49 protein-coding genes, 1 tRNA gene and 1 pseudogene (2 of these 51 running past the window's edge) are annotated in these 57,671 nt (G+C 47.1%); 41 read left to right on the top strand and 10 right to left on the bottom strand.

The annotated features are described in order from the left end of the window. The 8 genes and pseudogenes from Pas1_RS05650 to rlmD form a co-directional block, all read left to right on the top strand. On the top strand, positions 1-897 hold the 3' portion of the coding sequence (locus tag Pas1_RS05650) for a TolC family protein (RefSeq protein ID WP_225971588.1). The gene continues 582 nt to the left of window position 1, outside the view; the window shows 897 of its 1,479 coding nt (coding positions 583-1,479); its start codon lies beyond the left edge, outside the window; it ends in the stop codon at positions 895-897. A 10-nt stretch (positions 898-907) separates the two neighbouring features. Next, positions 908-2,176: an efflux RND transporter periplasmic adaptor subunit gene (locus Pas1_RS05645; protein ID WP_112294729.1), complete on the top strand. Its 1,269-nt coding sequence runs from the start codon at positions 908-910 to the stop codon at positions 2,174-2,176. Between the two features lie 9 nt (positions 2,177-2,185). Then, a complete protein-coding gene (locus tag Pas1_RS05640) occupies positions 2,186-5,245 on the top strand; it encodes an efflux RND transporter permease subunit (protein WP_112294728.1) in 3,060 nt (1,019 codons plus the stop codon). A 54-nt stretch (positions 5,246-5,299) separates the two neighbouring features. Then, complete coding sequence (gene surE, locus Pas1_RS05635) at positions 5,300-6,073, top strand: 5'/3'-nucleotidase SurE (protein WP_112203765.1); 774 nt, start codon at positions 5,300-5,302, stop codon at positions 6,071-6,073. A 29-nt stretch (positions 6,074-6,102) separates the two neighbouring features. Next, positions 6,103-6,726 (top strand): annotated as a pseudogene (locus Pas1_RS05630) (protein-L-isoaspartate(D-aspartate) O-methyltransferase); the annotation flags it as partial. A 26-nt stretch (positions 6,727-6,752) separates the two neighbouring features. Then, a complete protein-coding gene (locus Pas1_RS05625) occupies positions 6,753-7,505 on the top strand; it encodes a peptidoglycan DD-metalloendopeptidase family protein (protein ID WP_112294727.1) in 753 nt (250 codons plus the stop codon). 13 nt (positions 7,506-7,518) lie between these two features. Next, the gene (locus Pas1_RS05620) at positions 7,519-8,340 is read left to right on the top strand and encodes a 3'-5' exonuclease (protein WP_112294726.1); all 822 of its coding nucleotides are present in this window, start codon (positions 7,519-7,521) and stop codon (positions 8,338-8,340) included. Beyond that, on the top strand, positions 8,291-9,700 hold the full coding sequence (rlmD, locus tag Pas1_RS05615) for a 23S rRNA (uracil(1939)-C(5))-methyltransferase RlmD (protein ID WP_225971488.1): 1,410 nt from the start codon (positions 8,291-8,293) through the stop codon (positions 9,698-9,700). Before Pas1_RS05620 ends, rlmD begins: the two co-directional genes overlap by 50 nt. 96 nt (positions 9,701-9,796) lie before the next feature. Here rlmD and Pas1_RS05610 read toward each other — a convergent pair whose 3' ends face one another. After that, entirely contained in the window at positions 9,797-10,498 is a 702-nt protein-coding gene (locus Pas1_RS05610; RefSeq protein WP_112203772.1) for a Bax inhibitor-1 family protein, read from the bottom strand. A gap of 277 nt (positions 10,499-10,775) precedes the next feature. Between Pas1_RS05610 and ndk the strand changes: the two genes are divergently transcribed. The 14 genes from ndk (at position 10,776) to Pas1_RS05540 (ending at position 25,796) form a co-directional block, all read left to right on the top strand. Next, positions 10,776-11,201, top strand: coding sequence for a nucleoside-diphosphate kinase (ndk, locus tag Pas1_RS05605; RefSeq protein WP_112203774.1), 426 nt, complete (start codon positions 10,776-10,778; stop codon positions 11,199-11,201). Positions 11,202-11,233: 32 nt separating this feature from the next. Next, positions 11,234-12,424 (top strand): 23S rRNA (adenine(2503)-C(2))-methyltransferase RlmN, encoded by a 1,191-nt coding sequence (rlmN, locus tag Pas1_RS05600; RefSeq protein ID WP_225971587.1) that lies wholly within the window; start codon positions 11,234-11,236, stop codon positions 12,422-12,424. Positions 12,425-12,441: 17 nt separating this feature from the next. Beyond that, on the top strand, positions 12,442-13,707 hold the full coding sequence (ispG, locus tag Pas1_RS05595; RefSeq protein WP_112238452.1) for a flavodoxin-dependent (E)-4-hydroxy-3-methylbut-2-enyl-diphosphate synthase: 1,266 nt from the start codon (positions 12,442-12,444) through the stop codon (positions 13,705-13,707). Between the two features lie 14 nt (positions 13,708-13,721). Then, a complete protein-coding gene (gene hisS / locus Pas1_RS05590) occupies positions 13,722-15,038 on the top strand; it encodes a histidine--tRNA ligase (protein ID WP_112294725.1) in 1,317 nt (438 codons plus the stop codon). A 59-nt stretch (positions 15,039-15,097) separates the two neighbouring features. Next, positions 15,098-15,757, top strand: coding sequence for a YfgM family protein (locus Pas1_RS05585; protein ID WP_112209139.1), 660 nt, complete (start codon positions 15,098-15,100; stop codon positions 15,755-15,757). A gap of 5 nt (positions 15,758-15,762) precedes the next feature. Continuing rightward, positions 15,763-16,908, top strand: a complete 1,146-nt coding sequence (gene bamB, locus Pas1_RS05580; RefSeq protein WP_112294724.1) for an outer membrane protein assembly factor BamB — start codon at positions 15,763-15,765, stop codon at positions 16,906-16,908. Continuing rightward, the gene (gene der, locus Pas1_RS05575; protein WP_112203783.1) at positions 16,905-18,269 is read left to right on the top strand and encodes a ribosome biogenesis GTPase Der; all 1,365 of its coding nucleotides are present in this window, start codon (positions 16,905-16,907) and stop codon (positions 18,267-18,269) included. Before bamB ends, der begins: the two co-directional genes overlap by 4 nt. A 126-nt stretch (positions 18,270-18,395) precedes the next feature. Continuing rightward, entirely contained in the window at positions 18,396-18,638 is a 243-nt protein-coding gene (gene hfq, locus Pas1_RS05570; protein WP_112203785.1) for an RNA chaperone Hfq, read from the top strand. A gap of 70 nt (positions 18,639-18,708) precedes the next feature. After that, on the top strand, positions 18,709-19,872 hold the full coding sequence (hflX, locus tag Pas1_RS05565) for a GTPase HflX (RefSeq protein WP_404824876.1): 1,164 nt from the start codon (positions 18,709-18,711) through the stop codon (positions 19,870-19,872). Then, entirely contained in the window at positions 19,862-20,431 is a 570-nt protein-coding gene (locus Pas1_RS05560; protein WP_112209141.1) for a protease modulator HflK, read from the top strand. The genes hflX and Pas1_RS05560 overlap by 11 nt, the downstream gene beginning before the upstream one ends. Before the next feature lie 41 nt (positions 20,432-20,472). Next, positions 20,473-21,636: an ATP phosphoribosyltransferase regulatory subunit gene (locus tag Pas1_RS05555; RefSeq protein WP_112294722.1), complete on the top strand. Its 1,164-nt coding sequence runs from the start codon at positions 20,473-20,475 to the stop codon at positions 21,634-21,636. Positions 21,637-21,669: 33 nt separating this feature from the next. Continuing rightward, positions 21,670-23,010, top strand: a complete 1,341-nt coding sequence (locus Pas1_RS05550) for an adenylosuccinate synthase (RefSeq protein WP_112203791.1) — start codon at positions 21,670-21,672, stop codon at positions 23,008-23,010. A 63-nt stretch (positions 23,011-23,073) separates the two neighbouring features. Further along, on the top strand, positions 23,074-25,302 hold the full coding sequence (locus tag Pas1_RS05545) for a malate synthase G (RefSeq protein ID WP_112294721.1): 2,229 nt from the start codon (positions 23,074-23,076) through the stop codon (positions 25,300-25,302). A gap of 5 nt (positions 25,303-25,307) precedes the next feature. Then, positions 25,308-25,796 carry a hypothetical protein gene (locus tag Pas1_RS05540; protein ID WP_112209144.1) on the top strand — a complete coding sequence of 163 codons (489 nt, stop codon included), beginning with the start codon at positions 25,308-25,310 and terminating at the stop codon, positions 25,794-25,796. 4 nt (positions 25,797-25,800) lie between these two features. Here the strand turns inward: Pas1_RS05540 and Pas1_RS05535 are convergent, their stop codons facing one another. After that, positions 25,801-26,301, bottom strand: coding sequence for a hypothetical protein (locus tag Pas1_RS05535; protein WP_112294720.1), 501 nt, complete (start codon positions 26,299-26,301; stop codon positions 25,801-25,803). A gap of 89 nt (positions 26,302-26,390) precedes the next feature. On the opposite strand from Pas1_RS05535, the gene Pas1_RS05530 reads away from it, so the two are divergent. From Pas1_RS05530 to Pas1_RS05510, 5 genes are all read left to right on the top strand, one after another. Beyond that, on the top strand, positions 26,391-27,635 hold the full coding sequence (locus Pas1_RS05530) for an MFS transporter (RefSeq protein WP_225971586.1): 1,245 nt from the start codon (positions 26,391-26,393) through the stop codon (positions 27,633-27,635). Positions 27,636-27,662: 27 nt separating this feature from the next. Next, positions 27,663-28,349 (top strand): dienelactone hydrolase family protein, encoded by a 687-nt coding sequence (locus Pas1_RS05525; protein ID WP_112294719.1) that lies wholly within the window; start codon positions 27,663-27,665, stop codon positions 28,347-28,349. Positions 28,350-28,364: 15 nt separating this feature from the next. Beyond that, on the top strand, positions 28,365-28,862 hold the full coding sequence (locus Pas1_RS05520) for a hypothetical protein (protein WP_112209147.1): 498 nt from the start codon (positions 28,365-28,367) through the stop codon (positions 28,860-28,862). A gap of 83 nt (positions 28,863-28,945) precedes the next feature. Further along, positions 28,946-29,764: a peptidylprolyl isomerase gene (locus Pas1_RS05515; RefSeq protein ID WP_112294718.1), complete on the top strand. Its 819-nt coding sequence runs from the start codon at positions 28,946-28,948 to the stop codon at positions 29,762-29,764. A 38-nt stretch (positions 29,765-29,802) separates the two neighbouring features. After that, on the top strand, positions 29,803-30,162 hold the full coding sequence (locus Pas1_RS05510; RefSeq protein WP_225971585.1) for a DUF1622 domain-containing protein: 360 nt from the start codon (positions 29,803-29,805) through the stop codon (positions 30,160-30,162). Positions 30,163-30,167: 5 nt separating this feature from the next. Here the strand turns inward: Pas1_RS05510 and Pas1_RS05505 are convergent. After that, positions 30,168-30,254 (bottom strand) — tRNA-Leu (locus Pas1_RS05505). Between the two features lie 154 nt (positions 30,255-30,408). Between Pas1_RS05505 and rnr the strand changes: the two genes are divergently transcribed. Further along, positions 30,409-32,808, top strand: coding sequence for a ribonuclease R (gene rnr / locus Pas1_RS05500; protein WP_112294717.1), 2,400 nt, complete (start codon positions 30,409-30,411; stop codon positions 32,806-32,808). A 13-nt stretch (positions 32,809-32,821) separates the two neighbouring features. Then, positions 32,822-33,577 carry a 23S rRNA (guanosine(2251)-2'-O)-methyltransferase RlmB gene (gene rlmB, locus Pas1_RS05495; RefSeq protein ID WP_404824854.1) on the top strand — a complete coding sequence of 252 codons (756 nt, stop codon included), beginning with the start codon at positions 32,822-32,824 and terminating at the stop codon, positions 33,575-33,577. On the opposite strand, the gene tal is transcribed toward rlmB, so the two are convergent. Next, positions 33,557-34,501, bottom strand: a complete 945-nt coding sequence (gene tal / locus Pas1_RS05490; protein WP_112294716.1) for a transaldolase — start codon at positions 34,499-34,501, stop codon at positions 33,557-33,559. The genes rlmB and tal overlap by 21 nt on opposite strands. 124 nt (positions 34,502-34,625) lie before the next feature. Here tal and rpiA point away from each other — a divergent pair, with 124 nt between their 5' ends. Next, positions 34,626-35,336, top strand: coding sequence for a ribose-5-phosphate isomerase RpiA (gene rpiA, locus Pas1_RS05485; protein ID WP_112294715.1), 711 nt, complete (start codon positions 34,626-34,628; stop codon positions 35,334-35,336). Between the two features lie 225 nt (positions 35,337-35,561). Here rpiA and Pas1_RS05480 read toward each other — a convergent pair whose 3' ends face one another. Both Pas1_RS05480 and argA read right to left on the bottom strand, forming a co-directional pair. Further along, positions 35,562-35,834 (bottom strand): oxidative damage protection protein, encoded by a 273-nt coding sequence (locus tag Pas1_RS05480; protein ID WP_112203811.1) that lies wholly within the window; start codon positions 35,832-35,834, stop codon positions 35,562-35,564. A 12-nt stretch (positions 35,835-35,846) separates the two neighbouring features. Further along, complete coding sequence (gene argA, locus Pas1_RS05475; RefSeq protein ID WP_112209153.1) at positions 35,847-37,211, bottom strand: amino-acid N-acetyltransferase; 1,365 nt, start codon at positions 37,209-37,211, stop codon at positions 35,847-35,849. 104 nt (positions 37,212-37,315) lie between these two features. Between argA and hrpA the strand changes: the two genes are divergently transcribed. The 10 genes from hrpA (at position 37,316) to xth (ending at position 50,796) form a co-directional block, all read left to right on the top strand. Next, positions 37,316-41,236: an ATP-dependent RNA helicase HrpA gene (gene hrpA, locus Pas1_RS05470; RefSeq protein ID WP_225971665.1), complete on the top strand. Its 3,921-nt coding sequence runs from the start codon at positions 37,316-37,318 to the stop codon at positions 41,234-41,236. 17 nt (positions 41,237-41,253) lie between these two features. Further along, positions 41,254-42,264, top strand: a complete 1,011-nt coding sequence (locus Pas1_RS05465) for a YVTN family beta-propeller repeat protein (protein WP_450088511.1) — start codon at positions 41,254-41,256, stop codon at positions 42,262-42,264. A gap of 6 nt (positions 42,265-42,270) precedes the next feature. Continuing rightward, positions 42,271-43,053, top strand: a complete 783-nt coding sequence (locus Pas1_RS05460) for a polysaccharide deacetylase family protein (RefSeq protein WP_112203815.1) — start codon at positions 42,271-42,273, stop codon at positions 43,051-43,053. Positions 43,054-43,056: 3 nt separating this feature from the next. After that, complete coding sequence (locus tag Pas1_RS05455; RefSeq protein WP_112294714.1) at positions 43,057-44,040, top strand: sterol desaturase family protein; 984 nt, start codon at positions 43,057-43,059, stop codon at positions 44,038-44,040. Further along, complete coding sequence (locus tag Pas1_RS05450; RefSeq protein ID WP_112294713.1) at positions 44,037-44,897, top strand: EI24 domain-containing protein; 861 nt, start codon at positions 44,037-44,039, stop codon at positions 44,895-44,897. Before Pas1_RS05455 ends, Pas1_RS05450 begins: the two co-directional genes overlap by 4 nt. 1 nt (position 44,898) lies before the next feature. Then, on the top strand, positions 44,899-45,768 hold the full coding sequence (locus Pas1_RS05445; protein ID WP_112209156.1) for a competence/damage-inducible protein A: 870 nt from the start codon (positions 44,899-44,901) through the stop codon (positions 45,766-45,768). Positions 45,769-45,943: 175 nt separating this feature from the next. Beyond that, positions 45,944-47,359, top strand: a complete 1,416-nt coding sequence (gene glnA, locus Pas1_RS05440) for a type I glutamate--ammonia ligase (protein WP_112209157.1) — start codon at positions 45,944-45,946, stop codon at positions 47,357-47,359. A gap of 26 nt (positions 47,360-47,385) precedes the next feature. Continuing rightward, complete coding sequence (gene glnL, locus Pas1_RS05435) at positions 47,386-48,507, top strand: nitrogen regulation protein NR(II) (protein ID WP_227868619.1); 1,122 nt, start codon at positions 47,386-47,388, stop codon at positions 48,505-48,507. Then, complete coding sequence (gene ntrC / locus Pas1_RS05430) at positions 48,504-49,955, top strand: nitrogen regulation protein NR(I) (protein WP_112294712.1); 1,452 nt, start codon at positions 48,504-48,506, stop codon at positions 49,953-49,955. The genes glnL and ntrC overlap by 4 nt, the downstream gene beginning before the upstream one ends. After that, positions 49,948-50,796, top strand: a complete 849-nt coding sequence (gene xth, locus Pas1_RS05425; RefSeq protein WP_112203829.1) for an exodeoxyribonuclease III — start codon at positions 49,948-49,950, stop codon at positions 50,794-50,796. Before ntrC ends, xth begins: the two co-directional genes overlap by 8 nt. A 5-nt stretch (positions 50,797-50,801) precedes the next feature. Here xth and Pas1_RS05420 read toward each other — a convergent pair whose 3' ends face one another. Genes Pas1_RS05420 through Pas1_RS05405 form a run of 4 tightly spaced genes read right to left on the bottom strand, consistent with a single transcriptional unit; the run spans position 50,802 to position 57,003 of the window. After that, complete coding sequence (locus tag Pas1_RS05420) at positions 50,802-52,916, bottom strand: M3 family metallopeptidase (RefSeq protein ID WP_112294711.1); 2,115 nt, start codon at positions 52,914-52,916, stop codon at positions 50,802-50,804. Positions 52,917-52,968: 52 nt separating this feature from the next. Next, complete coding sequence (folD, locus tag Pas1_RS05415) at positions 52,969-53,823, bottom strand: bifunctional methylenetetrahydrofolate dehydrogenase/methenyltetrahydrofolate cyclohydrolase FolD (protein WP_112203833.1); 855 nt, start codon at positions 53,821-53,823, stop codon at positions 52,969-52,971. Beyond that, entirely contained in the window at positions 53,823-54,467 is a 645-nt protein-coding gene (locus Pas1_RS05410) for a response regulator transcription factor (RefSeq protein ID WP_112203835.1), read from the bottom strand. Before Pas1_RS05410 ends, folD begins: the two co-directional genes overlap by 1 nt. Then, on the bottom strand, positions 54,436-57,003 hold the full coding sequence (locus tag Pas1_RS05405) for a PAS domain-containing sensor histidine kinase (protein ID WP_112294710.1): 2,568 nt from the start codon (positions 57,001-57,003) through the stop codon (positions 54,436-54,438). Before Pas1_RS05405 ends, Pas1_RS05410 begins: the two co-directional genes overlap by 32 nt. 188 nt (positions 57,004-57,191) lie before the next feature. Between Pas1_RS05405 and aceE the strand changes: the two genes are divergently transcribed. Next, positions 57,192-57,671, top strand: partial view of a pyruvate dehydrogenase (acetyl-transferring), homodimeric type gene (aceE, locus tag Pas1_RS05400; RefSeq protein ID WP_112294709.1) — the beginning only. Its footprint extends 2,217 nt past the window's final position; only the first 480 of its 2,697 coding nucleotides appear in the window; its start codon is at positions 57,192-57,194; its stop codon lies beyond the right edge, outside the window.

The following is a 57,671-nucleotide window of genomic DNA, read 5'->3' as shown; positions in this document are numbered from 1 at the left end:
CAACTCGGTTCGCAATTAGCGACGATGTACTACAGCACCTTAGCGGCTCAGCAGCAACTCAAAGTGTTGAGCGATACCGTCATTCGGACTGAATTGATTAAGAATATTGCCAAGGCGCGCTATAGTAATCATGCCGCTGCTTATGTGGAGTATCTCAATGCGCAAGTAGCGCAGAGCTCTGCCGAGTCTGACAAGTTCAATCTTGAGCGTCAATTGAGTGTTGCTTATAAAAGTATTAACGTGATGATCGGACGCGACCCCCGTCAAAAGATTGCTTTGCGGGGTGATGCCGGTGCGGCGATGGGTAAGATTCCCTCATTGCTTGAGTTAGAGTCATACGCAGAAGGTTTTCATCCCATATTGAAGAGTACGAATTTGCAGCTCGAGGCAGCAAAGAAGGGTGTCTCGTTAGCAAAAGCGGCGTACTTGCCCGACTTTCAGATTGTTGCTTCCCAGTACACGCCTAATCGAGGACCCTTTACCTCGAATAACGGTCAAATGTATTACCAGATGGAATTTGATATCGTGATTCCACTCTATTTCTTTACTAAAGAGAAGTATGGTGTTGAGCAAGCCTTACGTAATCAAGGCGCTGCAGAAGCGAATGATGTAGCCGCCAAACAGCAAGTGGTCTTGGGTGTCGATTCTGCATTTGCTACCTATGAGCAAGCTAAAAAATACATGGAGTTCTTGAGAGATCGTCAAGTGCCCCAAGCGGATGCTGCGTATCGCGTTGCCATTACTCAGTACGCCAATAATGGTCAAGGATTTAGTGATTTGCTCACAGCGCAAACACAGCTCAGAACGCTAGAGATTCAACTGGCCATTGCGAAAAGTAATTTGCTTCAAGCGCAGGCAGCCTTATTGGCATCCGCCGGCAAAGACCCCATTGAATAGGTGAAAGCCCATGCTTAAAAAATACTTAGACAAATTGCAACCCTATCTCGATAAGCTCAAACCTTATTGGGAAAAGATTCGTCCTCAAGCTGAAGTTGCACTAGCCAAAGGCAAGCACTTTTATAAACATGCCGAAGTTATCGCCAAACATAAATGGGCACAACCCCGTTTTAGATTAATCAGCTCCTTAGCTGGTGCTTTGATTGTCGGTGTCGTGATAGGCATGATATTTGCTCCGAGCAAAGACGATACCGAAAATACCCATAAAACCATTTCGGTTGATAAGACCGGCATTATTAATATTTCCTTACCAGGCGTTACGCTTTCACCCGATGTCTTTGAGTTCTATCTGACTGGTGAATCCGCTGCGCCACTGAACCTCATTGTTCCTGGACGTCTGGCCTACAACGCCGAGAGGGTTAAAGTAATTTCAGCCCGCGCCCCAGGAAGAGTAGAGCGGATTTATGCCTTTGATGGTGCGCCTGTAAAGGCGGGCGATCCAGTAGCAGATTTCTATAGCCCTGATTATGTTTCTGCGCAGACCGAATATATCTTGGCCTCCAAGATGGTCTCGGCTCTCAATAAAGCCGATGTCGGCACTTTGTATCAAGATGCTAAAGATACCCAAGAAGCTGCTGCAAATCATCTGCGCATTTTGGGTGGTAGCGATCAAGATATTCAAAGATTGAGAGCAAACGGTGTTGCAAGTCCTACATTCCCAATACGGGCCCCAATTGAAGGGGTTGTCATTAAGCGCGCGGTTGATCCTGGTGCTTTTCTCAATACGGGCGACGTTTTGGCAACGATTGCTGACCCCAAAAATTTATGGTTTGTGGGTAGCGTATTTGAACAAGATATTGGCAAGATTAAAGTGGGTGATTTATTCCGCTTAAAGGTGGAGGCCTACCCAGATCGAGAGTTTGTTGCCAAGGCAAATTATGTTGGCGCGTCGATTGATCCGGTAACTCACGCTTTAGTAATCCGTGCTGAAATCGATAATACCGATGGCTTACTCAAGCCGGAGATGTTTGTGACGGGAAGTTTGGTGGTTGGCACGACTACCGCTATTGTCGTTCCCACTTCAGCTCTGATTCAGGCGCGTAATGCCCGCTATGTGATCATCAAAACTGGTCCAGACGCATACAGTCGTCTGCCGGTATATGGTTTTGAATTAAATGATCATGAATTTGCTGTGACGGATGGACTTCAAGCGCATCAAAACCTCTTGATCAAAGGTGCCACTTTGCTTAACCAACGTTTTGTGCGCGAACAAGACTAAGGTCAATAGATGAATATCAATAACGTCCTTAAGCGACGCTTACTGATCCTCTTACTCGCCGTAGGCTTGCTGGTGGCGGGTATTACTAGCTTTCTGAAACTGCCACTGCAGGCTTATCCCGGCGTTGCACCTTTAACCGTACAAGCCATTACGCAATGGCCTGGTGCTAGTACCGCACAAATTGAACAGCAGGTTACGATTCCGGTTGAAAACGGCTTAGCGGGTATTTCCGGAGTCCAAGTTTTTCGCTCAGTATCTCTATTTGGGCTATCGGTAGTTACTGTCAAATTCAAGGACGGTGAAGATAGCTTTAAAGCACGTCAACTCGTTTTTGGCGTGATTGCTAATATCACTTTACCTGCTGGCGCATCTATTAATATTAGTCCTGACTCGGATGCAACCGGTGAGATCATGCGCTATGTAGTGGAGAGCACATATGCCTCTCCCATGGCATTGAAGTCATTTCAGGATTATGAGATCTACAAAGAGCTCAAGCACGTGCAAGGTGTGCCGGATATTTCTTCGTTTGGCGGCAAGACCCGCCAGTATCAAATCATCATTACTCCCGGAGCACTACAAGCTAAAAATGTCACCTTACAGCAGTTAGTTACCGCTGTTACTAACTCCAACGTCAACGTTGGTGGTGGTTTATTACCTGTGGGCGAGCAGCAGCTCGTCGTGCGCGGCGTTGGTTTATTGCAATCGATTGATGATATGAAACGGATTGTGATTGCAGTCAATAATGGCGTCCCAGTGCGAGTAGGTGATGTGGGTGATGTGGTGGTTGGTAATGCTCTGCGTCAAGGTATGTTCCAGTATCAAGACAACTCTGATGCGGTTGAGGGTGTGGTACTGCTTAAGCGCGGTGAAAACGCTTCTGAAGTTCTTAAGCGCGTGAAGGCCAAGGTTGAAGAGCTCAATACCCTTTTGCTTCCCCCTGGCATTGATATTTTTCCATTCTATGATCGTCAAGTTCTTCTAGATATCACTTTAAATACTGTTAAACATACCTTGTTCTTTGGTATTTCTTTGGTATTGATCATTCTGTATATCTTCCTTGGAAACTTTAAGGCAGCAGGAGTAGTCGCTGCAGTGATCCCACTGGCGTTGTGCGTATCTTTTTTCAATATGGATCAATTCCATGTGCCCGCCAACTTGATTTCCTTGGGAGCGATTGACTTCGGGGTGATTGTCGATGCGGCAGTGATCGTGATGGAAAACGTCATGCGTCACTTAGAAGAGCGACATACCAAGCTCAATCAAAGTATTGTGCTCGGTACTAGTGAAGTCCAGCGAGCGATGGTGTTCTCAACCGGCATCATTATTACTGCCTATTCACCATTGTTCTTAATGGGTGGAGTGGAAGGCATTATCTTCCGTCCTATGGCGTTTACGATGGGCTTTGCGCTTCTCGCCTCCATTATCTTGAGCTTAACCTTCGTGCCGGCGATGATCTCGTACATCTTTAAAGAGGGTGAAGAGCATCGTCCGCCCCAGTTTGTTGAGAAAATGCTGGCGATTTATAAGCCACTACTGCGGCACTTGGTTGATCGCCCTAAACAAGTCTTGATGGGCGCAGTCGGTTTGCTGCTATTTACCATTATTAGCGCTACTCAATTGGGTACCGAGTTCTTGCCTACCTTAGAAGAAAACAACCTCTGGGTTCGTGTCACCTTGCCTAATACAGTCGACTTGAAGTATTCAGTTGAGCTGGCAAACCAAATTCGTGAAGAGTTTAAGAATCAACCTGAAGTGAAGTATGTTTCTGTTCAGATTGGACGTCCAGATGACGGTACTGATCCCACGGGTGTCTTTAACCAAGAGTATGGGGTTTACTTCAAGGCTCCTGAAGACATGCCTGCTGGTGCTGGGAAGAAGCAGTTGATTAAACGACTAGAAAAATACCTCGATACCTTGCCGGGTGTTGACTATACCTTCTCGCAATATATTCAAGATAACGTCAATGAAGCGCTCTCGGGTGTTAAAGGGGAGAATTCCGTCAAGATCTTTGGTCCAGATCTTGAGGTTCTGGATATGCAGGCGCGTGATGTCATTAAGCAATTACGGAAGGTTCACGGCATTGTTGACGAAGGTATCTTTAATGAGCTTGGTCAACCTACACTGAATGTCCAGATTGATCGCGTGAAGTGCGCTCGCTTCGGAATTAATGTCAGCGATATTCAAAGTCTCGTTGCGTATTCTATTGGTGGTGCACCCATTACCAATGTTCTTGAAAACGAGAAGACCTTTGGTTTGGCGGTTCGTTTAAATGTGGATAACCGAAATACTGTCGAATCTATTCGCTCACTCTTAATTGATACGGCAGATGGTAGTCGGGTACCTTTAACAATGGTTGCTGATGTCACTGTTTCTGATGGACCTTTCTACATTTATCGTGAAACAGGTCGTCGTTATATCGCCATTAAATTTAGCGTACGTGGCCGCGATTTGGGTAGTGCGGTGAAGGATGCTCAACAACTCGTTAAAGAAAACGTCAATCTTCCAAATGGTTACACCATTAATTGGGATGGCCAATTCAATCAAATGAAAATCGCGCAGAAGAAGTTGATGCTGATCGTCCCATTAACCTTATTGGCGATCGCTTTATTGCTTTACACGGCCTTTGGTAATTTCCGCGATGCATTAGTGGTTCTCCTAAACGTGCCATTTGCTGCGATTGGCGGCATTTTGATTCTCTTGATTACGGGTGAGACCTTTAGTATTTCAGCGGGTATTGGCTTCTTATCGCTCTTCGGCATTGCGATTCAGGATGGTGTCATTCTGATTTCCTATATCAATAAATTATCGCGATCTGATCATCACAACATTAAAGATACGATCGTGGAGGGGGCATCCCTCCGGATGCGTCCAGTCTTAATGACGGCTTTATTGGCTGGTTTAGGTCTCCTGCCCGCAGCGATTTCCCACGCGATTGGTTCTGAGGCACAGCGTCCGTTGGCTTTGGTGATTGTGGGCGGTATGGTGACCACTACCTTGCTGACTTTGCTCGTACTGCCAGTACTGTATGCCTGGATTCGTACCCGCGAACACAAGCCCCGCAGCGCCTAATCCCTGCATGGCGGATTTACTGAGAACCCAGCTAAATAGTTGGATAATTGCCCCATGCATATTCTGATCTCCAACGATGATGGCTATCTGGCCCCAGGCCTTTTAGCCCTTGTCAAAGCCATTCGCCCTTTGGGCAAAATTACTGTCATTGCTCCAGAGCAAAACCATAGCGGAGCCTCGAATTCTTTAACGCTGTCTAGACCCCTCTCGATTCATCGGGTAGCAGGCGGTGAGCGCGATGGATTTATTTTCATCAACGGCACCCCAACAGACTGTGTGCACATTGCCATGACCGGTTTCTTAGATGAAAAGCCTGACCTCGTTGTTTCCGGAATTAATCAAGGCGAGAACATGGGTGAGGATGTTTTGTATTCAGGAACAGTGGCCGCTGCTGTCGAAGGCGTGATGTTTGGTGTACCTGGCATTGCATTTTCACAAATTGATCGGGGCTGGGCTCGCATTGATGATGCTGCTAAAGCAGCGCATGACATCGTCGCGCAAATGATTGCAAAGCCATTGAGTAAAGAAGAGGGCAATGCCACTTTGCTCAATGTCAATATCCCGAATCGTCCTTACGCTGATCTCAATCGCTGGCGCGTCACCCGTTTAGGTAATCGCCACCACTCACAACCCGTAGTCGTACAACAAAACCCCCGTGGTGAATCGATCTATTGGATTGGCGCTGCGGGCGATGCCAAAGACAGCTCGAGTGGGACAGACTTTCATGCGATCGATGAAGGCTGCATTTCCATTACCCCGATGCAACTTGATTTGACCCACCATGCAAGATTGGCAGCGATGCGGGCGAATGGCTGGGATCGCGGTTGAAATCAGCAGCTGAACGATTTGCTGGGCATCGTCAAGCTCTTGCAGCTAAGGTACATGCCGCTGGTGTGAAGCACGGCAAGACCTTAGAAGCGATAGCAACAGTACCGCGTCACGCATTTATGGATGCGGGACTGCATGCGCAGGCTTATGAAGATTCGGCATTACCGATCGGCCATCAACAAACCATTTCTAAGCCATCTGTTGTAGCGCGCATGATTGAGATTCTGCACAAGCCTAAACATCAGCTGGGCAAGGTGCTCGAGATTGGGACTGGTTGTGGATATCAGGCTGCAGTCTTAAGTCTCCTCGCACAAGAGGTTTATTCCATTGAGCGGATTCGGCCCTTGCACGATATGGCCCGAGAAAAACTGCGCCCTTTCCGGATTAAAAACCTCAGACTCATCTATGGCGATGGCATATTAGGCCTACCCCAAGCCGCCCCTTTTGATGCCATTATTCTGGCTGCTGCCGGCCTAGGCATCCCTGATGCCTTGCTTGATCAACTCGCTATAGGAGGGCGCTTGGTCGCCCCCGTGGCCAAGAACGAGAAAGAGCAGCAATTGGTGATGGTCGAGCGGATGAGCTCCCACCGCTACCAAAGGACTGTACTGGACGAGGTCTTTTTTGTCCCCTTACAATCAGGGGTAGTATGAAACTATTCCTATTAAGACCTACCTTCATGTCCAAATCGGTTCTAGCCCTTTTACTCGCATCTGCCATGATCTTCATGCTTGGCTGTTCTGTCCCTCGTACAAAGCCCGCCACTGTGATTGACCGCTCTGGCGGTGCTAGTGAGCCTGCGCCTCCAGGTTATTACCGCGTCAAGAAGGGTGATACTTTATTGCGCATCGCCTTAGATCATGGCCAGTCTTATAAAGACCTCGTGCAGTGGAATAACTTATCGAATCCCAATCAAATTGAGGTGGGTGATCTGATTATGATCAAAGCACCTGCTGGTTCTAAAGTGGCTGCCAAGTCTATTGAGAAAAAAGCCCCTGTCGACACTGGAAAGTCTGATGTCACTAAAGCCGATACCAAGGCTGACGACAACAAACCCGAGGTGGTTGCAGAACCTGGTATTCGTTTGTCTTGGCCAGCTAAAGGTAAAGTCACACAAGAATTCAGTGAGAGTAATAAAGGCATCAATATCGCCGGCAAGCTTGGTGAGCCTGTTACAGCTGCTGCCGATGGCAAAGTCGTCTACGCCGGCAATAGTTTGCGTGGCTATGGAAACTTAGTGATTGTCAAACATGACAATACCTACTTAACTGCCTATGCTTACAATAAAAACCTGTTAGTTAAAGAAGGTGATGCAGTTAAAAAAGGGCAAAAGATTGCAGAGATGGGCGATACCGATACCAATGCAGTGCAGCTGCACTTTGAGTTGCGCGTCAATGGCAAGCCAGTTAATCCCACTCCCTATCTGCAATAAGTCTTGCTGATTAATGGCAACGGTTCTCGTCTTTGATATTGAAACCATTCCTGATGTAGTGGGCTTGCGTCGTCTAGATGATCTGCCGGCTTCCCTATCGGATAGTGAAGTGGCACAAAAGGCCATGGCAGATCGCCTGGCTAAAACAGGGAGTGATTTTTTACCCCTTTACTTACAAAAAATCATTGCCATCTCATGTGTCATTCGGCGCAGTACTAAAGAAGGCCTTCCTCAAATTAAGGTAGGCAGCTTAGGTGCTCCGCAAGATGACGAGAAAGTATTGATTCAAGCCTTCTTTGACCTGATTGAGAAGTACACGCCACAACTGGTTTCTTGGAATGGTAGCGGTTTTGACTTACCCGTTCTACATTACCGTGCGCTAGCGAATCATATTCAAGCGCCACGCTATTGGGAGATGGGTGAGAGCCAAGAAAATGATAGTCGTGATTTCAAGTGGAATAACTACATCAGTCGTTATCACATGCGCCATCTCGATATGATGGATCTCTTGGCTAAATTTAATGGTAGAGCCAATGCACCGCTGGATGGACTAGCTAAGCTTTGTGGCTTCCCTGGCAAGATGGGTATGGATGGGAGTCAAGTTTGGCCTGCCTATCAAGATGGCAAGATTGATGAGATCCGCGCCTATTGTGAAACTGATGTGGTCAATACCTATTTGATGTATTGCCGCTTTCAGCTGATGCGTGGCGGTTTCTCATTAGCGGAGTATCAAGAAGAGATTGCTTTTGTTAAAGCTTATCTCGAAACGCAGTCGAAAGAGCCCAATGGTTCGCAATGGCAAGAATATCTCCAAGGTTTCACTGGAGATGCCTGATCCGGTTTGGGTCGAGTCACTCGATCTAGAAGCACAAGGCATTGCCCGCTTAGCGCCTACCGAGGAGCAGCTAGCCGAAGGCCACAGTGGCAAAGTGCTCTTTATTCAAGGGGCACTACCTACCGAGCGAGTCACCTATACCGTCACCAGAGAAAAATCTCGTTTTAGCAAAGCCAAGGTCGATGAGATCCTCAATCCTGCCGTATTTAGAGCCCAGCCTAAGTGTGAAGCCTTTGGTATCTGCGGCGGTTGTACGATGCAGCACCTCGACATTGCAGCGCAGATTGCAATCAAGCAAAGGGTGCTCGAAGACGATCTCAAACACATTGCCAAAACGCAGGCTGAAGAAATTCTGCGCCCCTTGGGCGGACCTACTTGGGAGTATCGCCATCGCGCCAGATTCAGTGTTGTAAATCGCTCCATTAAAAAAGGCACAGTGCTGGTAGGCTTTCATGAGAACAAGAGCGGCTATGTTGCCGATATGACAGCCTGTGAGATTCTGCCCAAACGAGTTTCTGATTTACTCATCCCACTGCGCAAACTCGTGATGGAACTATCCATCGTCGATGATGTGCCGCAAATTGAGTTGGCAGTGGGGGAGGACGATGTGGTGGCCTTGGTCTTTCGGATTCTCAAACCACTCACCAAGGCAGATGAGCAGGTTCTGAAAACCTTCGCAGAGGAAAAACAAGTTTGGATCTGGCTTCAACCCAAAGGGATTGAAAGCGTAGCGCCGTTCTACCCAGAAACAGGCAAGCTTTGCTATCGACTGCCCGAGTTTGAGATCGAGATGCCATTTAAGCCAGCGGATTTCACCCAAGTCAATCACTTGATGAACCGCGCTCTGGTAAGCAAGGCCATCAAATTGCTTGAGCCAGAACAAGATGAACGGATTTTGGATCTCTTCTGTGGCATTGGTAATTTCACACTGGCATTGGCCAGAAGAGCCAATAGCGTGATGGGTATTGAAGGCCTTGCCAGCCTGACTGAGAGAGCTCAAGATAATGCCAAGCACAATGGCTTACAAAACAAAACCAGCTTCATGCAAAGCAATTTATTTGAAGTGACTTCAGAAACCATCCAATCCTGGGGCAAGGCTGATCGCTGGTTAATCGATCCGCCCCGCGAGGGCGCAATGGAGATCTGCCAAGCATTAGCCAACATTCATGAACAGCAGGGTGATGACATCCAACTCTTGCCCCAGCGCATTGTGTATGTCTCATGCAATCCCAAAACCTTAGCAAGAGATATCGATATTCTGTGCAATCAAGCTGGATACACACTCAAGAGTGCGGGTATCGTCAATATGTTCCCCCATACCTCACATGTGGAATCGATTGCTGTGTTTGATCAGAAATAAAACAAGAGAAAAGATCAGAAAAAAAGCAAGAAAAAAGGCACCGCGAGGTGCCTTTCTGTTTAATCCTCACTCTTTCGAGCAGGAAGTAGTGTGGTCTTAGCGACGATCACCACCAAAGATGCCCAGCAAAGCCAGCAAGTTAGTGAAGACGTTGTAAACGTCGAGGTAGATCGCTAGGGTAGCCATGATGTAATTGGTTTCACCACCATTGATCACGCGTTGCACGTCAACCAAGATGAAGGCAGAGAAGATGGCAATCGCGAGAACCATAACGGTCAACATCAAAGCAGGCAATTGCAACCAGATGTTTGCCAAGGAAGCAACGATCAAGAGCAGTACGCCCACCATTAACCATTTGCCCATACCAGCAAAATCACTCTTGCTTACGGTAGCAATGGTTGCCATCGTGGCAAAAATAGCGGCAGTGCCACCAAAGGCCAACATGATCAGTGCAGCGCCATTGCTGTAGCTATTGAGGGTGAAGCCAACCAAACGGGACAACATAATGCCCATGAAGAAGGTAAAGCCCAGTAGCAACAGAACGCCTACGCCAGTCTCTTTATTTTTCTCAATGGCCCAGAAGAAACCAAAGGCAATCGCCATAAAGACGATGAAACCCATAAAAGGACTGCCAGAAAAAAGGTCCAGATTCATGGCAACGCCGAGCCATGCACCAACAACAGTAGGCAGCATGGATAGGGCTAATAGTGCATAGGTATTACGCAGAACGCGGTTGCGAACTGCAGGGGTACTAATCGAGCTAGATTGCCCAAAGCCGTAAGAGTTCAGATCACTCATATTGACTCCTTCTTTGTAATAAACACACAAGTTCATTAAGAACTATTGGCATTAAGTATAGACAAAGCAGGTGAATTTCAAGCCCTGAGATTGAAGTACCCCGCTAGCCAGTGAGGAATAAGCCCTGATATCCAGTAAATTCAAGGGCTTAGCCCTACTAGACTAAGGGTAAATACCCCTTTGGGATGTATAATTCGGGGGTCGTTGAGGCTTCCCATTGCGTATGACGGGATTTACGCCTTAACCCCAATTTATAAAATTACAAATGGAGTTTTGCATGGCAATTGAGCGCACCCTTTCTATTATCAAACCTGATGCAGTAGCAAAAAACGTGATCGGTAAGATCTATGATCGTTTTGAGCAAGCAGGTTTGAAAATCATCGCATCCAAAATGGCGCACCTTTCTCAATCTGAGGCTGAGCAGTTCTATTCAGTTCACAAAGAGCGCCCTTTCTTCAAAGATCTCGTGAGCTTCATGATTTCTGGTCCAGTGATGATTCAAGTATTACAAGGTGAAGGCGCGATTGCGAAGAACCGTGACTTAATGGGCGCTACCGATCCTAAGAAGGCAGAGAAGGGCACCATTCGTGCTGACTTTGCAGATAGCATCGATGCCAATGCTGTTCATGGATCTGACGCTCCTGAAACTGCCGCTGTGGAAGTCGCTTTCTTCTTCCCTGGTATGCAAGTGTTCAATCGTTAATCCGATTGCATTATTGATATAAAGTTTTTGCATTGACCTCCCCGCGCGTAAATCTCTTGGATTTTGACGCCGACCAAATGGCGGCGTATGTCGCGGGGTTGAACGAGAAGCCCTTTCGAGCAAAACAACTGATGCAATGGATACACCAACGCGGTATATCCGATATCAATGAGATGAGCGATTTGGCTAAAAGCTTCAGAGCCACTCTCGTCGATAAAGCCGAAGTCCTTTCATTACCCATTATTAAAGACGAGCATGCCCATGATGGCACCCGTAAGTGGTTACTCGATGTAGGGGCTGGTAATGCAGTGGAATCCGTTTTCATTCCGGAAGATGACCGCGGTACCTTATGCATTTCTTCCCAAGCGGGCTGCGCAGTCAATTGCCGTTTCTGCTCCACGGGGCATCAAGGCTTTTCTCGTAATCTGACATCAGGCGAGATCATTGGCCAACTCTGGTTTGCAGAGCACCTATTGCGTAACGATCCCGAAGCGATTCGTCGCATTGAGCTCTACCCAACCCCAGGCTATGAGCACACGGGTAGGGTGATCTCGAATGTGGTGATGATGGGCATGGGCGAGCCTTTACTTAACTACGACAACGTCGTGAGTGCCTTGCACCTCATGCTCGATGATCGCGCTTATGGTTTATCACGTCGTCGCGTCACCGTATCGACTTCTGGTGTAGTACCGATGATTGATCGACTGGCCCAAGATTGCCCCGTTGCCTTGGCGGTCTCCTTGCATGCACCCAACGATGCCTTGCGTGATCAACTCGTACCGCTCAATCAAAAGTACCCCTTAAAAGAATTGCTTGATGCTTGTGAGCGCTATCTCCCTTTTGCTCCTAGAGACTTCTTGACCTTTGAGTACTGCATGCTCGATGGTGTAAACGATTCCGATATTCAGGCAAAAGAATTGGTGCGTTTACTCAAAAACATTAAGTGCAAAGTGAACCTGATTCCCTTTAACCCTTTCCCAGAATCTGGACTGAAGCGTTCCACCAATCAACGCATTCATGCGTTTGCCAATATCTTGCTTGAAGCCGGTATGGTTGCTACAGTACGTAAGACCCGGGGTGATGATATTGCTGCAGCATGTGGTCAATTGGCTGGTGATGTGGTGGATCGAACAAGAGTGCGTGAACGTGCTGTGCACGATACAGAAATTGTTGCGTCTAAGGAACACAAAATTGAGTGGTTAGACCGTTTGGATTCTGAGTAATGAAGACCGATATCAATATGAATAATTCCAATTGCCTGCCTCCACTTCCTCTTGGACCAAGCCCTAAGAGAGCGACCCGCCAAGCGACAGTGGCCTGGAAAACTAACATCATTACTGTCGGCGGTGATGCCCCAGTCCGTGTGCAGTCAATGACGAATACCGATACAGCGGATGCGCTTGGTACAGCAATTCAGGTCAAAGAGTTAGCCCGCGCAGGATCAGAGATGGTGCGCATTACCGTGAATACTCCTGAGGCTGCAGCAGCAGTTCCCTATATTCGGGAGCAGTTAGACAAGATGGATGTCTTAGTCCCATTAATCGGCGACTTTCATTACAACGGTCACACTTTATTAAAAGATTTTCCAGAATGCGCTAAAGCCTTATCCAAATACCGCATTAATCCCGGTAACGTCGGTAAGGGCGCCAAACGTGATCCACAATTCGCGCAAATGATTGAAGCCGCTTGCCAATACGATAAGCCGATTCGGATTGGTGTGAACTGGGGCAGCCTCGATCAAGAGCTTTTGGCAAGCATCATGGATAGCAATGCCGCTTTGGCAAATCCCAAGTCAGCACAAGAGGTCATGATTGAAGCCTTGATTCAGTCGGCACTGCAATCTGCCGAGAAAGCAGTAGAGCTGGGTATGAAGGCTGATCAAATTATTCTGTCTTGCAAAGTCAGTAATGTGCAAGACCTTGTTGCGGTGTATCGTGATCTGTCTCGCCGGGCTGACTATCCGCTGCACCTGGGCTTAACCGAAGCGGGGATGGGTAGCAAAGGCATTGTGTCTTCTACTGCGGCAATGGCCATTCTGTTGCAAGAGGGTATTGGCGATACGATTCGCGTTTCTCTTACCCCAGACCCTGGCGCACCTCGTGAGAACGAAGTGATCGTCGCCCAAGAGATATTGCAAACCATGGGATTGCGTAATTTCACACCAATGGTGATTGCTTGCCCTGGTTGTGGCCGTACGACTAGTACGACTTTCCAAGAGCTGGCTGCAGATATTCAGTCTTACCTTCGTCAACAAATGCCCGTTTGGAAAAAGACCCATCCTGGGGTTGAGGATATGAATGTCGCTGTCATGGGCTGTATCGTTAATGGGCCTGGTGAGAGTAAGCATGCCAATATTGGTATTTCCTTGCCTGGTACGGGTGAAACCCCAGCAGCCCCTGTATTTGTGGATGGCGTTAAAGTGAAGACCCTTAGAGGCGACAATATTGCTCAGGACTTCCAAGTCATCGTAGAAGAATATGTGGCGCAAAACTACGCTACCAAATAGAGCTTGCAGAAAACATGACCGATTCAAAGAATAGTAAGCTCACCAAGATCAATGCCGTACGCGGTATGAATGATCTTTTGCCAGCAGATGCTCAGGCTTGGCAGCATCTCGATCATGTCTTACAAGATCTGACCCGTGCTTACGGTTATGAATACCTTCGTACCCCCATTGTTGAAATGACAGCCGTATTTCAAAGGGGGGTTGGGGAAGCAACCGATATCGTTGAAAAAGAAATGTATTCCTTCGAGGATCGTCTTAATGGTGAGCAACTGACTTTACGTCCCGAAGGGACTGCCGCAATTGTGCGTGCTGTGATTGAGAACAATCTGATTTACGAAGGACCTAAACGGCTTTGGTATACCGGACCTATGTTTCGTCATGAGCGTCCACAACGTGGTCGCTATCGCCAATTTCATCAGTTTGGTATTGAGGCTCTCGGTTTTGCTGGACCCGATATCGATGCAGAAATCATTCTGATGGGACAACGTCTCTGGGATGAGTTGGGCCTCAAAGGTGTGCGTCTTGAGATTAACTCTCTAGGTCAGGCCGATGAGAGAGCGCAACATCGCGCTGCACTGGTCACGTATTTTGAGCAGCACCAAGACAATCTGGATGAAGATTCACAGCGCCGCTTATTGACCAATCCATTGCGTATCTTAGATTCTAAAAATCCAGAGATGCAAGCCTTGATCGAGGGCGCACCCAAATTACTGGATTTTCTGGGTGAGGCCTCACTAAAACACTTTGCTGCTGTACAAGATCTACTCAAAGCAAACAATATCCCTTGCAAAATCAATCCTCGTCTCGTGCGTGGTTTGGATTACTACAACCTCACTGTGTTTGAGTGGGTGACTGATGAACTCGGTGCGCAGGGCACGATTGCCGGCGGTGGTCGTTACGATCCCTTAATTGAACGTATGGGTGGCAAAGCAGCGCCTGCTTGTGGCTGGGCAATGGGCATGGAACGCGTTTTGGAGTTGATGAAAGTCTCAGGCTCCTTGCCTGAATCCATCCCTCAATGTGACGTCTACATGTTGCATCAAGGTGGAGAAACCCTCAAGGCAGCATTGGTGATTGCAGAACGTCTGCGCAATGCAGGTATTGATACGATTTTGTTCTGCCCTCCCGATGGAGAATCGGCCAGCTTTAAATCCCAGATGAAGAAGGCAGATGCCAGCGGAGCAGCCTATGCTCTGATTATTGGACCAGATGAGCTGAATAAAAACGAAGCGCAACTCAAAGATCTACGCGGTAGTGGCGAGCAGCAAGCAGTAGCTCTAGAACAGGCGGTTGAGGCCGTGATTAATGCCTTGGTAGGCTCCTCAGAATAGAATAGCTCTTGTACAGAGTATCTTTTCCATCGTTAATGAAATAAATAGTCCGGATTGTTATGCCTTTAGACCTAGAAGAACAAGAACAAGTTGACCAGCTCAAAGCATTCTGGGCTAAGTATCGCAACATCATTACCAGCGTACTGACTGCCGCCTTGGTGATTTATGCTGGATATAGCGGATATCAATGGTGGCGCAATAATCAGGCTGTCGAAGCTTCAAAGCTTTACAACACTCTAGTTACCTCGATTGGGAAGGGCGATAAAGAGCAGACCCTTCGTGCAGCTGATGATTTAGAAAAACAATATTCTGGAACCACATATGCCTCGATGGCCAGTTTGGTTGCAGCTAAGGTGTCCGCAGATAGCGGTAATACCGATAAAGCAATCGACTATTTACGTTGGACCGCAGACCACGCTTCCAATGATGCGTATGAAGCGCTCGGTAAGTTACGTTTAGTTACTCAGCTTATTGAGCGCGGAACTGCTAAAGATTTTGCAGAAGCAGACGATCTCTTGAAAGACAAGCCAGTTAAAGGTTTTGAAGCCCTTTGGCTGGAGCGTCGTGGCGATTGGTATTTAGCTCAACAAAAAATAACAGACGCTAAAAAATCCTATGAAGCGGCATGGAAGCAATTAGACCAAACGAAAGAATTTCCGGAAGAGGGGCGTCGCCTCTTAAAAGTGAAGCTTGATGCTGTTGGAGGAGTAACTCAGTGAGTTCAATGATGAAAGCCATAACGAAGTTCCTCTCAAGCGCATTGATACTTGCCCTGGCTATCAGTTTAGTTGCCTGCTCTGGTAATAATCGGGTTCGTAAGCCCGCTGAATTAACCGAAGTCAAGAATCAATTTGAGCTCACTCCGGTATGGACTGCCAAGGTGAGTTCTTCAGATCCATTTAACTTTCATTTGGCTGTTGCAGGTGATGGTGTTTATGCAGCATCCCACAATGGGGATCTGACCAAGCTGGATGTGATGACCGGTAAGAAGGTTTGGTCTACCGATGTTCCTGAAAAACTCTCCATCGGCCCTGGTTCGGATGGCAGCACTACTGTGGTGGTTAGCGGTAAAGGCACGGTTTACGCATTCGATGACACCGGTAAACGCATTTGGGATGTCAATATTGGTAGCGAAGTACTCACCGAGCCAGTGGTTGCTGCTGGAGTGGTCGTTATTCGGGCTTTGGATAATCGCTTTATTGGTTTGGATGCCAAGACGGGTGTCCGTAAGTGGATTTATCAACGTCAACAATCTTCACTTTCCTTGCGCGTTGGCTATGGCATGTTAGTCATTAACGACCAGGTGATTGTGACTGGCTTTGCTGGCGGACGTTTTGGCATGATTGCCTTAGCGAATGGCGGCCTGATTTGGGAAACGCCGATTTCTTTTCCGAAAGGATTTTCAGAGATCGAGCGTTTAAATGATGTCACTGCTAAGCCCAGCATGGAGGGTGATGTGCTGTGTGCGGTTTCCTATCAAGGTCGCATTGGTTGTGGTCAGGCACGCGGTGGCAACTTACTCTGGTTTAAAGATTATTCAAGCTTTACAGGTACTGCCCAAAGCCCCGATATGGTTTTCTCTGCCAATGAAAAATCGATCGTGACCGCCTTTGCGTCTAAAGATGGCAGCCAAATTTGGGAAAGTACAAAATTACAGAACCGTGATGTTGGTGAACCTCTAGCCATTGGCAGAGTCTTGTTGATGGGGGATGCACAAGGTTATATCCACGCATTTGATCAAAGCAATGGCGAGATGGTGGCTCGGGTGCGTCATGACAGTAGCCCCATTACTGCTGCACCCATTGCGGTGGGTGGATTAATCTTGGTCACATCCCAAGGTGGAAAAATTGCGGCGTACAGTCCTAAATGAATCCAGTCATCACGATCGTCGGTCGCCCCAATGTTGGGAAGTCCACTCTATTTAACCGTTTAACCCGCTCGCGTGATGCACTCGTAGCGGATTTCTCTGGATTAACGCGGGATCGTCACTACGGTAAAGGCCGTATCGGCGAGCGTGCATTTATCTGTGTTGATACCGGCGGCTTTGAGCCTGTTGCTAAGACCGGCATTGTGGCTGAGATGGCCAAGCAAACCAAACAAGCTGTTGCTGAATCTGATATTGTGATTTTCTTGGTAGATGGTCGCTTAGGTATGGCGCCACAAGATCGTGTGATTGCGGATTTCTTACGCAAGACAGGTCGACCCATCATTCTGGCAGTCAATAAAACAGAAGGCATGCAAGCCGGTGTAGTAACAGCAGACTTTCATGAGCTGGGATTAGGTGAGCCTTTTCCAATCTCCTCCGCGCACGGTGATGGGGTACGTGGCTTAATTGATGATGCACTCGACTCACTCGGCATTGCCGAGCCTGAGCCCGAGGAAGAGGGTGATGCTACTAATCGCCCCGTCAAGATTGCCGTAGTGGGTCGTCCGAATGTGGGTAAATCGACTCTCATCAATAAACTCATTGGTGAAGAGCGGGTCATTGCATTTGATATGCCCGGTACAACCCGCGATGCGATTGAAGTACCGTTTGAGCGTAATGGCAAACCCTTCATCTTGGTCGACACCGCCGGTTTGCGACGCCGCGGTAAAGTATTCGAAGCCATTGAAAAGTTCTCAGTCGTAAAAACCTTACAAGCCATTGCCGATTGCAATGTTGTGATTTTGATGCTCGATGCACAACAAGATATTTCTGAGCAAGATGCCCATATCGCTGGCTTTATTGTGGAAGCAGGCAGAGCCTTGGTAGTTGCGGTTAATAAATGGGATGGTATTGATAGCTATGTCAAAGAGCGTGCCCGTTTGGAGATTGCCCAGAAACTGCGTTTCTTGGATTTTGCAAACGTTCATCCTATCTCTGCCAAAAAAGGGACGGGTCTTAAAGAACTTTTTAAGGATATTGATGCCGCTTATGCAGCAGCGATGGCCAAATTACCAACCCCGCGTTTGACCCGCATCTTGCAAGAAGCGGTAGAGCACCAACAGCCTAAACGGGTGGGCATGGGCCGTCCAAAATTACGTTATGCACACCAAGGGGGTATGAACCCTCCAATTGTGGTGATTCATGGCACTTCCTTGAGTGGCGTGACCGATAGCTATAAGCGCTATCTCGAGGGCCGCTTTCGGGACGTCTTTAAATTACGGGGCACTCCGCTCCGAATTCAGATGAATACCGCCAAAAACCCCTATGTCGATACCGATAAAGGCAAAAAAGGAAAAAAACGGTGATGTAAAAAACGCCCAGATAGGCGTAAGATAGATAGTCCCGCAGCATGAAATTTGCCGGAAAACCATAGTCAATAAAAAAGCAAGACTCCCAAACTATAAGCACACTAATAATCAGTAAGGAGCAGTATGAGCACTAAACCCATTCAGTTATTACAAGACCCGTTCTTAAATACCTTGCGTAAAGAGCACGTGCCTGTCTCGATATATCTCGTGAACGGCATTAAGCTCCAAGGCAATATCGAATCATTTGATCAGTATGTCGTGCTTTTGCGCAATACCGTGACTCAGATGGTTTATAAACATGCCATCTCAACTATTGTTCCCGCACGTGCAGTGGAATTTCGTTTAGAAGAAGGTGGCTCTGTATAACACCGGAGTCGATGCGGCACGCGCCGTTCTGGTTGGAGTAGATACCGGACGCGAAGATTTTGCAGACAGCATGGCCGAGCTCAGTCTTCTGGCTGATAGTGCAGGCTCCATTCCGACCGCAAGTGTCATCGCTCGTAAAGGCAAAACCGATCCGGCTTTATTTATTGGCTCAGGTAAAGTCAATGAGCTCAAGCGCGTTATGGAAGAGCATGACGCTGAGTTAGCCATTTTTAATCATCCCTTATCACCTACTCAGCAACGTAATCTTGAGCGCCATTTGGGTCGGCATGTAATGGACCGTACCGGTCTCATTCTGGACATCTTTAGTCAACGCGCCCAAAGCCATATTGGTAAGACCCAAGTGGAGTTAGCGCAAGTGCGTTATCGCATGTCGCGCCTCGTGCGCGCATGGAGTCACTTGGAGCGACAGCGCGGTGGTATTGGTGTGCGAGGTGGGCCTGGTGAAACCCAGATGGAGTTGGATCGCCGGATGCTGGCGACCAAGGCCAAGCGCCTGGAGAGTGAACTTGAAAAACTCCAGCGTCAGCAAAGAACCCAAAGGCGGTCACGTCATCGTCAAGCAGTCTTTTCAGTCTCCTTGGTGGGATATACCAATGCGGGTAAATCGACTTTATTCAATTCGCTGACCAAAGCGGGCACCTATGCTGCTGACCAACTCTTTGCAACTCTCGATACGACCTCACGCCGCGTTCACCTCGATGGGATTGGTTCTATTGTGGTGTCTGATACGGTTGGATTTATCCGTGAACTACCGCACCAACTGGTGGAAGCCTTTCGGGCGACCTTGGACGAGACTATTCATGCGGATCTGATCCTGCATGTGATTGATGCCTGCAGTCCGGTCATGAAAGAGCAAATTGCCGAGGTTGAGGCCGTTTTGGCTGAAATTGGGGCTGATGAGATCTCCCGTATTGAGATCATGAACAAGATCGATTTAATGCCCCAAACCTTTACTAAAGGCCCTGTTTTGGTGAGGGATGGGCAGGGTATCCCAAAGCAGATTTTCCTGTCCGCCCAGTCAGGCTTGGGCCTCGATTTACTGAGATCAGCGCTGGCAGAGTGCTCAGAAATGACTGATAAAATGAGGGCAGAACAGAGCCGTGCCAAGCAGCAGATGGCCTCGGACGAGTTTTTAGCCCCTTTGCCAGAACGACCAGAAACTGCTGAATTTAATCCTATTCCGAGCATTATTTATTCACCGAATGACGCGTAAATTTCTTAACCTCTTTGCAGTAAACGATTCTGGCGAAAGCCAAGGATCAAAAGAAGCTAAAGATGAGCAGGGGAATGAACAAGCTCTAAAAAGTAATCTGCCACCCAGTTCGCCCAATCGACAGCCTGAAAAGCCGGACGGTCCTCCAGATTTAGATGAGTTGTGGCGTGATTTTAATAATCGCCTCAGCAGCTATTTTGGTGCTAAAGACAATGCCAATCCACTCAGTCGTTACGCTGGTTACGTAGTGGTTATCCTGGCATTTGTCATGCTGTGGCTAGGTAGTGGCTTCTACGTTGTTCCAGAAGGCCGAACTGGTGTTATCAAAACTTTTGGTAAGGATGCGTCCCCAGCGAGTGAGGGTTTTCATTGGCATCAGCCTTGGCCGATACAGAGCGTAGAGCTCGATCCTTTACCTGCAAGTGCTAGTGTTGCTAAGCCCGCTGAGCCAGTGGCGACTCCATCTGCTCCAAGCGCGAGTGCACCCAATAGCACTCCAACAGCTCGCCCTGAAGTGAAACGGGATCTCTTGAGAAGTCGAGATCGGGAGTCCCGATAAGTGATCAATACGAAAACAGTGAAAGAATAGAGCTCAAAATAATGAATCGTTGGTTACTTCCAGAAGATATTGCTGATGTTTTGCCAGCCCAGGCCCGCAAGGTTGAGACTTTGCGCCGAAACATTTTGGATCTCTATCAATCCTACGGTTATGAATTGGTTGCGCCTCCAATTTTGGAGTTTCTGGATTCTTTATTGACCGGTACTGGCTCCGATCTCAACCTACAAACTTTCAAACTGGTTGATCAGTTATCGGGCCGTACCTTGGGTTTGCGTGCTGACATTACGCCACAAGTGGCTCGTATTGATGCCCACTTACTTAATCGCGAGGGCGTAACCCGTCTTTGTTATGCAGGCTCGGTTGCGCACGCGCGTACCCCAGTTGGAAGTACCGCAAGAGAAGAATTGCAACTTGGCGCTGAGATTTATGGCTGCGCAACCTGGCAAGCGGATTTAGAGGCCATTACCTTATTACTTAAGACCTTGAGCTTAGCGGGTTTGGATAAAGTCTATTTAGACCTCTCACACGCCGGTATTCTGAATGGCATCCTTGCTAAAGAGAACCTTGCAAGTATTGAGATGGAAGCTTTGTATGGCTTGCTTCAGAGTAAAGACCGTCCACGCTTAAGTGTTTGGGCAAAATCACTTCCAGAACAAACTGCTAAAGCGCTACTTGCTTTAACTGAGCTCAATGGACCCTGTGCAGAAGTTCTTAACAAAGCAAAGACTGCCTTGCCCCAAACCCCCGAGGTCAAAGAAGCACTTGCGCAGTTAGCCCACTTAATTGAATCAGCGAGTGATCTATCGAAAGGTCTCGAACTGAGTATTGATCTTGCAGATTTACGTGGATATCAATATCACAGCGGCGTGATGTTTGCTGCCTACATTGATAAACTTCCACAGCCTATTGCTAGGGGTGGACGCTATGATCAAGTTGGCAAAGCCTTTGGCCGTGCACGCCCAGCAACGGGATTCTCACTCGATTTATTAACGCTGGCGAGTTTGTCTCCTCATCAAAAGCCGAAGAAGGCGATTCTGGCACCTTGGGATAATGATGCCCAGCTCAAGCAAGTGATTGATAGCCTGCGCCAAGCTGGCGAAGTCATTATTCAGTTGAATGCTGGAGAGCCAATGCAATCTGCTGAATATGTCTGTGACCGCGAGTTAGTGAAGCAAGGTGGCAAGTGGTCGGTGAGTCAAAAGTAAACCCTATTTTATTAATCTTGATTTGGAATGGTTATGTCGGTAAAGCAAGAAGTACATGGTCGTAATGTCGTTGTCATTGGCACACAGTGGGGTGACGAAGGCAAAGGTAAGGTCGTTGATTGGCTGACGGATCATGCACAAGCAGTAGTGCGCTTTCAGGGAGGGCATAACGCAGGCCATACCCTCATCATTGGTGACAAGAAAACCATTCTCCGTCTGATTCCCTCTGGAATCATGCACAAGGATGTGATTTGCTACATCGGTAACGGCGTAGTCCTTTCACCAGAGGCTTTGTTTAAAGAGATTGGTGAACTCGAAGCGGCAGGTCTGGATGTGCAATCCCGTTTGAAGATCTCTGAGGCGGCCACTTTGATCCTGCCGTATCACGTTGCCATTGACCAAGCGCGCGAGAAAAAACGCGGTGAAGCCAAAATTGGCACAACCGGCCGCGGCATTGGCCCTGCTTATGAGGATAAAGTGGCTCGCCGCGCCTTACGTGTACAGGATTTGTTCTATCCAGAAAAGTTTGCTGAGCAACTGCGTGAGAATCTCGAGTTCCACAACTTCATGCTGACAAATTACTACGGTGCAGAGCCTGTAGATTTTCAGCGAACTTTAGATGAAGCAATGTCTTACGCTAAGCGCATCGCGCCGATGGTCGTAGATGTCTCCAGCGCTTTATATGCTGCTGAACAAGCCGGCAAGAATCTGTTATTCGAAGGTGCGCAAGGTACTTTGCTCGATATCGATCACGGCACCTATCCTTATGTCACCTCAAGCAACTGTGTAGCGGGTAATGCTGCTGCAGGGTCTGGTGTTGGCCCAGAGTCTTTGCACTACATCTTGGGTATCACTAAAGCCTATTGCACGCGGGTTGGTGCAGGCCCATTCCCAAGTGAGTTGTATGACCATGACAACCCTGCTAAACAAGATCCGATCGGTATTCGCTTGGCTGAAGTTGGTAAAGAGTTTGGCTCTGTTACCGGTCGTCCACGTCGCACTGGTTGGCTAGATGCTGCTGCACTGAAGCGCTCAATCCAAATTAATGGTTTGACTGGCCTTTGCATTACCAAGTTAGACGTCTTGGATGGCTTAGAGACCATTCGCTTATGCGTAGGTTACAACTTAGATGGCAAGCAACTCGATGTACTTCCTCGTGGTGCTGAGTCGGTTGCCCGCTGCCAACCAATCTATGAAGATTTTCCGGGCTGGCAGGGCAGTACCTTCGGTATTCGGGAGTGGAAAAACTTGCCTACTGAGGCTCAAAATTTCTTACGCAGGATTGAAGCAGTTGCTGGTAAGCCTATTGCGATGGTCTCCACCGGACCAGAGCGCGATGAAACCATTTTGCTCCAGCATCCATTTCAGGATTAATCAAAAATCATAGAACCCATTCTTTTTTAACTTTTCCATTTATTTAGATACATAGGTTTGATCATGACAGCACGTACCACCTGCAATAGCTTACAAGTTGCTACCCCCTTATACCGCTTTATTGAAGACAAAGTTTTGCCTGGTACTGGCATTCAGAGTGCTGATTTCTGGAAGGGTTTTGACGAAATCGTTAAAGATCTCACCCCTAAAAATGAAGCCTTACTAGCTAAGCGTGATCGCTTGCAGCTTGATTTGGATAAATGGCATAAAGCCAATCCAGGCCCAATCAAAGATATGCCAGCCTATCGCAAGTATTTGAACGAGATTGGCTACATCGAGGAGGTGCCTGCCAAGACTTTAGCGACCACTCAAAATGTAGATGATGAACTAGCCCTACAAGCTGGCCCACAACTCGTTGTTCCAGTATTAAATGCGCGCTATGCTTTAAATGCTGCCAATGCCCGCTGGGGATCTTTGTATGATGCTCTATACGGTACAGACGTGATCTCCGAAGAAGATGGTGCAACTAAGGCAGGCGCATACAACCCAATTCGTGGTGCAAAAGTTGTTGCCTATGCGCGTCAGTTTTTGGATCACGCCGCTCCATTATCAAAGGCCTCCTATAGTGATGTAGTTGCGTATTCTGTTATCGACAATAAACTTTCAGTCAAGCTAAAAGATGGAAACACTACTGGTCTAGTTGATGAGAAGCAGTTTGTTGGCTATCAAGGCGAGGCTTCTTCACCATCCTCAGTTTTATTGCGTAATCATGGTATTCATATTGATATCCAAATAGACAAGACTAAAACGATTGGCGCTGCTGATCCGGCTGGCGTAAATGATGTAGTGCTTGAAGCGGCACTTTCAACCATTTTGGATTTAGAGGATTCAGTAGCAGTTGTTGATGCTGATGACAAAGTACTCGCCTATGAGAACTGGTTAGGGATCCTGAAGGGCACGCTGGTTGAAGAGGTTAGCAAGGGTGGCAAGACCTTTACCCGTACCCTCAATCCTGATCGTCAATACAAAGCTGGCATTGGCGCCACTAATGCCAAGGATGGCATCGTGACTCTGCATGGGCGCTCGCTTTTGTTCCTGCGTAACGTTGGCCATTTGATGACTAATCCTGCGATTTTGACGGCAGGTGGTAAAGAGATTTACGAGGGCATCTTGGATGCTGTAGTAACAGTTTTGATCGCCTTATATGACATTAAGCGTCCTGCTTCGCAAAAGATTGGTAATACTCGCAAGGGCTCAGTCTATATTGTTAAGCCAAAAATGCACAGCGCAGAAGAAGTGGCATTTGCTTGTGAGCTCTTTGGTCGGGCTGAGAAATTACTGGGTTTACCCGAGAACACAGTCAAATTAGGCATCATGGACGAAGAGCGCCGTATGAGCGTCAATATCAAGGCCGCGATTGCAGCCGCAAGTGAGCGCGTTGCTTTTATTAACACTGGTTTCTTGGATCGCACTGGCGATGAAATGCATACCGGAATGTATGGCGGCGCTATGGTACGCAAAGGTAGGATGAAAATCGCTAAATGGTTTGGTGCTTATGAGCGTCGTAACGTGTTAGCTGGCTTGGATTGTGGTCTACGTGGCCGCGCTCAGATTGGTAAGGGCATGTGGCCTGCACCAGATTTGATGAAGGAAATGGTAGAGCAAAAAGGGGCACACCCTTTAGCTGGCGCGAATACCGCTTGGGTGCCATCCCCAACTGCCGCTACATTGCATGCAATTCATTATCACCAGGTCGATGTTGCCAAGATCCAAGAGGATATGGAGAAGCAAGATACTGCAGCTGAGTATGAGGCTTTAACCGATGACCTCTTGACTGTACCAATTGCGCTATATCCCGATTGGACTAAAGAGGAGATTCGCGAATCTCTGAATAATAATTGCCAGGGCATTTTGGGATATGTAGTTCGCTGGATTGACCAAGGTGTTGGTTGTTCTAAGGTGCCCGATATTTATAACGTAGGTTTAATGGAAGATCGTGCCACATTGCGTATTTCTAGTCAGCATATTGCAAACTGGTTGCTACACAAATATGTAAGTAAGGAAGAAGTTGAGGAGGCTATGCAACGGATGGCCGCTATTGTTGACGGACAAAACGCAGGCGATCCTTTATATAAGCCAATGATGCCAAATTACAAAGACTCTTATGCGTTTAAAGCAGCGAGTGATTTGATCTTCAAAGGCCTTGAGCAGCCCAATGGCTATACCGAACCATTGCTACATGCTTGGCGCTTAGAGGTAAAAAAAGCTGAGGCTAAAAAGGGACAAGCTTAATTTAGGTGTTCGCTTTTCTGATTCAGCTATTTACATCTCATTCCACTGCCTTCGAGTGGAGTGATGGCGGTAGGCATGCTGCAGGATTTCAGGGTAGAGCAGGCGACTGTGTAGTGAGGGCGATCGCTATAGCGGCTAGTAAGCCCTACACAACCGTCTATGAAGATCTGCGTGAAGCCAATGCGTCTTATGCTGTCAATAAAAAGAATCGATTAGCCAGAAGTCTCAATGCCAGAGGCGCATCACCACGTAATGGCAATCATCGTGATGTCTTTCATGATTACATCCTAAAACAGGGCTTTACTTGGGTGCCTACTATGCAAGTTGGTCAAGGCTGCCAGGTGCACTTGAGGGCTGATGAGTTGCCACATGGCAAACTGATTGTGAGATTATCAAAGCACCTAACGGCAATGATTGATGGCGTGATTTACGATACGCACGATCCATCTAGAGGTGGTAAACGTTGTGTCTACGGCTACTACATCAAACACTAGAAAATCACAGTAAGAAGAACTTTTTCCCTTCATATTTCTTACGCCAAGCTGCTTTATAAGTTTGCGTCATATCGATCATGGCGGAGGTAGTCCAGGCCAAGCAAAAGAAACCCGATAGAGCGATATAAAACGCGAGACTCTTTCTGCCATAGGGCAAAACATCCTCAACAAATCCGATCGTGGTGTAGCAGCTCCCAGCAAACAACACTGCTTTAACTAAATTCGGTAAAAATCCTAAGAGGGCTAGATACACTCCCCAGATATAAATCTCTAAGATATGAACCATGGCGATGCGGATAAAAGAAATATAAAACTGGACAAAGACCCAGTTATATTTCTTGTCTTCTATGTGCGCAATAGCCGATTGGTCAAAACGCATCAACAACCTATTCACAATAGTGCCATGAACCATTAGGATGGCAATCACCCCAATTACGCCGATGAATAGGTCGGTAAATATATACCCAGGCGAAAAGTCAGAAACATCAATAGTAAAAAAGGGCATCTTCGTGTCCGTCTAAGTAAATATATGGATCAAGCATTTATGTTGCTAAGGCCTGATAATAGGTTATTCCATTATTAAAGTATCTTATTGTGACTGATCATCCGCATCCTGGGCAAGCTAAACAAAAAGAGCGTTTCTTTCTCCTGGCGCTAGCTGGAATTCAGTTTACCCATATTCTGGATTTCATGATCATGATGCCTTTGGGGCCGATTTTCATCAAAGTCCTCAATATCAATACCCATCAATTTGGCTTATTGCTCTCTTCATATACCTTTGCTGCAGCCGCCTCAGGAATCTTTGCTACTTACTACATTGATCGTTTTGAGCGTCGTCAGTTGCTACTCAGTTTATATGCCTGCTTCATTGTGGCTACTTTAATCTGCGGTCTTGCCCCCAACTATGTCATCCTATTTATTGCACGGGCATTTGCGGGAGCCTTTGGTGGCATTTTGGGCTCCTTGGTTCAAACCATTATTGCCGACGCGATTCCGTTTGAGCGCAGAGGGAAGGCTCTGGGAACAGTCATGGCTGCATTTTCAGTATCGACTGTTGCAGGAGTGCCGCTGAGCTTGTTCTTGGCAAACCATATTCCTTCATTGGGTTGGCGCGCACCATTCTTTTTTATTGCCATTGTTTCGTGCGTCATTCTATATCTGGCCTATCGCAATATTCCCAGGATCATGGGGCATCTGTCGCACGTTCATGAGGGTAGCCGCTTCCAGCAAATCTATCAAATTGCCTTTGCTCCAAAACATCTCAAGGCTTTTGGTTTTATGTTTCTAATCATGATGACGGGTTTTACAGTAATTCCATACATTGCGCTTTATCTCACTAGTAATGTGGGGATCGCCAATGACTATATTTCTCTGGTGTATCTGTGCGGGGGGGTGGCAACGCTCATTACCTCGCGTTACATTGGTTATTTGGCTGACAAGCACGGTAAAGTATCGGTATTTAAAGTCCTGGCAATTGTGAGTTTGGTGCCAGTTTTAGTGACTACCAATTTACCGCCAGTTCCTCTATGGCTAGTGCTGATCAATTCCACTTTCTTCTTTATTTTGATTTCGGGTCGCATGATTCCAGCAATGGCCATTATTAGTCAAGTGGTAGATGCCAAGATTAGAGGGACTTTCATGAGTCTGATTGGTTCAGTTCAAATGTTTGCATCCGGAGTTGCGTCAGTTGTTGCCGGAGCGATTGTAACGATAGGTGCGGACGGGAATATGCAACATTACAATTTGGTTGGATTCGGGGCAGCGGCCTGTGGTTTGTTAACCTATTACTTAGTCGGTCGTATTCATTCAGATCAAAAACCCGCCCCATCCAGTCATTAAGATTATTTTTTATAGAAGAGTGAAGTCATGATTCAATACTCAAGACCCGATGGTCAAATCGTTAATTCTTACTTAGCTGAACCAGCCAATCCAAGCAATGCGCCAGCAATCGTAGTGATTCAGGAGTGGTGGGGCTTAAATGAGCAGATTAAAGGGGTGGCGGATCAGCTCGCCAAAGCTGGCTACCGCGCCTTAGTTCCCGATCTTTACCGGGGACAACTCGCGCTAGAGGCCCATGAGGCAGAGCACTTAATGCAAGGGCTCAATTTCGGAGATGCGGCAGGGCAAGATATTCGTGGAGCCGTGCAATACCTCAAAAAAATGGGCAGCCCCAAAGTGGCTGTCACCGGATTTTGTATGGGTGGAGCGCTAACCGTGTTGTCTGCCTGCAATGTTCCTGAGTTAGATGCAACGGTAGTTTGGTACGGCTATCCACCATTAGAGTTTGTCAACCCTAAAGCCATTACAAAACCGATGCTTGCCCACTGGGCTTTGCATGATGATGCCTTTGCTATTAGTGGTGTAGATCAGTTAGAGAGCATGCTCAATGATGCAGGAGCGCCAATTGAGTTTTATCGCTACGATGCCAAACATGCATTTGCTAATGAAGAAGCAGACGCTCGTAACTTACCGTATCTGAAATACCATGGTGAGGCAGCTACGCTCGCTTGGGAAAGAACCATGTCTTTTCTTAAGGCTCAATTAAGCGCTTAAAACACCCAATACCTTATGCATCTCTATTCTGAAAACCTCGCTATTGAAATCGCCAACTATTACCGGAACCTCAGCCTAGGTCATGGTGTTATTCCCAAAGTATTTACTTTAGTTAATGCTGAAGGGGATCAATATCTTTTCTTTATCGATGATTTGCGGATGGAAAAGCAAGAAGAGACCCAATTTCTTTCTTACATTGTTCAAACGCATGATGCCGTCTCTTATGCGCGAGGTACTCTCATTATTCTGGGTAAAAAACAAGAATTGATTGAGTTTGCTGTAATCGACCGAGATAGTTCACAAGCAATCGTCTGTTCGGCAGAACTCACCCGCGATATGGATGAAAAGCCCATTGGTCTGACCGAGTTTGAAAAGACTCTGGTGCCCAAGGGAAGCATTGTATTTAATGGACTCTTTGATCCCATCAAACTATCCGATCAGACGATCGAAGACTATGAGGGTCTCTGGGACGAGATGAAATCCAAGATCTTGCACCGCTCAATGGCGATTTAGGGGCCACCTTTTTGCTCTTGTATCATGGGGTCATTAATAGACTCAAACCACAAACCCAATCCTCACACTGAAACTACAGCCCTATGAAACATATTAATAAAATCCTGATCCTGATCCTTTTGGGCTTAGCCAGCCATTTCGCAACAGCGCAAACTGGTGGCGGCACTGTTCTGGTGGTTGTGAATGGCGCCAAAATTACCTCTGGCCAACTCAATGAGTGGGTCAATGTCGCTGTTTCAGAAGGGGCAAAAGACACTCCAGAACTGCGTCAATCCGTCTTAAATGACTTGATTCTGCGCGAAGCGGTTTCTCAAGATGCTAAGAAGACGGGCTTATTGACGACCGGTAATAATGCTTTCAAGATCAAGTTGGCTGAACAAAATGCCGTATTAGAGCTCTGGTTTGCGCAGTACTTCAAAGCGCATCCTTTATCAGAGGCTGACGTTAAAGCCGAATACGAAAAACAGGTCTCTCTCAGCAAAGAGCCACAGAATACTAAAGAGTACAAGCTCTCACAGATTGTTACTAATACCGAAGCAGAGGCAAATCAAATTATTACTCAGCTCAATAAGGGCGCATCCTTTGCAGTCTTGGCGCAAGAAAAGTCTCTTGATAAAACCTCAGGGGCAAGAGGCGGAATAATGGGCTGGGCTTTGCCAAGCCAGCTAGTTCCCCCCATCAACAGTGTTGTCCCTAATATGGCTAAAGGGCAGTTCACAGTTAAGCCAATCCAGACTAATAATGGCTGGCATATTGTGATGGTCGATGATGTGAAGCCATTTGTATTGCCAAGCTTTGATGAAGCTAAAGCCGGTATCGCCCAAGCCTTAGTGCAACAAAGACGTCAAGAGGCAGTAAGTGCGCTGATGAAGACGATCAAAATTAGCCAGCCTGGCAAGTAACTCTATAAGACAAGGCGAGGCGAGGGGAGGCAAGAACTATGTTGGAGACTTCATTGGGTTTAGCGCAAATCATTCGCTATGTCAGCGATGTGATGGATGCTTTGGGTGTTGCTGTTGTTTCCCTGGGTGTTCTATGGGGCTTATTGGGCTTCATTAGAAACATCGCTCAACGACCCATCGATGATTCCTATAAAGCGTTTCGAGATCAAATTATTCGTGCCTTATTGCTCGGTTTAGAGATTCTGGTTGCAAGCGATATCATTCGAACCGTTGCAATTAACCCGACCCTAATGAGCGTTGCCATCTTGGGCGCCATTATTACCTTGCGTTGTTTCTTGAGTTGGTCTTTGACACTCGAAATGACCGGCAGGTGGCCCTGGCAGACTGCTGAAAAATAGAAGTTTGGTGCCCAGAAAGGGACTCGAACCCCCACAATCTTTCGATCGCCAGCACCTGAAGCTGGTGCGTCTACCAATTTCGCCATCTGGGCGTCTCTATATTATACGGGCAGGTCACTTTGAGGTGTTTTGAGCCCCTTTTGGGCTTTTCCAAAGAGGACACGCTGATTTGATACAGTTGGTCTAGTAAATAACAAAAATGGCTTTAAATTAGCTGTATACGGCAAGTAATGCCAGAGGAAATCAATGCGTAAAGCAGATCATGTGGTGCCCCGCGATGACAATCGTTTAGGTACCGTTCAAGGCCACAGAGATGGTTTTGGTTTTGTAATCCCCGATGATGGTGGTGAGGATATCTTCCTCTCCGAAAAAGAGATGTCCCGCGTGATGCACGGTGACCGGGTCAATGTCAAAGTGTTGGGCACTGATCGCAGAGGTCGACCAGAGGGACAAATTGTTGAAGTCGTAGTGCATGCTAATAAGCTCGTCATTGGTCGACTGCTCAATGAAAATGGTGTTCTCATTGTTGCTCCGGAAGATAAACGGATTGGTCACGACATTCTGATCCCGCCCAAGGGTCAGGGTATCGCGAAACTCGGCCAAGTCGTCAGCGTTGAAATTATTGACTACCCCGATAGCTATCGCCAAGCAGTAGGTAGGGTAGTTGAAGTACTGGGAGAGATTGATGACCCTGGTATGGAAATCGAGATCGCCGTTCGTAAGTACGGTGTACCTCATGAATTCTCTGCTGCTGCAATGAAAGAAGCTGCAGCACTGCCCGATACCGTTCAGCAATCAGATTTAGAAGGTCGTGTTGACTTGCGTGATGTTCCACTGGTCACGATTGATGGTGCTGATGCCCGTGATTTTGATGATGCGGTCTACGCTGAGCCCGTCATGTACGGAAAAAGTAAAGCTTGGCGTTTGATCGTAGCAATTGCAGACGTATCGCACTACGTTAAACCTGGTCATCCTTTAGATGATGACGGTCTGTTACGAGCAACCTCAGTGTATTTCCCAAGACGTGTCATTCCGATGTTGCCAGAGAAGATCTCTAACGGTCTTTGCTCTCTAAATCCCGGCGTAGACCGACTCTGTATGGTGTGTGATTCTGTAGTAGATAACAACGGCATCGTATTGGCTTATCAGTTCTATCCAGCAGTGATGCATTCTGCGCAACGCTTTACCTATGACATCGTTTGGGAGATTCTCTCAAACAGCAAAGGCCCAGAAGCAGCCCGCTTTGCTGAGTTCCGTCCATTGCTCATGAATTTGTATTCTCTTTTCAAGATCTTGTTATCCGCCAGAGAAAAGCGTGGTGCGATTGAATTTGAGACTACTGAAACCCAGATTATCAGTAATGAGCTCGGTAAGATCATGCGTATTGAGCCCCGCACGCGTAATGATGCGCATCGCCTGATTGAAGAATGTATGCTGACGGCTAACGTCTGTGCCGCTGACTTTATTGAGAAGAACAAGCATCTTGGCTTATATCGTGTTCACGGTGAGCCATCTGAAGAGAAGTTAGTAACCTTGCGTCAAGTTCTGCGTACTTCTGGCCTGTCATTAGGCGGTGGTGAAAAACCCAAGCCACGCGACTTTGCGAAGTTAATCAAAGAAGTTAAAGAGCGTCCTGATGCCAATATGTTGCAATCGGTGGTTTTGCGCTCGATGCAACAGGCGATGTACCAACCCGATAACGAAGGCCACTTCGGTCTAGCTTATCCAGCGTATTCTCATTTCACGAGCCCGATTCGCCGTTACCCCGATCTATTAACCCATCGGGTGATCAAAGCGATTCTGCAGAAAAAACCCTACATCCCTGTCTTGCCTCCTAAAGTTCCTCTGAACTTAACCCTGCCTCGTAAAGGTAAAGCACGTCAGAATGCGGTAGATGCGAAAAAATCCCATACCGATGCGAAGACTGCGGCAGAAAAAGGCACTAAGTTACCAAAAGGCGCAAATGCAGCATTACCCATTTGGGGTCAGCTGGGTGTGCACTGTTCATCGAATGAACGCCGCGCCGATGAAGCCTCACGTGACGTAGAAGCATGGCTCAAGTGCTATTACATGCGCGATCACCTGGGTCAAGAATATGCCGGCACCGTGACTAGTGTGGCTAGTTTTGGTTTATTCATTCAACTGGAGAACCTCTTTGTTGAAGGCATGGTCCATGTCACGGAATTGGGTGGAGATTATTTCCAGTACGATGAAGCCCGCCAAGAATTGCGTGGTGAAAGAACTGGTATTCGTTATCGTTTGGGCGACAGAATGCATGTACTAGTCAGTCGCGTCGATTTAGATGCCCGCAAAATTGAATTTAGCCTCATGAAAGCTGTTGGTGCTGAGCCAGGCAATAATTTCAATCGACGCTCAATGGTTCTAGCAACAGAGACAGGAAGGCCCAATAAAAAGGCGGCCTCCAAGAAATCACGTCCGCAAAGCAAAACACCTCAAAAACCCAGCGGCATCAATGTCAATGCAGCCAAGACTTCAGGTAATTTAGGGGCTTCACAATCCAAAGGTAAATCAAACCGTAATAACGGTAAGAACGGAAAAGCCAAAGCAGCCAATCCTGGACGTATGCCTGGTAAAGCAGCGGGTAGTAAGCCACCTGTCCGCAATACCAAAGCACGTCGTAAATAAGTAGACTATCGACATGAAACAAATCTTAGTAGGATTTCATGCGGTACAAGCCCGCTTGCGAGTGGATCCCGATAGCGTGAAGTCAGTTTATTTTGATCCCAGCCGTCGTGATCGACGCATGGGTGACTTTCTCAAACAGGCTGAAGAGATCTTAGGTGAGCGCCTGCATGCTGCTGATGCAGAGCGTTTGCACAAACTTACAGGGCATGATCGCCATCAAGGCGTTGTAGCTCTTGCAGAGAAGATGACTGTAGCGCGTACCATTACAGAAGTCGTTGAAGATGTCCAAGCACAGCAAGAAAAAGCACTCTTCTTGGTCTTGGATGGGGTTACTGATCCCCATAACTTTGGTGCTTGTTTACGGGTTGCTGATGGTGCAGGAGTCGATGCCGTGGTTATTCCAAAAGATCGGTCTGCCTCGATTAATGCCACAGTGAGCAAAGTCTCCAGTGGCGCGTCTGAAGTCATCCCTGTCATTACTGTAACCAATCTGGTACGTAGTATGAAAGAGATGCAAGAAGCGGGTGTTTGGTTGATTGGCACAGACGATGAAGCCAAGAAGTCGATCTACGATGTTGACTTAACAGGACCCATAGGCATTGTGATGGGCGCCGAAGGTGAGGGCATGCGCAGACTCACCAAGGAAACCTGTGATGAGTTGGTCAGAATTCCGATGCAAGGCGTCGTAGAAAGCCTGAATGTCTCGGTAGCGAGCGGCGTTTGCCTCTATGAGGCACTCAGACAGCGCTTAGCTAAGCAAGTTCTCTAACTTCTCAGTATCAATACAGAAGTTCCGAATCCCTTCAGCTAATTTTTCTGTAGCCATCGCATCATTATTGAGTTCAAGCCTAAAGCTCGATTCATCTAGCTTCAACATGTCTATCTCAGCAGATGATTCACTTTTCTCCAGTAATTTACGACTTACTAGCTGATCACTCTTTTGGAGTTCTGCCAAGAGTTCAGGGCTAATCGTTAATAGATCACAGCCCGCTAATTCTAAAATCTGGCTCGTGTTACGAAAACTCGCACCCATAATTTCTGTTTTGATGCCAAAGTGTTTGTAGTGTTGATAGATCCGCTTCACAGATAGTACGCCAGGATCATTAGCGCCAGTGTGGCTAGCATCACTCCACTGACTGCCTAATTTAACTTTGAACCAATCAGTGATACGGCCCACAAATGGGGAGATCAACTTAGCGTTGGCAGCACCACACGCTGCAGCTTGAACCAAAGAGAAGAGCAAAGTCATATTGCAATGAATACCTTCTGCTTCTAAAGCTTTCGCTGCTTCAATGCCTTCCCAAGTGCCAGCCAATTTAATGAGGATGCGTTCGCGCTTGATGCCATGCGATTCATAGAGGCTGATAAGGTGCTTGCCTTTGGCAATCGTTCCAGCGGTATCAAAAGAGAGGCGGGCATCGACTTCAGTGGAGACTCGTCCAGGCACAATCTTCAGAATCTCTAAACCAAAAGCAACCAAAATATAGTCAACCAGTTCAGCAGCTTTCATACCAGGGTGAGCGGCTTTGACCTGATCAACCAGAGCTTGGTAATTACTCTGTTGGGCAGCTTTCAAAATGAGAGAGGGGTTGGTGGTAGCATCCTGAGGTAAAAATTGGCGCATCCGCTCAAAATCCCCGGTATCGGCGACTACGGTGGTGAAAGCTTTGAGTTGTTCTAAGGCGGATGGCATAGTAGTGGCTTCTTAAATAGTTCAGTAGATTGCTTTATCGATATCATATGATATTAATAATTATCCCCTGTGCCACTAGATAGATTAATGAAGAAATTGACTAAGTTAAGGACTGCTTGAGATCATGAATCAAGACCAATTAAAGCAATTAGTTGCCCAGGCAGCTCGTGATGAGGTTCTTCAGCTTCCCGCTGGGCAAGTCCTGGGTGTGGGAACCGGTTCAACCGTCAACTGCTTCATTGATGCCATCGCACCCCACAAAAGCCATTTCGCTGGTGCGGTATCGAGTTCAAATGCCAGCACAGAGCGTCTCCTAAAACATGGCTTCACAGTTTTAGATCCCAATGATGTTGTGCAATTACCAGTCTACGTTGATGGTGCCGATGAGATTGATCCTCAGGGCAATATGATCAAGGGTGGTGGTGGAGCCTTAACCAGAGAGAAGATTATCGCTTCAATGGCCAATCAGTTTTTATGTATCTGTGATGCCTCTAAACAAGTACCCATCTTGGGCCACTTTCCATTGCCGGTTGAGGTTATGCCAATGGCCTGTGCCATTGTGACGCGTGAAATGGAAAAAATTGGCGGGAAGATCACGCTCAGACTTCAAAAAAATACCCGTGAAGATTTAAACCAAACCCCTAGCCAACCCTTTATTACCGATAACGGCGGTTGGATACTGGAAGTTAGTGGTTTAAGTATCAATAACCCACCAGCGCTTGAGGCACAGATCAATCAAATTGCTGGCGTACTGACTGTTGGCATCTTTGCTAAAGAAAAGGCCGATGTCTTATTGGTAAGCAATTCGACAGGCGTTGAACGAATCATTTTGTAAGTTTAAAAAATAAAACCCGACGGGGTATGCCCATCGGGTTTAATTGCCACATTCAATGTGACAGGAGCAAGGGGGAGTTTGATGTCCCTAGTGCCCAATAAGCATAGAGATATGCTTACGTTAGCAGTCTAAATACATTTAGACCAATGTGGGCTACACACCTGCTGTAACACCACACTTTCATCCTATGCCTCTAATAATGCTTCGTCAAGCCCAATTTGGAATTTATTCAGATGGTGGAACGAAACCCTGCGCTGCATCAGCGCCACCCTCATAAAAGTATTTTTCAACTTGCTTAAGAAGGTATTGGCGTGCCCTAGGATCAGCCATATTGAGGCGATTTTCATTAATGAGCATGGTTTGATGCTTTAACCAAGCTGCCCAGGCCTCTTTAGAGACCTCATTCCAGATCTTTTTGCCCAATTCACCAGGAAGTGGAGCGAAATCCATGCCCTCAGCTTCTTTATTGAGTTTGATGCATTGAACCATGCGTGCCATGAAAAGCCTTTCTTATAAATCTTTAGTTAAAACCATGGACTTGCGATCCCAGTTGTAAATCTGCTTTCTTTCTTCGGGCAGATCATCGACTGTGGCGCGTTTGAAGCCACGCTTGAGAAACCAATGCTCGGTTCTTGTTGTGAGAACAAAAAGCTTTTTAATGTTTTCTTGTTTAGCCCGCATCTCAATGCGTTTTAAGAGGCGCTCTCCATCACCGGAGCCTTGCACATCGGCATCGACTGCGAGGCAAGCTAACTCACCAACGCCATTAGGGAAAGGGAAGAGAGCGGCACAACCAAACAAGACGCGATCATGCTCAATCACCGAGAAGCGCTGAATATCACGCTCGATCACGTCTTGACCACGAGCGGCTAAGATGCCTTCTTCTTCCAAAGGCATGGTGAGTTGCAAAATACCACCTACATCATCTTGATTCGCTTCTCTCAGGTTCTCAATATCGGAAGACGCGAGCATCATGCCAATACCATCGTGTGTAAAGAGCTCCTCTAAGAGCGCGCCATCCTGATTGCAGGGTAAGAAATGCACACGGCTCACGCCTGAGCGAACGGCTTTACCTGAAATATTGAGTAAGCCTTTGAGGCCAGATTCAATGTCTTTGTGCTCAGTCATGTAATCCTGTAGCTGAGGTAAAGACAATTCCGTAATGAGTTCACCATCAACATCTCTCAAGCCGCTATAAGGGCTTAAGAAAATCAGCTTGTCTGCTTTGAGTGCTGCAGCAGTCGAAGCGGCAACGTCTTCATAAGCCAAGTTAAAGGCTTGGCCGGTTGGCGAGAAGCCTAGCGGTGAGAGCAGCACAATCTTATTGCTATCGAGCGAGAGCGTAATTGAGGTTGAGTCAACCTTACGCACTAAGCCAGTATGAACATAGTCAACTCCATCAACCACACCCACTGGCATTGCAGTAATAAAGTTACCGGAGATGACGGAGATCCGTGAACCCGCCATTGGCGTATTGGGCAAACCGCGGCTAAAAGCCGCTTCGATATCGAGGCGCAATTCACCGGCGGCTTCTTTAACGCACTCCAGTGCAGCAGCATCTGTAATACGGTAAGTATTTAAAGCGCTGGTACCAAACTTGCTCTTGATCTTTCTGAGTTTGAGCTGCTCTTCAATCTGTGGGCGGATACCGTGGACTAAAACAATCCGCATCCCCATCGCGTGAAGCATTGCGATATCTTCAATTAGGTTCTCAAGGCCGATTTCTTTCACGAGCTCACCAGCAAAGGCAATCACAAAGGTCTTTTCACGGAAGCTATGAATGTAGGGCGCAACATCGCGCAGCCAGCCTACGAAGGGAAAGTTTGAGGTCGATTCTTCGTCGCCGGGGACAGGGTTTGGTGCATTTGTGCTCATAGTGAGAAAATTATAGGGTGCAAGAGCCTAAAAACAAACAAAAACCCCCAGAAAGACCGAAAGTGGAGTCTCTAGCTGTGCCTTCACCCAACACTCGTAAGCGCATGGAGATCACCTTTCCCGAGCAATTGCCGGTCTCTGCCCAGCGCAAAGTCATTGCTGAGGCACTCTTAGTCCATCAGGTTGTGATTGTCTGTGGCGAAACAGGTTCAGGCAAAACGACCCAGCTACCGAAGATTTGCCTCGATATTGGTCGAGGTAGTATGAATGGCGGCAAATTGATTGGCCACACCCAACCAAGACGGATTGCAGCAACCGCAACTGCCAAGCGCATTGCCCAAGAGCTGGGAACGCCGATTGGGGTGGATGTGGGTTATCAAGTGCGCTTTGCGGACAAAACCAGCCCAGGCGGATCGATCAAGTTGATGACGGACGGGATCTTACTTGCTGAAACGCAACGGGATCCACAACTGCGTGCTTATGACACCCTCATCATTGACGAAGCCCACGAGCGCAGTCTAAATATTGATTTTCTCTTAGGCTATTTGAGACAGTTACTCCCTAAGCGGCCCGATCTGAAATTGATCATCACCTCAGCAACGATTGATGCCAATCGATTTGCCGAGCATTTTGCTTTAGGTGGTAAGCCGGCCCCCGTGATTGAAGTGAGCGGCAGACTTTTTCCGGTTGAACAACGTTATGCCCCCTTACAAGTCAACGAAGGAAAAAAAGACGCAAAGGAAATTCAGGACATACCCGATGCAGTAGCGCAAGCGATTAATCAAGTGTGGCGTGAAGGTGCCTCTGGTACAGGTGATGTTTTGGTCTTCCTACCGGGTGAGCGAGAAATTCGGGATTGTGCAGAAGTCTTGCGTAAGGATCATGTTCTGCAACAACGCTTTCATCCAGAGATTTTGAGTCTATTTGCAAGGCAGTCAGTAGCAGAACAAGAGCGGGTTTTTAGTCCAGGTAATGGCAGGCGCATCATATTGACCACCAACGTGGCAGAAACCTCTTTAACTGTGCCCAATATTCGGTACGTGATCGATAGTGGCCTTGCTAGAGTTAAACGATATTCTTATCGAAATAAAGTAGAGCAGCTACAAGTTGAGCCTATTTCCCAAGCGGCGGCCAATCAACGGGCAGGTCGTTGCGGTCGCGTATCGGATGGTATTTGTATTCGTTTATACAGTGAGCAGGATTTTCAATCCCGTGACCGCTTTACCGATCCGGAGATTCTGCGCAGCTCATTAGCAGCAGTGCTGCTTCGTATGAGCGCTCTCAAGCTTTCGAAGGTAAACGAATTTCCATTTTTAGACCGACCATTAGGTAGAGCAATCGCTGATGGGATACAGCTCTTAGATGAGCTAGGCGCCATTGAATACGACCCCAATGAGGATGACCAAACCCGTTTCAAGCTCACCCCCATTGGCAAGCAATTGGCAGACCTACCGCTGGATCCTCGCATTGGCCGAATTCTGCTGGCTGCAAAAGACCAACAGGCTCTGCGTGAAGTCACGATCATTGCTTCAGCACTAGCAACACAAGATCCTCGAGAGCGTCCGCTTGAGCAAGCTCAAGCTGCAGACCAAGCCCATTTGCAATTTGCCGATGAGCGCTCGGAGTTTCTGAGCTTTATTAAATTATGGGATTGGTATCAAGATGCGTTGACTCATAAGCACAGCAATCGACAGTTAGAAAATCTGTGTCGCAGTAAATTTCTATCACCACGGCGTTTAAGGGAATGGCGTGACGTGTATGGTCAACTCTATGTAATGTTAGGAGAGAAGGGCTGGAAAGAAAACACGACTCCAGCAACGTATGAGCAAATTCATCTCGCGCTACTGACGGGCCTACTTGGCTTCGTTGCTAAAAAAGAGGAGGATGAAAAATCCCAAGAGCGGGGGAGTAAAACCGGAGCTTATCTCGGGGCCAGAGGCATCCGGCCATTTATTTGGCCAGGATCAACGATCGGTAAAAAAGCCGGAGCATGGTTCTTGGCTGGCGAGATGCAAGAGACCACCCGCATGTATGCGCGCACGATTGCCAAGATTGAACCTCAGTGGATTGAAAAAGTAGCCGCCCATCGCCTTATCAAATCTTTGAGTGACCCTTTTTGGGATAACCGACAGGGTGAGGTCATGGCGTTTGAGCGGGGCACCCTATATGGACTGCCGATCTATCATGGTCGCCGCGTGCGCTATGAGTCGCATGACCCCGAGCTGGCTAGAGAATTATTTATTCGCCAAGCCCTCGTTGAGGAAGCACTCTTTGGGCGGATGGATAGCGCTGCCCTAGAGCGAGAAATCCAGGCAGAGGCAAAAAGAAAATATCCCGAGAGCTTTAACTTCTTTTGGCACAACCACCAACTCATAAAAGAGATTGAGGCTTTAGAGCATCGTTCTCGTCGCCCCGATGTATTGGTCGATGATGATTTGCTCTATGCCTTCTACGATGCACGCCTGCCCAAGACCGTGCTCAACCGCGAAGAGATGAAAGCTTGGTTAAAAACCCCTCAAGCTGATAGTCAAATGCGTTTGTCCAAATCAGACTTGATGCGCCATGAGGCAGCAGGCATTACTGTCGATCGCTATCCTAAAAAATGGATGGTTGGCGGAAGCGAGCTGAGCCTGACCTATCACTTTGAGCCAGGTAGCCCCAAAGACGGTGTGACCTTGGTCGTTCCTCTGACTCTGCTAAATCAAGTTGATGGCCGCCGTTGTGAATGGTTGGTGCCAGGCATGTGTGAAGAGAAGACTCAGCTTTTACTTAAATCTTTGCCACAAAAATTACGGCGCCACTTAGTTCCCTTGCCGGCTTATGCGCAAGAATTCTTGGAGCGCTGTCTTGAGGAAAAGCTGTTCGGAGTTGGTGATTTTGTAGAGCATCTGATTAGAGACATTCAAAAAGAACGGGGCATTGAGATTGCGCGGACCGATTTTCGTCCTGAAGCTTTACCCCAGCATTTATCGATGAACTTTCGATTGATTGATGAGCATGGGCGCCAGCTTGAGCTCGATCGCAATCTCGTCAAGCTCCGCGCAGAGTTTGGCGGCATTGCCCGTGATGCCTTTCAGGCCCTCGCTCAAGAAGGCGATATCACAGCAAAAGCAGAATCCACACAATCGGATGGAGCAAAACCCACGATTGAGATTAGTCAAGGTGGATACCGATCATGGGATTTTGGCGAGCTACCAGAAACACTGGAGATTAAGAAGGGCAATAAGCTGCTGTTTGGCTATCCTGCATTAGTCGATCGTGGAGATTCATGCGATCTTGAAGTCTTTGATGATTTACTAGAGGCCCAGAAAATACATCATCAAGGATTGCGCAAACTCTTCGCAATCGCCAATAAGGACACCATCAAATCCCTGCAAAAACAATTACCGGGTATGCGTGAGCTCGGTTTATTGTTTATCAACATTGGCTCGGTTGATAACTTAGTAGAACAAATTCTGAACCTAGCGATCGAGCGGGCCTTCATGAGCGAATCTTTGCCGATCAATGCTAATCAATTTAATGAGCGATTGCAGACCGGTAAGCCAAGATTGGCTTTGATCGCACAAGAGATCGCTAAGCATGCTTTGAACGCATTACAGGCCAATACTGATGTACAGAAAAAAATGGCGCAGGCTAAAGCATCTTCCGCAACTGCATATGCTGATATTCAGAGTCAATTGCAGGGACTGATATTCCCCAAGTTTGTCTCTGACATTCCTTATCCGCAGCTGGTCCATTTGCCGCGCTACCTCAAGGCGGTTCAGATGCGCATTGATAAGCTCAGGTCTAATCCTGCCAGAGATGCTCAGTGCCAAAAAGATTGGGAGTCTGTTGCAAGACCATGGCAAAAATTACTGCAGGGCTCTAAAGGCTCAGCATCCTATGTGATGGCAGAACATCAAGGCCTTCAGGACTTCCGCTGGCAGCTAGAGGAGCTCAGAGTAGCCCTTTTTGCCCAAGAGCTTAGAACACCGAGTCCCATGTCACTCAAGCGACTCGAAAAGGTCCTGGCAAGCCTGCGCTAGTTGCTTACAATATAGGGATGCGCTTATCTTTGATCAAGACGATTCACCGTCTTGCACTTCCCACTCTTTTTATCATTCAGACCCCATTCGGGATGAGTCTGGCATTGGCTGAACCTGTTCAGCCTAAGCTGGCAGTCATATTGAACTCAGCAGATGCCAGTGTCAGTTTGATTGATATGAATACCCGTCAAGTCGTCAAAACAGTGCCTGTTGGAAAAGAGCCGCATCACCTGATGATGACGCCAGATCAGAAAATCTTGATGATTGCCAATGCTGCTGGTAACGACGTTGTTCTAATGGATCCGACGAGCGGTGAAATTACAGGGCGTATTCCTCACATCATTGATCCATACCAAGTGGGTTACTCACCAAACCACAAATGGTTTGTTGCTAATGGAAATCGCTTGAATCGGGTGGATGTGTATGCAGCTGATAGCGCTAACTTGACTCTTGCAAAATCATTTAAGTTAGGCAGGACACCCAGTCACGTTGCATTTACATCGGATAGCAAAATTGCATTTGTGACTTTGCAAGACTCTAACGAAGTTGCGGCAATCGATCTCGAATCTCAAGCCATTTTGTGGAAAATCCAGACTGGTAAAACACCTGCCGGTTTATGGATGACTCCTGGAGACCAATATCTATTGATTGGCTTGACTGGTGAAGATAACGTTCAAGTCTTAGATTGGAAAACCCAAAAAGAAGTGAAACGGATTCAGACAGGCAAGGGTGCACATAACTTCCGACCCTTGGGCGATAAGAAGCATGTATTTGTCAGCAACCGAGTGGCCTCAAGTATTACCTTGCTCAATATGCAGACCCTTGAAAAAGAGGGCGAGATAACCGGTTTGCCAGCGGGACCCGATGATATGGAAATTACCCCAGACGGTAAGACCATGTGGGTCACCTTCCGTTTTGCTAAAAAGGTTGGTGTGATTGATTTGAGCACTATGAAGCTGGTTTCCGTGATTCCAGTGGGCAGATCTCCCCATGGCGTCTTTTTCTATCCCCGTGCGGCTTGGGAGTAAAACACCATGAGCAATCGTTCAATACTTGCTCTGACCTGGCTCTGTCTTTTCAGCTTTTCAACACAGGCTCAAACCAATGCACCAGCACACTCTTGCAATAAGACGGTGTACTTAACGTTTGATACCGGAAATATGTCGGTAGCACAAACTGTTGCGGATATTTTGAAGCGACACAATATTAAAGCGACATTCTTTCTGGCCAATGAGAAGACCTTTAGAGGTGACTATGCATTAGAGGATTCCTGGAAACCGTTTTGGCAGATGATGCAGCAAGAGGGCCATCATTTTGGTAGTCACACGTATAACCACGATTACTTTGTGAAAGATGGACCACGTAATGAGGTATTCATCAAGCCGCAGTTTGGTCCGCAGGCTGGTAAGACCATGCTCATGAGTGAAGCCAGTTTTTGTAAGGACATCCGAGAGGTTGATCAGCGCTTTGTTGAGTTAACTGGAGAGTCGATTCAAAAAATCTGGCGTGCACCTGGGGGCAAAACCTCACCTCGTCTGATTAGTATGGGCAATTTATGTGGTTATCAACATATTGCTTGGGCACCTTCAGGCTTTTTAGGGGATGAGCTCAATTCAGATAAACATCCCAATGCCATGCTTTTAGAGAAGGCGAGCCAGGGGATAAGGGATGGTGATATCACCATGGCCCATTTAGGAATCTGGTCTAGAAAAGACCCCTGGGCCCCAGCGGTTTTAGAGTCCCTGATTCTGAACCTCAAAAAGCGAGGCTTTTGTTTTGCGACCCTACCCACGAATAGCCCAAATCAGTCAAAATAAGGTATGAATCTGAGCTCAATTCTTGCCGATGTTTCTGATGCTATTTCCAATACTTACGCTGGTATTCAAGAGCGCCTGTTTTCAGGAGTTGTTGAACCTTTGCTATATCAACTTGATTTAACTGGATGGTCTGAGGACGTCTTTGACGGCATTGATTGGTTCTTATTCGGCTGTATTCAGATTGCGTTAATCGTCCTTTTGTTGCGCACATGGGAGCGCTTGAATCCTGCAGAACCCCAGGAAAAATTCTCGAATGCCAGTAAAGCGGATGTAGCCTATTCCCTTTTTCACCGCCTTGGTATCTTCCATGGCCTGTTCTTTATTGCTATCTCAGGATTCTTTTTCCAGCTGGATTCTGTGTTACATGACTTTCGATTCGCGAGACTCAATGTAGAGTCTTGGTGGCCCGGAGTGACATCGATCCCCATCATTAGCTTTTGTATTTATATGATCCTGCTCGATTTAGTCGAATATCTTTACCATCGTGCTACCCATACCTTCAATTGGTGGTGGCAACTACATGCTTTGCATCACAGTCAAACCGTGATGACTGCTTGGTCAGATAATCGTAATCACATTGTGGATGATATTTTGCGTGCAGCTGTTTTTGCTTTATTTGCACTTTTATTTGGAGTTTCACCAGGACAATTTATTTTTCTGGTAGTGGTTAGTCAATTTATTCAAAGCTGGCAACATGCGAATCTCAATATCGATTTAGGAATCGGTAAGTACTTATTGGTGTCACCACTGTTTCACCGCATGCATCATGCGGTTGGCTATGGACATGAAGCAATTGGTAAATCAGGAGTACTTGGAGGTTGTAACTTTGGCGTGCTCTTTCCATGGTGGGATATGTTTTTTAAGACCGCAGTTTTTAGTAAAGCGGTTTACCCCACAGGCGTGCGAGATCTGAAACTTTCTCATAATATTCTGACTCAGCAGTGGCAAACGCTACGCTCTTCTGCAAGAGCAATATTTAAATCATGATTGCTGTCCAGCAAGTAGTTCGTGCATTCGGCTTAGCTTTAGGCGGTACTATGCATCCACGAATGCTGTGGTTGAGTTTGCGCCCATTCTTCATTATCTCGGTATTTTGGGGCTGCCTCATTTGGTTGACATGGACACCAAGCTTGGCAATGCTCAGCTCGTTTCTAACCAATTCTATTTTTACCAATTGGATCCAGGATGGCTTGATATGGGCTGGCTTTGATAATGCCCGCGCTTGGATTGCACCATTCTTTTTTGTGATGATGATCATTCCTTTGATCGCTATCAGTCTGCTAGTCCTCATTGCCTTTACCACTGTGCCAGCAATTGTGAATAGTCTATGCAAGCAATCTTTATATAGCGATCTACAAAGTAAACGGGGCGGCAGCCTGATTGGCAGTTTGTTCTATACCTTTTGGTCTGCTTTTATTTGCCTGGTTCTGGTTATGCTGACTTTGCCTGTGTGGTGGATTCCACCCTTATTTGCGATATTGCCCCCGCTGTTTTGGGGATGGCTGACGATGCGTTTGATGTCCTATGATGTCTTGGCAGGACATGCTAGCAGCGAAGAGCGCGATATCTTGATTCAGCAAAATCGCTGGTCCTTGCTGGTGATGGGAATTGCTTGTGGCATGTTGGGTGCAGTGCCTACCTTCTTTTGGGCTACATCAGCCCTTGCTTTGGTCTTATTCCCAATTGTGAGTTTTGTAGCCTTGTGGATTTATTCTTTGATTTTTGTCTTTGCTGGTTTATGGTTCTCCCATTTTCTATTGGAGGCACTTCAGAATCTAAGGAAAGATGAACTGAGTAAATCCCTTGTAGTAGAGACTCGTGTAATTGATAGCGGAGAGCGGTGAGATGGTCGATGCTTTAAAAACGGTGGAGATTGATTTGCCAAACGATGCCCCAAAGAGCTCAAGACGATTTGGCTTGATTGTGATTGGCGATGAAATTCTCTCCGGTAAGCGTCAAGACAAACATATGAGCAAACTCATCGAGTTGCTTAACGAAAGAGGCCTGAGCTTGTCGTGGGTCCGATATCTTCCTGATGAGCCAGACCAAATCACTGCTTGTTTAAAAGAAAGCTTTGCTAGTGGTGACGTGGTGTTTAGTACTGGCGGTATTGGAGCCACACCCGACGACCATACTAGACAGTGCGCAGCATTAGCACTGGGGACAAAAACGCAATTGCATCCCTCTGCCCAAGAATTGATTGCGGGTCGTATTCAGTCGATGGCAGAAGGGGATCCCATCAAAGCAGATTTAAGTACTCCAGAAAATCAACATCGCTTCAAGATGGGTGAGTTTCCGATTGGGAGTGAGATTATTCCCAATCCCTATAACCAGATCCCCGGGTTTCGAATTAAAGAGCATCACTTTGTGCCAGGCTTTCCAGTTATGGCTGCGCCGATGATGGCATGGTGTCTAGATCATTTCTATAAAGACCTATTTCATCAAGAAAATTGGGCTGAGCAAAGTTTCATAGTCCCCAAGGGTATTGAATCTGCTCTGACGCCGCTGATGGAACGAATTGAGGAGAGCTTTCCAGGGGTAAAGGTTTTTAGCTTGCCCTCAGTTGGGGATCCCGCTAAAGAAGGTGTTTTTGCTGAGCGTCATATTGAATTGGGGATTAAGGGTAATGCCAATTTGCTCGAAAGCGCTTGGTTGGCCCTGAGAACTGGCACAGAATCTCTGGGTTACGAAATACACGAGCTCAAGCCCCAATAATTGCACTAATTTGGTGCAATTAACCTATTAAACCACTTAGAACTTCGATTTATGGCACTTTAATAGTGCAATAATGTCAATTGTTGCTGCTTAGCTTCAGTAAATTACTTGCATCAAATGGGTGATATTGACCCACTAATAAAGACCCCGAATTTAGATAACACAGGAGAGTTGCATGACCAAGACCGTCGCCGATGTAATGAAGTTAGTTAAAGAGAAAGAATGTACTTTCGTTGATTTCCGCTTTGTTGATACCAAAGGTAAAGAACAACACGTATCAGTACCTGTTTCTGCATTTAACGAAGATAAATTTGAAAGCGGTCATGCATTTGACGGTTCCTCTATCGCTGGTTGGAAGGGCATCGAAGCTTCTGACATGTTGTTAATGCCAGATCCAACCGCAGCTTATATCGACCCATTCTATGAAGAGCCAACCTTGGTTCTCACATGCGACGTGATCGAGCCATCTGATGGCAAAGGATATGACCGTGATCCACGCTCTATCGCAAAACGCGCTGAAGCTTACTTAAAGAGCAGTGGCCTTGGTGATGCTGCTTACTTTGGTCCAGAACCAGAGTTCTTCGTATTTGACGGCGTTCAGTGGAATGTCGATATGCAAGGTTGCTCAGTAAAGATTATTTCTGAAGAGGCGCCATGGTCTTCTGGTCTCGATCTCGAAGGTGGCAATACAGGGCATCGTCCAGGCAAAAAGGGTGGTTATTTCCCAGTTGCCCCAGTAGATAGCTTCCAAGATATGCGTTCCGAAATGTGCTTGATTCTCGAATCCTTAGGTATTCCTGTTGAAGTGCATCACCACGAAGTTGCTGGTCAAGGCCAAAACGAATTGGGTACCAAGTTCAGCACACTAGTACAGCGCGCTGATTGGACCATCTGGCAGAAGTATGTTGTACAAAACGTTGCTCATGCTTATGGCAAAACAGCAACCTTCATGCCAAAGCCAGTGGTTGGCGATAACGGCTCTGGTATGCACGTTCACCAATCTGTTTGGAAGAATGGCGAGAACTTATTTGCTGGTAACGGCTACTCAGGTTTATCTGAATTTGCTCTGTACTACATCGGCGGCATCATCAAGCATGCACGTGCTTTGAATGCAATCACCAATCCAGGCACCAACTCCTACAAGCGTTTGGTACCTGGCTTTGAGGCTCCTGTGAAGTTGGCTTACTCAGCTCGCAACCGTTCTGCTTCGATTCGTATTCCTTATGTATCGAATCCTAAGGGCCGCCGGATTGAAACCCGTTTCCCAGATCCATTAGCTAACCCATACTTGGCATTCTCTGCCTTGTTGATGGCTGGCTTGGACGGTGTTCAGAATAAGATTCACCCAGGTGAAGCTGCTGACAAGAACCTGTATGACTTGCCACCAGAAGAAGATGCGAAGATCCCAACCGTATGCCATAGCTTAGATCAGGCTTTGGAGTGCTTGGACAAGGATCGTGAGTTCTTGACCCGTGGTGGTGTGTTTACAAATTCGATGTTAGATGCCTACATTGCATTGAAGATGGAAGAGGTCACACGTTTCCGCATGACTACTCATCCAGTCGAATTTGAAATGTATTACTCCCTGTAAGAGAAGGAAAGAACTTGAGCGCAGGTTTGTTGCGCAATTCGTTCAAGGGAGCAGCTTCGGCTGCTCCTTTTTTTCCGACATTGCTCGATCAAATTCCCAATGCCATCGTGATTTTCGAGGCAGATAGCCAGCAACTGGTTTATGTAAACCCTGCTGCTGAATCTGCTTTGGATTTATCACGTAAATCTCTGGAAGGTCATAACTTTCATGACTTGTTTGGCGATAACCTGCAACTTGGAGAGATGATTCACGAAGTCAAGAGTGGTCAAGCTCCTGCCCAACGTCAGGAACTTTTGCTCCATTCATTGCCTGGTAGCATTCATCAAGAGACGATACCTGCCCATGTCGTGATTGCTCTAATGGATGATTCGGACTTGATGCTGATGGAGTGGTTCCCGATTGATCAACAGTTACGTACTGAGCGAGATGAGCGCGTGACCCAACAAGTTGAAGCTAACAAAGAGCTGATGCGCAACTTAGCGCACGAGATTAAGAATCCCCTTGGCGGTATTCGCGGAGCTGCTCAGCTTTTAGAGTTCGAATTGCCAGAAAAGGGCTTGCGTGAATATACCCAGGTCATTATTAAAGAATCCGATCGCCTGCAGACCCTAGTGGATCGCCTTTTAGCTCCACACCGTAAAGCCCATGTCATGGAGTATTTTAATGTCCATGAGGCTTTAGAGCGGGTGCGTAGTTTAGTGTTGGCTGAGTTCCCGAAGGGCTTGAAGATCGTTCGTAATTACGATACGAGCCTGCCCGATATTTTGGGTGATCGTGAACAGCTCATTCAGGCAGTGCTAAACATTGCCCACAATGCTGCCCAAGCACTGAGCGTTGAAATTGAAGCAGGGGTAGCCCAAATTGAATTGCGTACTCGAGTAGCTCGCTCGGTCACGATCGCTAAACAGCGCTATAAGCTGGCTTTGGATCTTGATGTGATTGATAACGGTCCAGGCATACCCGCTGACATTCGAGAACGGATCTTCTTCCCCCTCGTATCTGGCAGAGAGGGTGGGAGTGGTTTAGGACTCACCCTAGCACAAACCTTTGTTCAGCAACACCAAGGCTCAATCGCCTGTGACAGTAAGCCAGGCTGCACGCATTTTCATATTCAAATTCCGTATCGTAGGCAGGAGAAATCAGAATGAAACCAATTTGGATCGTCGATGATGACCAATCTATCCGTTGGGTTCTCGAAAAAGCGCTGACGCGAGAAGAGATTCCTCATCGCAGCTTTACCAACCCTAATGATGTTCTCAATGCACTAGACAAAGATACGCCGAGCGTATTGATTTCGGATATTCGTATGCCGCGAGGTAATGGCTTGGATCTTTTGCAACATGTAAAGGTTAGCCATCCTAATCTGCCGGTCATCATCATGACTGCTTACTCAGACCTAGACTCAGCTGTCTCTGCATTTCAGAGTGGTGCCTTTGAGTACCTCACTAAACCTTTCGATCTTGATAAGGCGCTTGAGTTAATCCAGCGTGCGATTGAACAAGGACAGCGCAATCAATCTGCTGCCAAAGTATTGGATGACTGGAGACCCGATCAATCTGAAATTATTGGCCAAGCACCTGCAATGCAAGAGATCTTTAGGGCTATTGGTAGGCTGGCACAGTCCCATGCAACCGTATTAATTATGGGTGAATCCGGAACTGGTAAAGAGTTATTAGCCAAGGCTTTGCACAAGCATAGCCCCCGAGCTAAAGGCCCATTCATCTCATTCAGTAGCTCTGCAGTGCCGAAAGACTTGCTCGAGTCTGAATTATTTGGTCATGAACGCGGTGCTTTCCCAGGTGCTCAGACTTTACGACGTGGCCGCCTTGAGCTAGCTGAAGGCGGAACCCTATTTTTGGATGAGATCGGTGATCTTCCTGCTGAATTACAAACCCGTTTGTTAAGAACCCTAACCGACGGCCATTTCTATCGGATTGGCGGTCAAGACCCCATTAAAGCCAATGTTCGTATTATTGCTTCCACACATCAGAATCTCGAGGCGCGAGTATCGGCAGGACTTTTCCGCGAAGACCTTCTGCACCGCTTGAATATTATTCGTTTGCGGATGCCGCCACTAAGAGAGCGTTCTGATGACATTCCTCTGCTGGCAAGACACTTTATGCAAACTTGCGCAAAATCGCTTGGTGTCGAGACAAAAAAGCTATCCGATGAAGTGCTTCAGCATATGGTTAATATGTCTTTCTCGGGTAATGTTCGTCAATTAGAAAACTTATGCCATTGGCTTACCGTTATGACACCCGCTAGCACCATTGGAGTGGGGGATCTACCCAGTGATCTATTAACGGCAACCAATGAACCTACCATCATTGTGCAAGGGGAATCTTCACCAGTTGCTCCCCCAGTGAATCGTTCTAATACCAGTGATTGGGAAAATGGCCTAGGCCGGCTTGCAGTCAAGATGTTGCAGGATGGCGATCAATCGGTATTTGATGCTCTGACTTCACGTTTTGAGAAGGCTGTGCTACAAGCAGCGCTCGAGGTCACACGTGGTCGCAGGGTTGAGGCGGCGCAACGTCTTGGTATAGGACGTAATACGATTACTCGCAAGTTACAGGAATTGGGTATCGATGACTAGTTCTGTTCGTATCGCGGCCTGGAATGTCAACTCTTTGACAGTCCGCTTGCCTCACGTCATACGCTGGCTACAAGATCAAGAAAAAGCAAACGCGCCGATTGATGCGCTCTGTTTGCAAGAGCTCAAGCTCACGGATGAAAAGTATCCACATCGTGCTCTAGAGGATGCAGGCTACCTCAGTTTGGCAGCTGGTCAAAAAACCTATAACGGGGTAGCGATTATCTTACGTAAGGCAGCGCTGGCACCCATTGCGAGTGATATCGAAACAGCCTTCTTGAAACCGATTCGTAATATTCCAGGCCATATTGATGAGCAACAACGGATTCTGGCGGCTACGATTTGTTTTAAAGGAATGCAGCCAATGCGGATCATCTCGGCATACTTTCCGAATGGTCAATCACCAGACAGTGAAAAATTTCAATACAAGTTAAGTTGGCTAGGTGCATTACAAGCCTGGCTAAAGGACGAACTTGCTCAGAACGAGCGTTTGGCTTTATTAGGTGACTTCAATATTGCACCAAGCGATGATGATGTACATGACCCCAAAGCTTGGGAAGGGCAAAACCTAGTATCGCCACCAGAGCGCAATGCCTTCCAAAGCTTACTCAATCTAGGCCTAGTGGATTCCTTCAGAATGTTTGAGCAAGCTCCTAAAACTTATAGCTGGTGGGACTATCGCATGATGGGTTTTAGAAGAAATGCGGGTATGCGCATCGATCATATTTTGCTCAGCAAAGCCTTAGAAAAAAATTGCAGCTATAGCAAAGTCGATAAGCAACCGCGCACTTGGGAGCAACCCTCGGATCATGCGCCTGTGATTGCTCAAATTCAGAGTAATTAGACTACTTAAGCTAGGCCACCATGGCGCAGTAAGGCATCGATCTGCGGTTCTCTGCCTCTAAATGCTTTAAAAGATTCAGCGGCAGGACGACTGCCACCCACCTCTAAAATTTCTTGCCGATACCGTGCGCCAGTCTGTGGATCTAAGACACTCCCGGTGAGCTTGGCAGCATCTTCGAATGCTGAATACACATCTGCAGAAAGTACCTCTGCCCATTTATAGCTGTAATAACCTGCAGCATAGCCACCAGCAAAAATATGACTAAAGGTATTTGGCCAGCGCGAGATCTCTGGCTGAGGAATGACATTGCATTGCTCAGCAATCTTTCTGGAGAGATCTAATACTGCTTGACCATGTGCCGATTGAGCATCAAAAGTTGAGTGTAGTCGCCAATCCAGCAAAGAAAAAGTAATTTGGCGCAGGGTGCCTAAACCATTTTGAAAATTCTTGGCTGCCAGGAGCTTGTCAAACAATTCACGTGGGAGCGATTTTCCAGTCTCAACATGGGCGGTCATTTTTTCTAAAACCTCCCATTCCCAACAGAAGTTTTCCATAAACTGACTTGGTAATTCAACGGCATCCCATTCCACGCCGTTGATGCCGGATACGCCCAAGGCGCCCACCTGAGTAAGAAGGTGATGTAGACCATGACCACTTTCATGAAAGAGGGTAATGACATCATCATGCGCAATGGTTGGTTGACGTACTTGCCCGTCTACTTTCACTGGTGCAGGGAAGTTGCAAACTAAGTAAGCCACAGGCACTTGGATGTCACCGTTGGGTAATTCACGACGTCCACGGGCATCATCCATCCAGGCACCACCACGTTTACCAGGACGAGCATAAGGATCAAGATAGAAATAGGCGACGATTTTTTGCTGGGCATTGCGAATGGCAAAGGATTGCACGTCTTGATGCCAAATAGGTAAATCAGCAGATTCAATCGTGACACCAAATAGGGTCTGTATTACTCTAAATAGTCCTTCAAGCACTTTGCTCAAAGGGAAGTACTGTTTGAGTTCGTTCTCAGAGAAGGCATAGCGCGCCTGTTTAAGTCGCTCGGATGCAAAAGCAATGTCCCAAGGCTTAAGTCCATCTTCTAACTGTAAAGTAGTGCGAGCAAATTCCACTAGTTCTTGCCAGTCTTTTTCAGCAAAAGGCCTAGCTCGTTGTGCTATATCACTCAAAAAGTGATCTACCTCATCAACGCTCTGCGCCATCTTTGGAGTTAAGCTCAGAGCTGCGTAATTAGCAAAGCCTAGCATTTTGGCTTCCTCAGATCGCAAGCGCAGTTGATCCAACATATTTTGGGTGTTGTCCCACGCCATTTGACCCTGACCATACGCAGGGGCTAATTCAGAAGCACGGGTGATATAAGCCTCATACATGAGTTTACGCAATTCCCGATTTTCTGAATACTGCATGACTGGGTAATATGACGGGAAGTGCAGCGTAAACGCCCAACCTGATAACTGTTTTTGCTTGGCCGTATCTGCGGCTGCAGCAATGGCATCCTCAGGCATGCCAACTAAAGCTGCAGGATCGGTAATTTGATGTACAAAGCCATCCGTAGCATCTAAAACATGATCAGAAAATGCTTTACTCAGTTGGGCTTGCTCATCTTGAATGGCAGAAAAACGCGGTTTGTCTGCCTCGGTCAGTTCTGCTCCGCCCAAACGAAAGTCTCGCAAGGAGTTCTCGATCACTTTTTTCTGAGCTCTACTTAAATTTGCAAACTCAGCACTCTTGCTTAGGCTCTTAAACTTCTCATATAAAGCCAGGTTTTGCCCAAGGCTCGACATGAAAGCTGTGACCTTAGGTAACATTTCTCCGTAAGCAGCACGAAGTTCTGCTGAATCAGCCACACTATTTAAATGAGAAACTGCGCCCCAAGCTCGACCGAGGGATTCTGTGGCATCTTCGAGTGGCTCGGCTAACCCTAGCCAAGTAGCAGGGGTCTGCGCTGCGACTGCATGATCTACAGCTCCTTGGGCATGATCAAGCAGGTAACTGATAGCCGGCCCAATATGATCAGGTAAGATTGCCGAGTATTGCGGAATGCCAGAACCAAAAGTGACTAGGGGATTACTCAGGAGATGTTGGGGAATAGACAGTTTCATCCCTCTAGCTTAATGTAAGCCCAGTATTTTTGCCCAGAAGTGGACTGTAATCTTAATGCTTTGGTGCTTTCTCAGCAGCCTCTAAAGTATTCATGAGCAGCATCGTAATGGTCATAGGACCCACACCACCTGGTACTGGCGTAATCCAGCCGGCTACATATTTAGCGGTATCAAAGTCGACATCACCACAAAGCTTGCCGTCTGGTAGGCGGTTAATACCAACATCAATCACAACAGCGCCAGTTTTAATCATGTCACCCGTAATCATATGCGGCTTACCTGTAGCAACCACCAAGATATCGGCATCTTTTGTATGGTGGGCTAGATCCCGCGTTTTACTATTGCAAATGGTGACAGTGGCACCAGCCTGTAATAGAAGCATCGCCATTGGCTTACCAACAATATTCGAAGCCCCGACAATCACTGCACGTGCACCCCGAACTGGATAATCAATGCTTTCTATGATTTTCATGCAACCATAGGGAGTGCAAGGCTTGAACTCAGGTTTGCCAACCATCAAGGCGCCTGCATTGGCTACATGGAAACCATCGACATCTTTTTCAGGAGCTATCGCCTCTAATACTCGTTCCGCTGCAATGTGCTCAGGCAGGGGAAGTTGCACCAAAATTCCATGAATTGATGGATCTGCATTGAGAGTAGCAATGCGGGCTAGTAATTCTTCTTCACCCAGTTCGGCGGAGTAACGCTCCAATACCGAGTGAAAGCCAACGTCTTCACAAGCTTTCACTTTATTGCGGACATAGACTTGGCTGGCGGGATTGTCACCAATCACGATCACTGCCAGACCAGGCCTAACACCTTTGGCCGTCAGAATTGCAGCACGTGCAGCAATTTCTGCACGAAGTTTTTTAGAGAGAAGATTTCCGTCTAGTAACTGCGCGGGCATTATGAATTCGATGGAGGATCAGATAGAGCCAAACGCAGCAAGTCAGCAACGGTATTGACGTTGAGCTTTTCCATAATGTTGGCGCGGTGTGCCTCGACCGTTTTAATCGAGATACTTAAATCATCTGCAATTTGTTTATTCAAACGACCAGCCACAATGCGTTCAAGTACTTGTCTCTCGCGACCGGTTAACTTGCTAAGCAAGCTCTGAGTGATCTTGCGCTGACTCGCTTGTGAGTAATCAACACGCGCTTTTGCAAGCATACGATCGACCAAGCTGCAGAGATCATTTTCTTTAAATGGCTTTTCAATAAAATCAACGGCACCCCGTTTCATGGTGGAGACTGCCATCGAGACATCGCCATGACCGGTGATAAAGGCGATCGGCATTGGATAGTTTTCGCTGATTAAGCGCTCTTGTAATTCAAGACCTGACATGCCTGGCATACGGACATCCAAAATGGCACAGGAGATCGTTGATTTGTCTGTACTTTGTAAGGATTGCATAAAACGCTCGGCACTGGCATGACAGCGCACTACGTAGCCATTACTTTCTAGAAGCCAAGTGAGGGAATCGCGGACGGCTTCATCGTCATCTACGACATAAATCACTTCAGCTTGGTTTGGTTTGGCTATTACGTTCATTTTCAGTTTCCCGGTTAACTTCAGATTCTAAGGGTAAAAGTATTGTAAAGGCGCAGCCTGCTAGCTTGGTTCGCTCGGGATCCATCTGGTTTTTGGCCCAAAGTCGACCATGGTGAGACTCGATAATCGAGCGACAAATATTGAGTCCCATCCCCATGCCCTCGGCCTTGGTACTAAAGAAGGGCTCAAACATCCGGTCGATGACGGATTCGGCGATACCGCCACCGGTATCCGAAACCTGGATACGAAGCATGGCCGGAAAGGTGCTGGTATCCAAATCGGCTGCAATTTTGACCGGCGGGGCAGACCAACGGGACGAGGACGGATAGGCTTCGCGGACGCTGTCTAATGCATTTTTTAGTAAATTGACTAAGACCTGAAGAATCAGAACAGGGTCAACTGGCACTTCGGGGAGATTTTCGGCGATCGAGGAGACTATCGATAGGCGATGACGATTGGCCTCAATTTCGAGTAGCCCCACCGCATCATTAATGATTTCGGTAATTGATGTCATTTCGCGCTGTGGTTCGCTGCGTTTCACAAAACCACGAATGCGCTGAATAATGGTTCCGGCTCGGATAGCCTGTTCAGAGGCTTTCTCTAGGGCGGGCAAAATCTCGCGACTCATATCGCTATCACCAGCCCCTTGCAAACGTTTTACGACGCCCATACAGTAATTCGATATCGCTGAAAGGGGTTGGTTGAGTTCGTGTGCTAAAGAAGATGCCATTTCACCCATCGTCGTTAAGCGGCTGGTGAACTGCATTTTCTCTTCTTGTTGTCTCGAAAGCTCATCAGCTTCTTTGCGGACAGTAATGTCGGTAGCAATGAGGAGTTGGGCCATATGCTCATCAATCCATGGAATAAAACGGCGTCGGACTTCATACCACTTACCGCTCTCATCCGAAGGTTGAATCTCTTCGGACTCAGATTCTTGATATAGAGCCGATGGAGGAATGCCTGGATTGCGATCCCCAGACTCTTCAGTAAGCTCTTGCATCGCATGGTGTGCCATCTCACCGCCAACTAAATCAAAGTGACCTTTAGAGTCATTGCCAAAGCGCTCACGATAAAAGCGGTTCGCAAATAGAAGTGCGCCTGTCTCGATTGAAACTACAGACACGGCTGCATCTAAACCCTCAAGCACCGTAATAAAGCGTTCTTGAGAAGCCGCTAATTCTTCACGGGCTTTAGTAGAGTCGGTAATGTCAATCACTGAAGTGACCCAACCGGTTTGAATGCCTTTTTCATTAACGAGCGGAGCAATAAAGGTTCTGGTATCGATAGGCGTTCCATCATGCCGAACAATGATCCCTCGAATGCCACTTCTCATCGCATCATGATTTTGTGGATCGAGAGCCAAATTCATTTGCTCCTCTTGAGCAGTTTTCTTATCATCGGGCCAAAAAGGGAAAGGGGGTTTTAGTCCAATGAGATTTTTTTCCTGCCAACCAGTCATCTCACAAAAGGCTTTATTAACGTAGGTAATGCGCCCATCCATATCGTGGCCCCGAATTCCTACGGGCGTTGAATCTTCCATTGCATTTCGGAAGTTTGTCTCTAGTTTCAGGTTTGCTTCTGCCTCTTGGCGTACTTGCATTTGTTTTAGAACTGACCACAAGCTCCAAATCACGAAGGCGCTCAAGCCTAATACAACGCCTACTAGCATTCGGAAGGTGAGATTTGTTGGTGCGGGGTAAGTATCAATTCGTAATGTAAGATTGGGGCTAAGGACACCGATATCGAGACTCGTTTGGTTACTGAAAGATCGCTTAGGCGTAGTCCGATCAGAGGAGATCGCTAAAATACGTTCGTTATCTGTTACTAAGGTAAAGCGGTATTGCGCCTTTAACTCGGCAGGAATCATGTCGAGTATTCCCTGCGCGGTGTAAAGCACAGCAATTTCTCCAAGGTTTTCATTGCCCCCGAAGATTGGAATCACTTGCCAAAATACGACCTTCGTATCGGATGAAGCTTTTTCTCCCTCTGGATCATTGAGCACAATAAACTGACTATAGGCGGGCTGCCCTGTTGCATGGCTTATGTTGATAGTTTTGCGGAGTGCTTCCTTAATTCGATTGCCTTGATCACTACCATTGATATCGCTGAGGATTAAATCCCTTTTATTGCGATTGGCTTGGGCAACCCACTGCACTTCATTATTTTTATTAATCCAGAGCAGCTTACTAATTTCATGCGCATTGCCCAGAAGTGCTTCCGCTTGTTGCAAAACATTGCTACGCACTTTGCCATCATCGCCACTGCTGGCAATGTCTCTGCTCATGATCAGCAAGGAGTCAGTATTGTTGCTAAAGCGGAGTTGGATGCGCTGTTTCGCGAAGACCAATTCTCGAAATAAAGCAGCTTCTTGCTGATTTTTTTCTTGTAATTGCAAGGTCCCTAAGATGATTCCCATTACTGCCGTAAAAATCACAATGGCTAGAAGAGGGGTGTAGACAATCCTGAAGCCCCGTATTTTGCGGATCCAGCGAAGGGGGCCCAATACCCATTGCGACACTCGTGTTTGTTTTTTCATCTAATAGCCATTTTGCCTCATCGTCCTGTTGTATTTGATCCAGGCTGCGCTGCAACATAATTCCATATTATGAGAAATACTATCATTATGTGGAAAATTGCTTGTTGATCAAATAAACCCCTTCTAGAATCTCAACATATTTAGAGTGTTTAATAGAAGTTCAAAACAAAGAATAGAAGGAGACCTTCATGGCGGCTATACCAGATCAAATCTTGGGTTCGACTCAGGCATCTGACCAAGATCCAGCAGAAACGCAAGAATGGCTACAAGCGCTGGATGGTGTCATCCGCAATGAAGGTGTGGAACGTGCTGCTTTCTTAATAGATCAGCAAATTGCGCATGCACGCGTTAATGGGGTTGAGCAAGCATTTCATGCAGAGACTCCCTACATCAACACTATTCCAGTAGAGAAGCAAGCAAGATTGCCTGGTGATCAAAACATTGAGCACCGAATTCGTTCTTACACGCGTTGGAACGCAATGGCGATGGTCCTGCGCGCTAATAAAGATACCAACGTTGGTGGTCACATATCTTCATTTCAATCTGCCGCTACTTTGTATGACATCGGTTTTAACCATTTCTGGCATGCACCATCACCAGAGCATGGCGGTGACTTGGTTTTTGTTCAAGGTCACTCGGCTCCAGGTGTTTATGCGCGCGCTTATATG

It is taken from the genome of Polynucleobacter paneuropaeus (genome assembly GCF_003261235.1).
GTDB lineage: Bacteria > Pseudomonadota > Gammaproteobacteria > Burkholderiales > Burkholderiaceae > Polynucleobacter > Polynucleobacter paneuropaeus.
The sequence above is the reverse complement of the archived record's forward strand: the minus strand, read 5'-3'. Positions and strand labels throughout refer to the sequence as shown.

Excerpts from the sequence above, each read along its gene's own strand:
- Pas1_RS05620 (WP_112294726.1), top strand. The coding sequence starts at position 7,519 with ATGGCAACGGTTCTCGTCTTTGATATTGAAACCATTCCTGATGTAGTG.
- surE (WP_112203765.1), top strand. The coding sequence starts at position 5,300 with ATGCATATTCTGATCTCCAACGATGATGGCTATCTGGCCCCAGGCCTT.
- Pas1_RS05405 (WP_112294710.1), bottom strand. The coding sequence starts at position 57,003 with ATGAAAAAACAAACACGAGTGTCGCAATGGGTATTGGGCCCCCTTCGC.
- rlmB (WP_404824854.1), top strand. The coding sequence starts at position 32,822 with ATGAAACAAATCTTAGTAGGATTTCATGCGGTACAAGCCCGCTTGCGA.
- Pas1_RS05535 (WP_112294720.1), bottom strand. The coding sequence starts at position 26,301 with ATGCCCTTTTTTACTATTGATGTTTCTGACTTTTCGCCTGGGTATATA.
- Pas1_RS05555 (WP_112294722.1), top strand. The coding sequence starts at position 20,473 with ATGAATCGTTGGTTACTTCCAGAAGATATTGCTGATGTTTTGCCAGCC.
- Pas1_RS05450 (WP_112294713.1), top strand. The coding sequence starts at position 44,037 with ATGATTGCTGTCCAGCAAGTAGTTCGTGCATTCGGCTTAGCTTTAGGC.
- Pas1_RS05445 (WP_112209156.1), top strand. The coding sequence starts at position 44,899 with ATGGTCGATGCTTTAAAAACGGTGGAGATTGATTTGCCAAACGATGCC.
- Pas1_RS05480 (WP_112203811.1), bottom strand. The coding sequence starts at position 35,834 with ATGGCACGCATGGTTCAATGCATCAAACTCAATAAAGAAGCTGAGGGC.
- folD (WP_112203833.1), bottom strand. The coding sequence starts at position 53,823 with ATGCCCGCGCAGTTACTAGACGGAAATCTTCTCTCTAAAAAACTTCGT.
- Pas1_RS05420 (WP_112294711.1), bottom strand. The coding sequence starts at position 52,916 with ATGAAACTGTCTATTCCCCAACATCTCCTGAGTAATCCCCTAGTCACT.
- Pas1_RS05640 (WP_112294728.1), top strand. The coding sequence starts at position 2,186 with ATGAATATCAATAACGTCCTTAAGCGACGCTTACTGATCCTCTTACTC.
- Pas1_RS05460 (WP_112203815.1), top strand. The coding sequence starts at position 42,271 with ATGAGCAATCGTTCAATACTTGCTCTGACCTGGCTCTGTCTTTTCAGC.
- argA (WP_112209153.1), bottom strand. The coding sequence starts at position 37,211 with ATGAGCACAAATGCACCAAACCCTGTCCCCGGCGACGAAGAATCGACC.
- Pas1_RS05550 (WP_112203791.1), top strand. The coding sequence starts at position 21,670 with ATGTCGGTAAAGCAAGAAGTACATGGTCGTAATGTCGTTGTCATTGGC.
- xth (WP_112203829.1), top strand. The coding sequence starts at position 49,948 with ATGACTAGTTCTGTTCGTATCGCGGCCTGGAATGTCAACTCTTTGACA.
- Pas1_RS05625 (WP_112294727.1), top strand. The coding sequence starts at position 6,753 with ATGTCCAAATCGGTTCTAGCCCTTTTACTCGCATCTGCCATGATCTTC.
- Pas1_RS05585 (WP_112209139.1), top strand. The coding sequence starts at position 15,098 with ATGCCTTTAGACCTAGAAGAACAAGAACAAGTTGACCAGCTCAAAGCA.
- Pas1_RS05525 (WP_112294719.1), top strand. The coding sequence starts at position 27,663 with ATGATTCAATACTCAAGACCCGATGGTCAAATCGTTAATTCTTACTTA.
- Pas1_RS05515 (WP_112294718.1), top strand. The coding sequence starts at position 28,946 with ATGAAACATATTAATAAAATCCTGATCCTGATCCTTTTGGGCTTAGCC.
- ntrC (WP_112294712.1), top strand. The coding sequence starts at position 48,504 with ATGAAACCAATTTGGATCGTCGATGATGACCAATCTATCCGTTGGGTT.
- Pas1_RS05465 (WP_450088511.1), top strand. The coding sequence starts at position 41,254 with ATGCGCTTATCTTTGATCAAGACGATTCACCGTCTTGCACTTCCCACT.
- der (WP_112203783.1), top strand. The coding sequence starts at position 16,905 with ATGAATCCAGTCATCACGATCGTCGGTCGCCCCAATGTTGGGAAGTCC.
- hflX (WP_404824876.1), top strand. The coding sequence starts at position 18,709 with ATGGCCGAGCTCAGTCTTCTGGCTGATAGTGCAGGCTCCATTCCGACC.
- glnA (WP_112209157.1), top strand. The coding sequence starts at position 45,944 with ATGACCAAGACCGTCGCCGATGTAATGAAGTTAGTTAAAGAGAAAGAA.
- Pas1_RS05560 (WP_112209141.1), top strand. The coding sequence starts at position 19,862 with ATGACGCGTAAATTTCTTAACCTCTTTGCAGTAAACGATTCTGGCGAA.
- Pas1_RS05645 (WP_112294729.1), top strand. The coding sequence starts at position 908 with ATGCTTAAAAAATACTTAGACAAATTGCAACCCTATCTCGATAAGCTC.
- bamB (WP_112294724.1), top strand. The coding sequence starts at position 15,763 with ATGATGAAAGCCATAACGAAGTTCCTCTCAAGCGCATTGATACTTGCC.
- rlmD (WP_225971488.1), top strand. The coding sequence starts at position 8,291 with ATGGTTCGCAATGGCAAGAATATCTCCAAGGTTTCACTGGAGATGCCT.
- Pas1_RS05610 (WP_112203772.1), bottom strand. The coding sequence starts at position 10,498 with ATGAGTGATCTGAACTCTTACGGCTTTGGGCAATCTAGCTCGATTAGT.
- tal (WP_112294716.1), bottom strand. The coding sequence starts at position 34,501 with ATGCCATCCGCCTTAGAACAACTCAAAGCTTTCACCACCGTAGTCGCC.
- Pas1_RS05545 (WP_112294721.1), top strand. The coding sequence starts at position 23,074 with ATGACAGCACGTACCACCTGCAATAGCTTACAAGTTGCTACCCCCTTA.
- rpiA (WP_112294715.1), top strand. The coding sequence starts at position 34,626 with ATGAATCAAGACCAATTAAAGCAATTAGTTGCCCAGGCAGCTCGTGAT.
- ndk (WP_112203774.1), top strand. The coding sequence starts at position 10,776 with ATGGCAATTGAGCGCACCCTTTCTATTATCAAACCTGATGCAGTAGCA.
- Pas1_RS05455 (WP_112294714.1), top strand. The coding sequence starts at position 43,057 with ATGAATCTGAGCTCAATTCTTGCCGATGTTTCTGATGCTATTTCCAAT.
- hrpA (WP_225971665.1), top strand. The coding sequence starts at position 37,316 with ATGGAGATCACCTTTCCCGAGCAATTGCCGGTCTCTGCCCAGCGCAAA.
- rnr (WP_112294717.1), top strand. The coding sequence starts at position 30,409 with ATGCGTAAAGCAGATCATGTGGTGCCCCGCGATGACAATCGTTTAGGT.
- ispG (WP_112238452.1), top strand. The coding sequence starts at position 12,442 with ATGAATAATTCCAATTGCCTGCCTCCACTTCCTCTTGGACCAAGCCCT.
- Pas1_RS05520 (WP_112209147.1), top strand. The coding sequence starts at position 28,365 with ATGCATCTCTATTCTGAAAACCTCGCTATTGAAATCGCCAACTATTAC.
- hisS (WP_112294725.1), top strand. The coding sequence starts at position 13,722 with ATGACCGATTCAAAGAATAGTAAGCTCACCAAGATCAATGCCGTACGC.
- Pas1_RS05410 (WP_112203835.1), bottom strand. The coding sequence starts at position 54,467 with ATGAACGTAATAGCCAAACCAAACCAAGCTGAAGTGATTTATGTCGTA.
- Pas1_RS05510 (WP_225971585.1), top strand. The coding sequence starts at position 29,803 with ATGTTGGAGACTTCATTGGGTTTAGCGCAAATCATTCGCTATGTCAGC.
- hfq (WP_112203785.1), top strand. The coding sequence starts at position 18,396 with ATGAGCACTAAACCCATTCAGTTATTACAAGACCCGTTCTTAAATACC.